Annotated in this window: 26 protein-coding genes; 12 read left to right on the top strand and 14 right to left on the bottom strand. The window is 40.6% G+C overall.

Going from position 1 to position 40455, the window contains the following annotated elements:
• The first annotated feature begins 27 nt into the window (after positions 1-27).
• From Q0791_RS13725 to Q0791_RS13695, 7 genes are all read left to right on the top strand, one after another.
• Positions 28-7290 (top strand): Ig-like domain-containing protein, encoded by a 7263-nt coding sequence (locus tag Q0791_RS13725; RefSeq protein WP_299007272.1) that lies wholly within the window; start codon positions 28-30, stop codon positions 7288-7290.
• A gap of 226 nt (positions 7291-7516) precedes the next feature.
• A complete protein-coding gene (locus Q0791_RS13720) occupies positions 7517-9718 on the top strand; it encodes a type I secretion system permease/ATPase (protein WP_299007269.1) in 2202 nt (733 codons plus the stop codon).
• A gap of 90 nt (positions 9719-9808) precedes the next feature.
• Positions 9809-11191 carry an HlyD family type I secretion periplasmic adaptor subunit gene (locus tag Q0791_RS13715; protein ID WP_299007267.1) on the top strand — a complete coding sequence of 461 codons (1383 nt, stop codon included), beginning with the start codon at positions 9809-9811 and terminating at the stop codon, positions 11189-11191.
• 78 nt (positions 11192-11269) lie between these two features.
• Positions 11270-12670 carry a TolC family outer membrane protein gene (locus Q0791_RS13710; RefSeq protein WP_299007265.1) on the top strand — a complete coding sequence of 467 codons (1401 nt, stop codon included), beginning with the start codon at positions 11270-11272 and terminating at the stop codon, positions 12668-12670.
• Positions 12670-13263 (top strand): OmpA family protein, encoded by a 594-nt coding sequence (locus Q0791_RS13705; RefSeq protein ID WP_299007263.1) that lies wholly within the window; start codon positions 12670-12672, stop codon positions 13261-13263. Before Q0791_RS13710 ends, Q0791_RS13705 begins: the two co-directional genes overlap by 1 nt.
• A gap of 49 nt (positions 13264-13312) precedes the next feature.
• Positions 13313-13969, top strand: a complete 657-nt coding sequence (locus Q0791_RS13700; protein WP_299007277.1) for a transglutaminase-like cysteine peptidase — start codon at positions 13313-13315, stop codon at positions 13967-13969.
• Positions 13966-15891, top strand: a complete 1926-nt coding sequence (locus Q0791_RS13695; protein ID WP_299007261.1) for an EAL domain-containing protein — start codon at positions 13966-13968, stop codon at positions 15889-15891. Before Q0791_RS13700 ends, Q0791_RS13695 begins: the two co-directional genes overlap by 4 nt.
• Before the next feature lie 88 nt (positions 15892-15979).
• Here the strand turns inward: Q0791_RS13695 and metF are convergent, their stop codons facing one another.
• From metF to Q0791_RS13650, 9 genes are all read right to left on the bottom strand, one after another.
• Positions 15980-16873: a methylenetetrahydrofolate reductase gene (gene metF, locus Q0791_RS13690; protein ID WP_299007260.1), complete on the bottom strand. Its 894-nt coding sequence runs from the start codon at positions 16871-16873 to the stop codon at positions 15980-15982.
• Positions 16874-17251: 378 nt separating this feature from the next.
• Positions 17252-18700, bottom strand: a complete 1449-nt coding sequence (gene tldD, locus Q0791_RS13685; protein ID WP_299007257.1) for a metalloprotease TldD — start codon at positions 18698-18700, stop codon at positions 17252-17254.
• Between the two features lie 52 nt (positions 18701-18752).
• Positions 18753-19583, bottom strand: a complete 831-nt coding sequence (locus tag Q0791_RS13680; RefSeq protein ID WP_299007255.1) for a carbon-nitrogen hydrolase family protein — start codon at positions 19581-19583, stop codon at positions 18753-18755.
• A gap of 73 nt (positions 19584-19656) precedes the next feature.
• A complete protein-coding gene (locus Q0791_RS13675; RefSeq protein ID WP_299007253.1) occupies positions 19657-23691 on the bottom strand; it encodes a YhdP family protein in 4035 nt (1344 codons plus the stop codon).
• Complete coding sequence (gene rng, locus Q0791_RS13670; protein ID WP_299007251.1) at positions 23691-25193, bottom strand: ribonuclease G; 1503 nt, start codon at positions 25191-25193, stop codon at positions 23691-23693. The genes Q0791_RS13675 and rng overlap by 1 nt, the downstream gene beginning before the upstream one ends.
• Before the next feature lie 199 nt (positions 25194-25392).
• Entirely contained in the window at positions 25393-26001 is a 609-nt protein-coding gene (locus Q0791_RS13665; RefSeq protein WP_299007249.1) for a nucleoside triphosphate pyrophosphatase, read from the bottom strand.
• A complete protein-coding gene (gene mreD / locus Q0791_RS13660) occupies positions 26001-26489 on the bottom strand; it encodes a rod shape-determining protein MreD (protein ID WP_299007248.1) in 489 nt (162 codons plus the stop codon). The genes Q0791_RS13665 and mreD overlap by 1 nt, the downstream gene beginning before the upstream one ends.
• Entirely contained in the window at positions 26486-27421 is a 936-nt protein-coding gene (gene mreC / locus Q0791_RS13655) for a rod shape-determining protein MreC (RefSeq protein ID WP_299007246.1), read from the bottom strand. Before mreC ends, mreD begins: the two co-directional genes overlap by 4 nt.
• 43 nt (positions 27422-27464) lie before the next feature.
• Positions 27465-28514, bottom strand: a complete 1050-nt coding sequence (locus Q0791_RS13650; RefSeq protein WP_298771488.1) for a rod shape-determining protein — start codon at positions 28512-28514, stop codon at positions 27465-27467.
• A gap of 617 nt (positions 28515-29131) precedes the next feature.
• Here Q0791_RS13650 and hslV point away from each other — a divergent pair.
• The 3 genes from hslV (at position 29132) to Q0791_RS13635 (ending at position 31554) form a co-directional block, all read left to right on the top strand.
• Positions 29132-29656 carry an ATP-dependent protease subunit HslV gene (hslV, locus tag Q0791_RS13645; protein ID WP_298771490.1) on the top strand — a complete coding sequence of 175 codons (525 nt, stop codon included), beginning with the start codon at positions 29132-29134 and terminating at the stop codon, positions 29654-29656.
• A 35-nt stretch (positions 29657-29691) separates the two neighbouring features.
• Complete coding sequence (gene hslU / locus Q0791_RS13640; RefSeq protein WP_299007244.1) at positions 29692-31017, top strand: ATP-dependent protease ATPase subunit HslU; 1326 nt, start codon at positions 29692-29694, stop codon at positions 31015-31017.
• A gap of 141 nt (positions 31018-31158) precedes the next feature.
• On the top strand, positions 31159-31554 hold the full coding sequence (locus Q0791_RS13635) for a DUF971 domain-containing protein (RefSeq protein WP_299007242.1): 396 nt from the start codon (positions 31159-31161) through the stop codon (positions 31552-31554).
• A gap of 119 nt (positions 31555-31673) precedes the next feature.
• On the opposite strand, the gene Q0791_RS13630 is transcribed toward Q0791_RS13635, so the two are convergent.
• A complete protein-coding gene (locus tag Q0791_RS13630) occupies positions 31674-31916 on the bottom strand; it encodes a YgjV family protein (RefSeq protein ID WP_299007240.1) in 243 nt (80 codons plus the stop codon).
• A 269-nt stretch (positions 31917-32185) separates the two neighbouring features.
• Here Q0791_RS13630 and rraA point away from each other — a divergent pair, with 269 nt between their 5' ends.
• Positions 32186-32671 (top strand): ribonuclease E activity regulator RraA, encoded by a 486-nt coding sequence (rraA, locus tag Q0791_RS13625; RefSeq protein WP_299007238.1) that lies wholly within the window; start codon positions 32186-32188, stop codon positions 32669-32671.
• A gap of 138 nt (positions 32672-32809) precedes the next feature.
• Entirely contained in the window at positions 32810-33838 is a 1029-nt protein-coding gene (locus Q0791_RS13620) for a formimidoylglutamase (RefSeq protein ID WP_299007274.1), read from the top strand.
• A 39-nt stretch (positions 33839-33877) separates the two neighbouring features.
• Here the strand turns inward: Q0791_RS13620 and Q0791_RS13615 are convergent, their stop codons facing one another.
• From Q0791_RS13615 to Q0791_RS13600, 4 genes are all read right to left on the bottom strand, one after another.
• Positions 33878-34861: an NADPH:quinone reductase gene (locus tag Q0791_RS13615; RefSeq protein WP_299007236.1), complete on the bottom strand. Its 984-nt coding sequence runs from the start codon at positions 34859-34861 to the stop codon at positions 33878-33880.
• A gap of 210 nt (positions 34862-35071) precedes the next feature.
• Positions 35072-37420: an Ig-like domain-containing protein gene (locus tag Q0791_RS13610; RefSeq protein WP_299007234.1), complete on the bottom strand. Its 2349-nt coding sequence runs from the start codon at positions 37418-37420 to the stop codon at positions 35072-35074.
• Positions 37421-37997: 577 nt separating this feature from the next.
• Complete coding sequence (locus Q0791_RS13605; protein WP_299007231.1) at positions 37998-38747, bottom strand: MBL fold metallo-hydrolase; 750 nt, start codon at positions 38745-38747, stop codon at positions 37998-38000.
• Positions 38748-38953: 206 nt separating this feature from the next.
• On the bottom strand, positions 38954-40363 hold the full coding sequence (locus Q0791_RS13600) for a S53 family peptidase (RefSeq protein ID WP_299007228.1): 1410 nt from the start codon (positions 40361-40363) through the stop codon (positions 38954-38956).
• Between the last annotated feature and the right edge of the window lie 92 nt (positions 40364-40455).

Here is a 40455-nt window from a genome sequence, read left to right as displayed (position 1 = left end):
GAGTATACTGTCACCGCCTCCCTCACTGTGACCGATACCGCACAAAACACGACCACAGTCACGAAGACTGCCATGTACCAAGTCGATACAGTACCACCAATAGTACATGTTACCATTGATCCTATTACTCCAGATAACCTGATCAATGAATTCGATAATCGAGAACCCCTCTATATTAGCGGCACAGTTCGCGGCGAGTTTAATGCCACTGATACAGTCACTATTGTCATTGCAGATAATCCCCCCTTAACAGCGCCAATCCATTTCGATTCTGATACCAATGAATACTTTTATGAACTCGAAGTCGTTAATGCAGATCTCATCAATGCGATGCCACACCTTGTCACAGTCAGTATCCAAACCCTTGATGAGGCGGGTAATCTAGGCTCAGATCTCAAACAGCATTACTATGAAGTAGATATTATTCCACCTGAAGTCTCTGCACAGATTACCACGATTACTGCTGACAACTGGATTAATCAAGACGAAGCTGAGGACGAAAACTTAGTGCCCGTGGAGGTCTCTGGCTACATCCACAGTAATACCCTAGCCGATGCTGAAATCAGCCTACATGCCCTTATTGGCGGCGAGCTCACTAACATTGGCGATCCCATCACACTGGATGATCTTACATTGAACGACGATGGCTCCTTTAACTACACTTTTCATGTCAGCGGAGAACTGTTAAGTCAGGTTGAGCTCAATGAAAATGGCAACATCAATAGCAATGATAGCCATACACTAAGCGTTATGATTAGTGCCACCGATGATGCGAGGAACTCAAACAGTGCATCCAGTGAAAGTTATTTTGGCGTTGATACCACCCCCCCCGCAGTGGCTGTCGATATTGTTAGCATTTCAGAGGACGATCGACTCAATGCCAGCGATATAGATAACGATAATGTTCTACTCGTTCCCATTGAAGTCACCTATGGTGTTGACAGTAATACCTTAGCGCAAGCCGAGCTTAGCCTACATGCCACAATTAATGGTGAGTCTCAGATCATAGCCACACTACCCATCGACCAAGTTGGTGAGGCAACTCACACCTTTAACATTCCTATTGACCTGCTTGAATCAATAGATGACACTGGTAATGCAATCGATGACAGAAATACCAGCCATGGCATCACAGCCACTATTACAGCCACAGATTTAGCTGGCAACGTTACCGACCCATCAAACAGCAATGACGCATCAAGCAGCCATGAGTTTATTATTGACATCACTCCACCAGCACCGCTCTCTATCACCTTAAATACAGAAATCACTTCTGATGATATCATCAACGCTGATGAAGCTAATGTTGAAGCCATGCCCATTTTAATCTCAGGTTTCGTGGCAGGAGAATTTAATACTGGAGAACTCGTCACTCTCATTATTCAAACCGCTGATGATGTATTTGAATATCACACACCTGTTGATGCTGAAGGATATTTTGAACACGACATTTCAGGAGAATTATTAACTTTAGACATCGATCATACCATTACGGCTGAATTTACTTCAACAGATGAGGCTGGTAATCGCCGTACAGTTTTCGATCAAGAAAACTACCTTGTGGATACCGCGGCACCTGCCACCAGTATCAGTATTCATGAAATTGATGAAGTGTATGGGCCTGATGAAACATTTGATGTCACAATATCCGGTATTATCACCAAAGATGAGCCCTTTAATGATTACGACGCCATCAGCGTTAACATTAATGGGGACACATTCTACCCCAACTTCTCCCCCATATTAATAGGAGAACCTGGCTATGTGGCAGGCAGTTATACCGCTAACTGGAGCTTTGACATTCCTGGTCAAGAACTAAGAGATGATTCCGACTTACAAATCGATGCACGCTATGACACACAAGATATAGCCGGTAACATCTCCCCCACCGCGACCACCTCTCTCAACTACACCATAAATCTGGATGTCAATGCGGTAGATGATACCCAAATCATGCAGCCAGACGCTGTTTTTCAACTCAATCAAGAGTCTGAATTTGGTGATTATTATATCAGAAAAGACGGTATACCAGATGAACTCGTCATAGCCAATGAAACTTACCCAGTGGATGGCGAACTTATCTTTATTCCCGATCCCAATACCTTTAACTCTCTCGTTCAAGACATCACCTTAGGCAACCCCGATCCCAATGCTGCTGCTAAAATTGACGATTGGGGGAGCGTAGTTCAAAATGATCCCAGCACCGTGGTCTATCATCAAGGCGATATAACCATCACTAGCTCAATTATCAATGACGGTAATATTACTGAATACAATGGTAATGACGCTGTCGGTACTGGCATAGGCGGTCAAACAGGTAATGGATTAGAAGAAGGCGAATCATTACTTATTACCATTGAAGACACGGGTCTCGTGCCTATTTCCGTCAATCATGTCGATATCATGCTGTCAGGTTTAGGTGAATGGTTTGATCAAGACAGTTCCGACGCAACTGAAATCGTCATCATTGGCTATGACATGTATGGCGTGGAAATAGACCGTTTTGAGGGCTACAGAAACACTGGAGAAACCACAGCTACCTACACATTTAGCAGCGTTATTCCTTTCCACTCTTTTGAGCTAACAAGCAATAATATTAAAGGTGCTGATGGTCGCTATGTCGTGCAAGCCATGACAATCTCACAAGCGATTATCGTCGAAACCGATATCACAGTGACACAACCGGATTTAACGCTACATCACGAGTCCATTCTCATTCCGTTAACTGAAACCACAGACAACACACTCATTGATATCACAGATCCAGCTTTTGGCGATGTGCCTGCACCTATTATTGCTGAGATCAGAGTCTTAGAAGATAGCAGCATTAACATCCCCAACAGTAAATTACTGTATAATGACTCAGATGGAGATGATGTTCCTGACCCACTGACTATTACTGCTGTTAGCCCAACAAGCGAAAACGGCGGTACTGTTCAGTTAGACCCTATCACAGGTGAAATAACTTACACTCCTGCCGCCGGTTTTTCTGGCACTGACACCTTCACTTATACAGCGTCAGACAATGACGGCGCCAATGATACTGCCACTGTCACCATCGATGTGATGCCACTGTTCGACGCACCAGAGATAACACTAGAGCCCATTGCTGGTGACGGTTATATCAATCGAGAAGAAGCCTCTGTCAATATCGAACCGAGCAATCCCATCAGTATTACAGGGCAAGTCTCCGCCGACTTTGATATTGAAGGTGAATCAGTTGACATTCAAATTACCTACTATTTAATCGATTTTGAGTCTTTTACGCTAAATTACGACGTCACCTTAGATGCAAACGGTAATTTCATAATTGACAACCTTTATAGTCATCCAGGGCTTGTCAGTAGAAATATTGATGTCTTTTTACATGATGATGAATTTACTGTCACAGCATCAATCAATGTTGCCGATCCTAACGGCATAATCCAATCCACCTCAGCAGTCGAACAAGTCATTGTCGATACACAAGCCCCTGATTTTAACGTCTCGTTAAACACGATAGACGGTGTGCAGCAAGATACTCCCGCAGATAATGACGAACACTATATCGTCACAGGTAACGCAACAGGGATTGATTTCCCCCTCCCCACTGGGTACAACTACGAAGCACGATTAATCTTAAATGAAAATAATGACTTTGAAACTAAAATCTATTTAGGCACCATAGACAATGATGGCCTGATCCAATTTGCTATACCGCGCTATGATTTAGAAAACGCCACAGACGATGAAGGTCATGCAGCACGCCTGTCTGTCACCATCACCGATGAGGCAGACAACTCGTCTACTGATGGCGATACCATCTTCTATGAGGTGAACCAACAACCTGTTGCAGGGGATGATACCAGAGACTTAGAGCCCAATGCTTCAATCGTACTGAACGAAGAATTAACATATGGCGATTTACAAATCTCTCAAGATGGCATTCTATGGACCACTGTTGACATCAATACTCCCGTTGACATCGATGACACCACGCAATTTCATATTCTTCTTGATGAAGCAACCATCATAGACCTCACAACCGAAATCTTTGTTGGTAATACCGATGGCGAACCTAATCCATCAATAGATGAGTGGGGGGGGCTTTCTGATGATGGAAGGACTGTGACTTATCACGTAGATAATGAAAGCAGTATCATCGCTGTACTTAATGAAGGACAAAACGATGATGACACTCTTACCGTTTATAACAATGACGACGATGATAATACAGGTGTGGGGCTAGGCGCCGTTGACCAAACCGGGCAAGGGTTTGAAGGTACTGATACTCTGACTATATACTTCGACCATTTAGATGCAAATTATATAGAGGTCAATGGGGATGGAGCAGGCCCCTTTTTTGTTAGTAATAGTGTTTATATTGATGCATATTTAAGAAGTGGAGAGGTCGTTAGACAAGAATACAACAAACAAGATAGTTCAAGTGTATCATTTAGTTTTATCTTCGAAACAAATGATCCAGAAGACTTTGTCGATAAATTTGTACTTGGAACAGTCAATACTGAGTCAAATGCCAATTTCGTGATCACAAATATAGTTGCATCCAAAGTATTATATGATGAAATCGACTTAACTCTGATCCAGCCAGATGGCGATGAACAACCTATTCTCACTCTTGTCACCTTAACAGCGCAAGACGCCAACACCCCCGTCGATATAACTAACAAAATCAATTCATTAATAGAAACACCTAGGATAGAAGGTTTTGAGGTAGTCCCTGATGCGACACTGTTTATTTCATTTGCAGAGTTACTGGATAATGACTACGATCTTGACGATCATTCAATCAATATTACTGCGGTGCAAACCGCTGCAGATTCTCCATTAACGGTTATGATGGGCGATGGAGGAGTCTTAGTCACTGCTGATAGCTTTAGTGGTGACGCATTCTTCACTTACACAATAGAAGACAGTCAAGGTGGTCAGGGTACGGCAACAGTCACCGTAGTAGAAAGCTCTACACCGGAAATTACAGTCAATGACACCTTTGAGTATGGCTCGATAGTAGTCTCAGATGATGGCCAAAACTGGGTAACACTGGACCTCAATGACACCTACATCATTACTGAAACTACACAAATTCAATTTATCACAGAAGCTGACGCAATCGATGCCGCACAGGAAGGCGAAGTCACCATTGGCTCAGTAGATACCGATGACAATACCGTAGAGTTTGATGGCACGGCGTCACTGGCAGACTGGGGAACAGCCAATGACGCTAATAATCCAACGTCAATAACCACTACACTTGATTCTGGCGGAACAATCGATGTTAGTTTAGAATCAGGCGAAGTCCTTAAGGTGTATGACGGTCCTGAGCTCGATTACGGTATTATAACTGATGTCGCAGGGTTAGGTAGCGCAGACGACGGTGGCATGGACAGAGCTGATACGCTCAACGTTACTTTGACTGATATCATCACAAACTCTGTTTCTGTTACCGTTGATCACTTACAGGGTTACTTTGGTGATAACGGAGAGTATGCTATTGTCATTACTGCGACCCATGATGATAACTCTACAACCACAAATTATTACAATAGTAATGAGCTCATCTCTGATACTTTCAACATAACAACTACCCAAAACATTTCCTCATTGACAGTTTCCACAGAGAAAAATACCAGCTCTGATTTTGATGAGCTTAATTTCGATATCCTTATAAGAGACATTACGATTAATCAAGACCCTATAGCCATCATTGACGACGCTAGCTTAACATTAACTCAAACATTTGGATCAGAGCCTATCGACTTTGAATTTGATTTCTCGACAGACGACTATACTAGTCCCATTGATTTAACAGACAATGTAATATCACGAATTACAGAGACGGGCAATACTGATGTTACTCCCCCTGAGGCACCCGAAGTTTTCATTATAACAGACAGTGATGATGATGGTATGCTCTCTGCACCACTTGAACTCAATAATGAACAAGTCAATGTCTGGGTGTCAGCTGACATCTTAACCCAAGCAGACAGCTATATGAGTATCAGTATTGATAACAATGATACCGTCACGCAAGTAATTGCCAGCTTAGACGGTACTACGTTACAGGTTACCGATGCGGCAGGTAATGCTGTCGATGGGTTTGAGTATATAGCCGATGTTGGACAAGGAAAAAGTGTTATTAGTTGGTCTGAAATCATTGCATTAAGCACTACTGTGAGTCTTAGCGTCACGGCAGCCAATGTCGTTAATGGTGCGATTTCTGAAACTAGCACCGATAGTGCCGACCTTTTAATAGATGGAGGGCTAGAGGAATTAAATCAAAATATTGAAACCCAAGCCGAGCAAGAGGAGCAACAGCGTCTTGATGACATCAATACACTCACAATGCAAGTCAACAGCTTAAATGAAGAAATAGATCAACTTGAAGCAGAACTCAGTTCACTTACCTCTGCAAGGAATGCAGAAAAAGCCCAAAATGATCTCATTATTGATGACGCTGAAGCCAGAAAGCAGATCAACGAAGACGAACTTTATGACTACAATGATGCGTTAGAAAACGATCCTGATTTAACCTTACTCGACATTGCTAACATTAACACCGCTATATTGGTACTCAATGAGAACATAGCGGCTGACCAAAGTATTATTAATCAAACTGAACTGGCCGAAAGTGAGGCACAGAGCCTATATGATTCGCAAGAAGATGAATTTTCAACTGAAATATCTAATAAGCTTAATGACATCAATAATAAAGAGGATGAAATACAAAGCCTTACCGATGCCCTTGAAAGCAATGACAACCAGCATATCATTGGTACAGAAAATACTGATGACCTTAAAGGTTGGGATGGTAACGATGTCATTGAAGGGTTAGCTGGCAATGATAGCCTATCAGGCGAAGGCGGGGATGATATATTACTCAGTGGCGGCGGAGACGATTTGCTGACTGGTGGAACGGGGAATGATATCTTGACCGGCGGCGAAGGCGCCAATACCTTTGCTTTCCTAGAAGCCACTGTCAGTATCGATCACATTACCGACTTTACATCAGAAGACACCATTGACATTAGTCATTTGCTTCAGCCGGAACAAAACCTTGATGATCAAATTCGTATTTCTGTAGAAGATGATGGCACACACATTGAAGTCGATGCCCAGCATGACAATAGTTTTAGCCAAGAAATTATACTGGATGGTGTCTTTTTAGACAGTATCGCTGTTAATGATTTTATGAGTGGCGATGGCGCTTTGATTCTTGATACGGCGGCAAGCCAACTTGCAGCTCCTGCAAGTGAGGCGCCAATCGATGAGAATAACCCCCCTTTAATGTAGGGAATGCGTTTCTAACTTGTGCTCCATTTCTTGACCTCTTGTTAGAAACACAATGCAACAAGCGCTTATTGAATGATAGGCGCTTTCTTATATTCAACAGATTATCACTTGATCTCCCAGCTTGTTTTTGGTTATCCCTATTTTTAAAATTATTTCAGTAACTGGCAAACTGGCCTATTTTGACCAATACTTTTCACTCTGAAAGGTTATCAAGGAAAGTCATTCTGTGCCAGATGCGACGACAACACCAAATGAGCAGGAAAAACAAAGCAAACAATGGACCATTTCAGCTTCTCAACGGGTGACACAAGATCCTTTGCTCGACAGCTTAGTACTGATGACGGAATATTTTGGCTCACCTTGTTCCAGCGATTCGATGACAGCAGGCTTACCCCTTTCCGGCAGTGTATTAACTCCTGAATTATTTCCTCAAGCAGCCGCTCGAGCGGGACTATCAGCAAAACTTGCACGTAAAGGGCTGAATCAAATTCCCCCCATTTTAATCCCTTGTGTTTTACTCCTTAAAGATCACAAAGCCTGTCTACTCAGAGAAATCGATCACGAACAAGATAAAGCAACCATTCAGCTTTCTGAAACCGGTGGTCAAGAGGCCATGAGTATTGAAGAGCTGGAAACCTTGTATGTGGGTTATGTGTTTTTAATAAAACAAGAATATCGAGGTGATAAAAGCTTTAATTTGCACCTACATGAAACCCGCAGCCATTGGTTAATTCAAACATTAAAAGACTCAGCGCCCATTTATCGAGATGCCCTTATTGCATCGGTACTAGTGAACATTTTCGCACTAGTGTCCCCGCTTTTTGTCATGAATGTCTATGATAAAGTGGTCCCTAACCTCGCCTTTGAGTCTCTTTGGGTATTAGCCATTGGCGCAGGCATAGCCTATTTATTTGATTTCATTATGAGACAATTAAGAAGCTACTTGATTGATATTGCGGGGAAAAAAACTGATATTATTGTATCTTCACAAATTTTTGCTAAAGCCATTGGCATTCCACTGGAAAAACGCTCTCCTAGCGTGGGCGCCATGGCAAAACAAGTCAGTGAATTTGATAGTATTCGTGACTTTTTAACTTCTGCAACCATGACAGCCCTAGTTGATTTGCCTTTTGCCATCTTCTTTTTAATTGTTATTTATATTGTTGCCGGCGATCTTGCGTTTATTCCCCTTATAGGAAGTATCATCATTATTGTCTATACCTTGCTCATACAATCTAGATTAAAAGCAGCAATAGAAGAGAGTAATAAATTTCTCAGCCTCAAGCATGGTCATCTCATTGAATCACTCTCCTCTCTTGAGTCCATTAAATCCAGCGGCGCAGAAGGTATAGTACAAAAAAGCTGGCAACAAATGATAGGCCACACAGCCAACTGGCAATTAAAAACAAAAAAAATAACCACTTCAGTCACCAATGTGGCCACTTTCATCGTCCAATTTACCGTTATTTGTGTCGTCATTTTAGGTGTCTATCGCGTTGCCGATAATGCCATTTCCATGGGAGGGATTATAGCGGCGGTCATGTTATCGAGCCGCGCAATATCCCCTATGGCGCAACTTGCAGGACTCATGACCCGCGGCAACCATACAGCCAATGCAATGCGACAAGTCAATGAAATCATGACCCAAGAGGATGAGTTTGAAAATAAAGGGCATCTGGTCAGCCGACAGCGCATTATGGGGCAAATCGATGCTAATCATATCAGTTTCAATTACCCTGAATGTGAAAAGCCAAGCCTTCACTCTTTATCGTTAAAGATAAACCCTGGCGAACGAGTTGCGATAATTGGTCGTAATGGCTCAGGTAAAAGTACCCTCGCAAAATTATTAATTGGACTTTATAAACCCACTCAAGGTAGCTTACGCTACGATGGTCTAGATTCAGCTCAAATACACCCTAGCGATCTTAGACGTAATTTCGGTTATTTACCCCAAGATGTCACCTTATTTCATGGCTCCATTAGAGACAATATTCTGTTTGGAACACGTCAAGTTACCGAACACCAACTTATTAGAGCTGTTCAACTATCGGGGGTCAGCTTATTTACCGACCTTGAGTCTGAAGGCTTAGATCAACAAGTGGGTGAAGGTGGGCTCGCCTTATCTAGAGGGCAAAGACAAATTATTGCGTTAGCCAGAGCCACTTTAAATGATCCACCCGTATTATTAATGGATGAGCCTACTGCCAGTTTAGATGCGCGAGCTGAAAAACAATTTGTCAATGCAATGGAACATGTTTCCAAAGATCGTACCTTGATTTTAATCACGCATAAAATGCATCTGCTTAAATTAGTCGACCGTATTGTTATTCTCGATAATGGTCGCATTATTGCCGATGGTGCAAAAAAAGAAGTACTGAAAAAACTCAATGCCGGTACCCTTAACGCAGAAGCATCACATGAAAAATAATATCACGTACGCCAAACTATTTTTGCCTCCTCAACACTTGCTGTGTTCAAGGCTCATTCTTTCAAATACCTCCTTTATTGGGAGCACATCATGAGTAAGCAAATACACGCTAATGATTTAGACATGGTCGATGATGTTTATGGCGCTATGATGACTGAAGCCCCCTTCAGCCATAAACTGATTATTTGGGCGTTAAGTACATTATTTATTTGTTTTTTTATTTGGGCATACTTTTCTAATATCGATCAAGTCACGACAGGCTCAGGTAAAGTCATTCCGTCTTCTCAAATACAGCTCATTCAAAGCTTAGATGGAGGCATCTTACTTGAAATGAATGTCAAAGAAGGCATGATGGTAAAAAAAGGGCAAGCGCTTGCTCGCATAGATGCGACTCGATTCCGCTCTGATCTCGCCCAACAAGAACAAGAAGTATCCAGCCTACAAGCCAATATCATACGATTAGAGTCTGAATTAAATAGCATTGATATCGCCAGTCTCGCAACCGATTGGCGAGAACAAATTAAAATCACTCCTGAGCCTTTAGTTTTCCCTGAAACCATGATTAAAACTCATGCCAATATGGTAGAAAGCCAACGCCAAGAATATCAAAATAGACTCGATAACTTAAGTAACCATTTAGAAATTGAAACTCGAAAAATCCAGCAACGCCAACAAGAAGTGCAAGAGCTGGCATCAAAAATAAGAACCTTAACAAAAAGCTTTCAACTCATTAGTCGAGAGTTAGATTTAACCAAACCATTAGCCCAAAAAGGCATTGTTCCTGAGGTCGAGTTGCTCAAATTACAGCGAACCGTTAATGACATTCAAGGAGAGTTATCGACAATGAGGGGACTGCGTCCTAAAGTGAAAGCGATTCTCGATGAGGCTATTTTAACTCGCAGAGAACATGCTTATAATTTTATTGCGGATACTCGTGCAGAACTCAATGACTTACAATCAAGTTTACTTCGTATCAATGAAGCACAAGTGGGCACTCAAGATAAAGTCAGTAAAGCAGAAATTATCTCTCCCGTTAATGGCACCATTAAAAAAGTCAATATTAATACCTTAGGTGGAGTCGTAAAACCTGGGGAAGATATTATTGAAATTGTTCCCACTGATGACCAGCTGTTGATTGAAACGAAAATATTGCCCAAAGATATTGCATTCTTACATCCTGGTTTACCCGCCATCGTCAAAGTCACGGCCTATGATTTTACTCGATATGGCGGTTTAGAAGGCACAGTTGAACATATTAGTGCAGATACGACTCAAGATGAAGAAGGTAATAGCTTTTATTTAGCCATAGTCAAAACCAAGCAATCCAGCCTTAAAAAAGATGACGGCACTGTCATGCCTATCATTCCCGGAATGTTAACAACTGTCGATGTAATTACTGGGCAAAGATCCATTTTGGAGTACATACTTAATCCAATACTTAGAGCAAAAGATACAGCCTTAAGAGAACGCTAAGATGTAACTAAGGTGTAAATAGTACTGTAATAACAATATCGTTTCGCAAAGCGAAAAATAAACATGAGAGGGAGCCCTATGAAAAGCCTGTCAAGAATAATATTCAGCCCAAGTCTTATGGCTTTGGCTATAGGCAGTTTATTTACATCAGTATCATATAGCCAAACATTAGAACAAGCTGTGGCTTACACGTTGGAAAGTCACCCTGAAATTAGAATTGTCTTTAATCAATTTAAGGCTCGACAAGAACAAGTAAAACAAGCGGAATCAGGGTTTATGCCCACACTCGATGTCACTGGTGGCTTCGGCTTTGAAAGAACAGATAGTCCTGCAACACGTAATTTACACTCTGACGACCCAGCTGCATATCCTAATGATTATCTCGATCTTAATCGTGGTGAATTTGACATCAGTCTTCAACAAATTATCTTTGATGGTTTTTTTACCACCAGCGATGTTGACAGAAGTCGCTTTGAAGCCAGTGCAGAACAATGGGCATTATTTGCTGCCGCAGAAGATATGGCATTAGACACAGCAAAAGTCTACATTCAGTACATCCAATCGGAACAAGTACTGACATTAGCAGAAAAAAACCTCACTACGCATCAAAAAATTTACGATCAAATAAAACAAAGAACGAATTCTGGACTCGCATCAACAGCCGATTTATCCCAAATTACTGGACGACTCGCAAGAGCCAATGCCAATGTCGTTTCGGCAATGAACAATTTTTACGATGCAAAATCTGAATACATCAGTATTATTAACCTGCCACCTGAAAATCTAATCGTCCCTATACCTGATGCAGATTTATTACCAAGCGATCTCATCAATGGTATCGAAATCGCACAAGAACGTCACCCTATTTTAAAATCTGCTGCAAAAGATATTCAAGCTGCAGAATCAGCAAAAGAATCTGCACAATCAGGTTATTACCCAAAATTCACTCTGGAACTTGACGGAAGCTGGGATAATAACTTAGATGGTGTTAACGGGGACGTCAATGGTGTGCAAGGTTATTATAATGAACTCGTTGGCATGATAAGAGTAAAATATAATTTATTTGCTGGCGGCAAAGATCTTGCCACTGAAAAAGCTGCCGCTTATAACTTAAGTGAATCAAAAGAAGTCAGACAAAGAGCAGAACGTCAAATCGTTGAAAGTTTAAACCTTGCATGGAATGCTTATGAGTTGCTTACTCCGCAAAAAATGTTTATCAAAGAACATGTCATCGCAGCCAAAGAGACTCAGGAGGCTTATCAACAACAATTTAGCTTAGGTCAACGTACCTTATTAGATTTACTCGATACCGAAAATGAACTATTTGAAGCACGAAAAGATTATTTAACTGCTAAATATGACGAGATTATTTCACAATATCGCCTATTAAATGCCACAGGTCAATTACTCAGCTCATTACGTATCACTCGCCCTGAAGTCTGGTTTAGCGATAACCAATACCTACAAGGAAGTTACTAATGAAAAAATTAACTCTTTTGTTAACAATCTGTATGCTTACAGCGTGCTCCACTATTGACACTATGGATACTCCAACCCGTCAAGTCTATGATCTTGATGACCATGATGCGGATGGGGTTATCGAAGAGCGAGATCGTTGTAAGGATACCCCCTTAGGTGCAAAGGTCGACAATTATGGTTGCCCAGTTATTCAGCCAGTCCACCTAAGAAAAGAAGTTAAGATTCAATTTGCCAATGACTCTGCAGTCATTCCACCTGCTTTTTATTCTGAAGTGGAAGCTGTGGCTAAGCTGATGCAAACCTATCCCACAGCCAAAGCTACAGTTGAAGGTTATACAAGTCAAACAGGCTCCTACGAACATAACCTCGCTTTATCTAAAAAGAGAGCGTCTGCCGTCAGTGATTTATTATCAAGCAAATATGATATTGACCCTAATAGATTAACAGCTATAGGTTATGGTTACGATCACCCAATTGATCCTGATAATCCCAAAGCCGCAGTCAATAGAAGAGTGATTGTGGATATCAGTAGCAAGCATAAAGTCACTGATATGGATTGGCATATATACAGTGTCGATAAGAAAGCACAATGAACCTTTACCCTAATAGCATGATATGAATATAATCAGGGCCACTATCATCATGTTGCTTTTCCTTTTATATAGTCTACAAGCTTATACAAAAGTCAAGCAACTTGATGTCCCTAAAATCACTCAAGCATTAGAAGCCCATTATGGGCTCAAAGCCAAGCTGCGTGTCAAATCTTGGTTTAGGTTAATTGACCAAGCCAGAGGATTGGATGAGCTAGGTAAAATCATCAAAGTCAATCAATTTTTCAATCAATATACTTATATTACCGATATTAAATTATGGGGCCATACTAATTATTGGGCAAAACCATTGGAGTTCATTGGAGTCGGTGCAGGTGACTGCGAAGACTTCTCTATTGCCAAATACTTTACTTTGCTCTATTTAGGTGTATCTGAAGATAAACTTAGGCTGACTATAGTCAAAGCCCCTAAATTAAATCAAAACCATATGGTTTTATCTTATTATGAAACGGCATCATCAACCCCATTAGTACTGGATAATTTGGACTTAGATATTAAAGCTGCAACTCAACGGCCCGATCTTATTCCAGTATACAGCTTTAACGGTAGACAATTATGGTTAAATCAAGAGAAAGTACAAGGCGTACTCGCAGGCTCTTCCAATCAATTAACATTATGGAATGAGTTACAAAATCGTTTAGGTGTAGAACAACTTAATATTCCGATCCTAATATTGGAGCCGTTATGACACTCTTTCGACAAATCTATTCATTATTATTTATTTTATTTCTAATCCTTATACTCTGTATCAGTTATTTTCAGTTTTACGAAACTAAGTCATTTTTAACCCAGCAAATGCGATCTGATCTCAATAACACCAGCACTTCACTAGGATTAATGTTAGTCCCTGAATTAGAAGCTGGAAATACAGAACAAGTCAAAGCCTTAATTAGCACCTTATTTGAAGGGGGATACTACCAACAAATCACGTTAATTTGGCTGGTTGAAGGAGAGCAAGAGATATGGCGCAACCCATTAGAAATTAGAGATGTACCTAACTGGTTTGTTAAACTTAACTTGTTCCCCTCTATTACACAAGAAACCACAATCACATCCGGTTGGACCCAACTGGCAGAACTCGAAATTGTTGCTCATCCAGGCATTGGATATAACAAGCTTTGGCAAACCATGTCAAATTTATTCGTGACCATTTTTATTCTCTTCATACTTGCTCTTATTATTGCAAGAGTCAGTTTGAGTTGGTTATTAAAGCCCTTAAATAACTTGTCGATATACGCAAAAAATATTGCTAAAAGACAATTTGACCCTCAAATTGAATTACCTAAAACAACAGAGTTAAAAGAAGTCGTTGAAGCCTTTAATTCAATGTCTGTACAACTTAAAAAAGTGTTTACCTCTCTAGATAACGAAATATCAACCCTGAGAAGAACAAATTTAATTGATGATATTTCCAACCTTCCAAATAGACAATATTTAGTCAGCCGTTTGAATAGCTGGTTAAGTGAATCCAGTAGCGGTACTTTATTAATGGCTAAAATGGACTGGTTAGGGGATGTGCATAGTCAGCATGGTTATCAAGTTCGCGATCAAACGATCCGCCTATTAGCGAAAGAAATGCAACAACAATTAAATACGCTTACTCCTTGTGTGATAGCACGTATCGCGGCTTATGAATTTGCCTTTCTCGTCACAGATCTAGAACGTGATTTAGTCAATAAATATTTGCAAACACTCATTAGAACAATCAACCAAGAAATTTCTAAAGCGGGTTTTACCGCAAATGAAAAACTTGCCATAGGTATTGCCGAAAGAAGCGGGCAAGTCGGTGTTTCAGATATCCTTGCTCAGGCCGATAATGCTCTTCAAAGTGCCATCAAGCATAATAAAATTTTCTATTGGTATGAATCTCATCAACAGACACTTTACACTCAGGTTCAATGGCGAGAAAACCTAATTGCAGCTATCGATAATAAGCGTTTTAAATTTAGGTTGCAGCCGATACATGAGATGAAAACCCATGATATTCATCATAAAGAGCTTTTCTGTCAACTTTCAATTAACAATACTCTCATTCCTGCTGGACAGTTCATGCCCTATATTGAGCAATTATCTTTAGGCTCTGTACTCGATAAATGCTTACTTGGCACCTTACTAGACAAACAAGTCTTAACGCTCAATGAAGAACCTATTGTTATTAATCTGACCCATCAAAGCCTGAACGACATTGACTTTCATCACTGGCTTAATACTTTTCTTAAAAATGCCAAATGGGGACAAAAAGCCATTTTTGATATTCCTGAAGCCGCTGTATACAATAATTTCGACACATGCCAAGCATTATGTCAAATCATTCAAAACAATGATGCCCAATTTGGTATTGATCACTTTGGTCGTCAATTCGGCTCAATGTCTTACTTACAAAAGTTACGACCTCAATATGTTAAATTAGATCAATCATTCACTGTCAATGATGACAGTCAGCATAATATTGAACTCAGACGAGCATTAGTCAATATTGCCGCAGAACTTAATATTGAAGTCATCGCAACAGGCATTCAAAATAAAGAACAATTAAGTTATTTTAAGTCTCTTAATATTCAATACTATATGGGATTCATCTCTCCTCCTATAGACGTTACTTTTGAATAACATCTTTACCCATAGGAGTTATGTATGTTCAAACTTGAGTCACAGCTTGAAAGCATGATTATTTTCATGCTCTTAGTGAATAGTACTATTATGCTTTATTCGGTCTCACTCCAAGTGTATGGCAAATAGCATAGGTTAATTCAGCGCGATTTAAGGTATAAAAATGGAAATCTTTTACTCCTTCACGTGCTAATACCTTCACCATATCAATCGCCACATTGGCACCCACTAACTGGCGAGTCCCAGGATCATCATCAAGCCCTTCAAATTGTTGATGCAGCCAATTAGGGATCCCCACATTGGTCATGCCTGCAAAACGCTTCAACTGCTTAAAATTCGTCACAGGTAAAATACCTGGCACAATCTCAACATCAATACCCGCGGTGACGCAGCGATCACGAAAACGAAGATACGACTCCACATCAAAGAAGAACTGAGTAATAGCTCTATTTGCACCTGCATCAATTTTACGTTTTAGATGAATTAAATCCGCTTGTGCATTCGCTGCATCTGGATGCCCTTCAGGATAGGCCGCCACAGAAATATCAAAATCAGCCACAGAGCGTAATAAACGAACTAAATCATTAGCAAAACGCGTCGGTTTAGGACTGCCGTCAGGCAAATCACCGCGCAAAGCCACAATGTCACGAATTCCTGAATTCCAGTAATGTTTAGCCAATTCAATAAGCTCTTCATCACTGGCATCCACTAAGGTTAAATGAGGCGCAGCCACAAGTTGAGTTTCTTTCTGAATACGCTCAATCACACTATGGGTACGATCACGAACACCTGAATTCGCGCCATAGGTAACAGATACAAATTTAGGATTTAAAGGCGCTAGCCTTCTAATAGAGTTCCAAAGAATGGTTTCCATTTCAGGCGTCGAAGGAGGGAAGAATTCAAAAGAAACATTAATATCACCATTTAGCTCAGATAAGCTTTGGTTTAATGAAGTTGCATGTTGTGCATGATGAAAAGCCATAAATAATTCCCTCAAGTTCTAAATGGACGTTTGGACGTCTATATGTCCACATACTAGAGAAACTCCCCGTGAAGTCAAGCCATAAAAAACACTCTATTTGTATTTTTATGACTTTCCAAATAGCTTAGCTATGATCTGAGAGTTTATCCTGCCTTATTGTTGAAACTAGGTTAATTTTAATAATTTTAAATATAATAAAAGTTAAAAAAGGGATATCTGCTAGAAGAGCTGAACTATCACTTCAATGATATAGCGATAAGGAAAGGTAAAAATTTAAAACAGAATAAAAGTGAAAATCATAGACAAAGAAATGATGGTTATGAAGCAATACTTATCCCCATGACTTCAACTTGAAACATCATGGGGATGAAAGTAATACTAAGCTGTACCACCGACGGTTAAAGAATCTAATTTTAAGGTTGGTTGCCCAACTCCCACAGGGACACTTTGTCCATCTTTACCACACACTCCCACACCTTTATCTAACGCAAGATCATTACCTACCATAGAAATTTGCCCCATAGCTTCTGGCCCATTACCAATCAGAGTCGCCCCTTTGATGGGCTGAGTAATTTCACCCTTCTCAATTAAATAAGCTTCTGAAGCTGAAAACACAAATTTCCCTGACGTAATATCCACTTGCCCACCACCAAAGTTAGGTGCATAAATGCCTTTTTCAACCGATTGAATAATGGCTTGAGGATCTGAGTTTCCAGCTTCCATATAAGTATTTGTCATGCGTGGCATAGGCAAATGTGCATAAGACTCTCGGCGACCATTTCCCGTCGATACCTCTCCCATCAGGCCCGCATTCAATTTATCCTGCATGTAACCTTTTAAAATACCGTCTTCGATTAACACTGTTTTTTGAGTGGGTACACCTTCATCATCAATACTTAAGGAGCCACGGCGATTGGCAATAGTGCCATCATCCACAACAGTCACAAGGGATGAGGCAACTTGTTGACCCACTTTACCGCTAAACGCACTGCTACCTTTACGATTAAAGTCACCTTCTAAACCATGGCCAACAGCTTCATGTAGCAAGACTCCAGGCCAACCCGCCCCCAATACCACGGCCATTTCCCCTGCTGGCGCATCGATGGCACGCAAACTTACCTGTGCCTGACGTACCGCTTCTTTAGCAAAATGAAAACAGTATGGCAGTCCTGTATCGTCTTCTTGCATTAATACATCATAGGCATGTCGACCACCGCCGCCAGCACTGCCTCGTTCGCGCTTTCCATTCTCTTCTATAATCACACTAACATTAAATCGCACTAAAGGACGAATATCTCCCGCAAGAGTACCATCACTTGCGGCCACTAAAATCTCTTCATACACACCTGATAAACTCACAACCACTTGGCTGATGCGCTCATCTAAACTACGAACATAAGCATCGGCTTGCTTTAATAAATTAATTTTTTTCGCTTCTTCCATACCAGCAATAGGATCGTCGCTGGTATATTGTACGGTCGCACTTTGTCGTTGCCATGCCTTCACTTGTGCCTGCTCACCTGCCAATGCAATGCCTCTTGCGGCATTAACTGAAGCGGTTAATGCTGCAGGTGTAATTTCATCGGCATAAGCAAAACCCGTTTTTTCCCCGGTAATAGCCCGAATGCCCACACCTCTTTCGATATGAAAGCTCCCCTCTTTAACGATGCCATCTTCTAACACCCAAGATTCGTTACGTGCGCCTTGAAAATACAGATCAGAAAAGTCTACCTTATGCTGATGTATCTTCTTAAGGTAATGTTGCAAATCATCAATGGATAATCCATCTTGCAATAAACTTTGTCCAACTTGTGTTAAAAATGGCATTCATTTCTCTCTTTAAGCCTTATTCATTTGGCTTGGTAAGGTAATTTCAGAATTATTCAATCAATTGAGGTTCAACAAAACGGTTATGTGCCGCTACAGGTATTTTTTGACGAATATCATTAAGTTGTGATTTATCTAACGTGGCTTGTACCCAGCCGCAATCGGCCTCTTTTTGAGCAAGAATACGTCCCCAGGGATCCACTATCATACTTTGTCCCCATGTTTCACGCCCACCATCACAAGCTCCCCATTGATTTGCTGCCAACATAAAACATTGAGTTTCAATCGCTCTAGCTTGCACTAACGTTTGCCAATGAGCTTCTCCAGTCACTTTAGTAAAAGCAGAAGGCAGTGCAATCAGTTCCGCACCGGCCAAGCGCATCGCTCTAAAAAGCTCTGGAAAGCGTAAATCATAACATATCGCTAAACCTATTTTTCCAAAAGGTGTTTCAACGACACTGATTTTATTACCGGGGAAAAAAGTATCACTTTCTCGATAAGTTTTCGTGCCATCACTGACTTCAACATCAAATAAGTGTAACTTGTCATAATTCCCTAATGCTTGCCCCCTATCATTAAACAAATAACTGCGGCTATACATTCGACCATCATGAGCCAAAATAGGGATCGTGCCAGCAATTAAATAAACCTGATATTGTTTTGCCATGTTTGCTAATGCCGCAACTAAAGGGCTCTCATCTGCTGCTTTCGCGATCTTTTTTTGTTCACTCTCAAGGCCACCAAATAACAAACAAGCTTCAGGAAGAACAACCAGTTGAGGCTCACTGGCAATGCGAGGAAGCAGCGCAAGTTGAGAGCGAATAAAATCCAGATTGGCTTGAACATTCGCGCCACTTTGGCATTGTAATAAGTTTATTTGCATGACGCTTCACCCTTAATAATCGCTGACTTTCCATTATACTCGAGATACGCTTAGAAACGAATGCGCTAGATTTTTATTCATTAACCTGTGTCGGTGTTTTTGATTCAGTCACAGGCTCCTTTGCAGGTTCAGTCACTGTGGCTTTATCTTTACTGGCTTTATCTTGCGCCGCTTTAGAGTCTGATAACACAGATTTAGGAATTTGGATCTCTTTACTTTTACGCGGTAATTCTGTCAATTTAGGCTTAGACATGGTGCCTGTCACTCTAAAGCGCAATTCAGAGATCACTTCAATGACAGGCTCTAGCACTTTTGTCAGCACAAATGCCCCCAAGCCAAAGGTCCAGCCCCCCGTCGTTAACAAGACAACCGTTGGTACGCTAGAAGCTAACTTTGGCATAAACTTAATGTCATAATTAATATTTTCATTCAATAAGTTCGTATAACCTCTGACTTTCATATCACCTGCAATTGCTTTCATTTCAGTATTGGTGGTTTTCGCCACGCCATTATCAATATTCAAGGTGCCTTTAAAAGAATCAAAATAAAGTCCTTTTCCAAACACATCCGAAAAATCTAACGTCAACTTACGTAAAATAGAATCTAAACTAAAAAGCGATAAAATTCTGGCCCCTTTATCACTGACCTCTGTTAAATGGCCCTTACCTAACTTAAAGTTAATTTTCCCGCTTAATGTATCAAGACTAAACGCATAGGGTGCGCCTATCCAAGCCAAGGTTGCCTCCATAGATAAAGGCGCATCTTTCAATCCAGGATCTATGCCTAATACGTTTGATACCGCATCAAACTTCTTCGCTGTGAGCGTTAATTTAAGCCGCGTTTTATTTTGATCTTTATAATACCAAGCACCGTGACCTTCTAATTGAATATCTGGCGTGGATAAGGACAATGTTTGAATTTGATAGGCATTTTCTATTGGCGTTGCCTGCAACACGAGTTGACCTAATTGTTTCCCTCCCACTCGAAAATCGGCAGCATTAATGGCTAAAGGCGGTAGAGTAAAGGGATCCACCTTTTCAACCTCATCAAGACTCGCTGAAACACTTGAGTCTGCCGCCTTCTTTAAAGACGCATGCTGAACATCTGACTTGATATTGGGATCCGTATCTTTAGTCAAATTTTGCAGGTACAAAGTTTGCGCTGCAATTTTCAACCCTTGCTCGCGCCAATTGGGATAAAAGTCCACATAACCTGTAAATTGATCAGAAGTGGCCTTTAAACGCCAAGCATTTTCAACCGCAAATGACGTAAACTGAACATTGTCCACTTCATGCCCAAGAAAATCTAAACGAGCAATATTGCCAGTAATTAAATTAAGTTTTGGAAATAAGGGCCTTTTTAATGATAAGTTAGCCTCTTTCTTTTGCTTATCTGAATCCTTCTCTTCATTTTGATCATCACCAATAAATTTCTTAATGATGGGATCCCACTGGATAAAATTCGCTTTATCCAGCGCTAACTGTAAATGCCCCTTGTTCCGCTGCAGCGTATCACCGGGTTGAAATAAGCGCCCTAACAATAAATCATAGGAAGCCAAAGAGGCCTCTCCTTTTGGATCAAAGTCAAACGCTCCCCAAAACTCAGATTGCTTACCCACTTTAACACCAAGAGAAAGTTGTTTATCATCACCAATAATTTCAGCCGATAATGCTCTTTTCTGTTGCTTCTCTTTATGAAATTGTCCCGGTAGTAATAGTTCTGTTCCGACTAAATCTGAATAAAGATGCCCTTGTAAACTGTATCCCACGTCATCAAAAGCCAGTAATAACCCGCCAGTCCAATCTAAGGTTCCACGATAATAATCGCTCAATGGGTTATTCAATTCTGACGATAATGTACCAAGCTGCCAATGCCCGTTAAAATCGACATTCACCGCGTACTTCTTATGCTGATTTCCCGTATAAAAATCAAAACTCACTGGCTGATTATACAAAGTGGCAGAAATATTTTTGCCTGTAACCACCTCATTTTTAAATTGGATCTCTCCTGTCACATCGGATAATTGAATGCCCGGCTCTGAAACATACACAGGATTATTCTTAAAATTGACCGTCCCTTTAATGATTTCATTATCTTTACCATATAATGGGATTGATAAATCTAATGCACCAGTAATCTTACCCTCAACATTAAGTACTTTAAGCGTTTCACCCACAGTATTAGACAAAGGAGATTGATTGATCACTTGTTCAGCGGCTTTTGCCTGTGTCGATAAGGTCGACTGAATCCCTAACACAGGTTTATCCATTAAATTATCAATCGAAACATGGGTTCCCTTAGCGGGAACACCTAATAAGTCACCTTGTTTTACCCACAGATCCATGGCTGCATTTTCAAATAAAGCATATAAAGAGAGATCTGTTATTGCGGGCCAATCTGACTGAAATAGATAAGTCCCCTGCTTTAAATTAAAGCCTGCTTGAAACATACCACTATGATCATTGTAAGGATAATCGTTCAATGCCCCTTGCCAGATCACCACACCATTTTCAGCTTTTCCGCCTTTTAGCGCACCTTTTAAATAATCAACGACATCATGACCCATCGCCTCTATTGGAAAATAGTGATTGGCATTTCGAATATTATTAACAGAGACATTTGCCAGCAGTCCCAGCGTCACTTGATCTTGAAACGCCATTTTAGCGACAGCTTTCAAGGACAGATCATCATTTTTCAATGACACATCAGGAAGAATAAGGCTCATGGTATTCCAATCAAATTTGCCAATAATCTCATTTCCCTTAAACGTTAAGGGCGCTGTGAAATTACTCTTAAAATTTAGAGAATAATCTTGTGAAGGCAGTGAAAAATACACTTGTTTATTTTTTGATATTAACGTCAAATCAAGGGGGGTTGAACTTGGAATATTCCCAGCCCCTTGCCAAGCAAGTCCTGTGGCATTCAAGCTTATTTGCGGCGAGCTGTCTTCTTGTTGATACAAGCGTAAATCTTTCAACTTGCCTTCTGGTGCCATCAATTGCCATGTATCCAATGTGTCTTTATTTAACTGAGGCAATAAAGGCAACAGAGGTTGTAACAGCCCAATATCAATTTGATTTAAATAAGCATAGGTATTGCCTTGAACTTCTTTAGCACCCAGCTTCAACATAGGCCAAGCTTGATTATTACTTGAAAACGCTAAATCGCTACTGGTTAATGTCCAGCCTTCTGGGGTTCTTTGCCAAGCTATTTGGCCTTTTTCAATCGTAAAATCTTGCTCTTCTTTATTTAAATACCAAGTGAGCCAACTTGGTTTAAAATTCACTTCAGCGGACTGAATGTTTCGATGCGCAATCCCCACCCAAGCCTCAAGGTTAACCGCCCCTTTAAGGTGCATTCTTTGCTGAGGATTAAATCTCGCTGGCTGCCTTGACGCCCAATGACCAACATCAAGACTATTTGTAGCAAGATACAACTGTCCAACCAAACTATCAGGTCGATAACCATTCCCTTCTAAGGCCACATTTAATGACAAACTTTCGGCCACGGAACCATTATCATCAAGATAAACAAGGCCTTTTCCCAAATGTTTTTTATCTCGATTTACCCATGCCAAATCTTTAATATATATAGGGTTATACTTATGAGAATGACTTTCAAGTGTCAGGCTTGCATCTCTGACAGTAAAACGCTCAAGTTGCTCCAATAATAACCCATAAAGCCAAGTGGTATCGGCAGCGTCTTGAGCATTCCCCTTTAGTGCATCAAGATCCAATGTCACATCAATACCATCAAAAATAACGGTTTCAATTTGTGGGCTTAAATTTAACAAACTCTGCCAAAAATCAAGCTTGATATGCGCCTGAGCAACCGAAAAGGTTAAAGGAAGATTTTTTTGTTTAGGTAACACAAGATCAGTCACAGTCAATGCCGGCCCAAACGCCCGCCACCGAGAATGAAGCTGCCCAACCTCCACTTTCACTTGATAGGTCTGTTCGACATAATCGACTAGCTCAGCTCTAACTTGATCTAACTCGGGCAATAATCCTCGAATTAAACTCACCAGAAGCGCAAATAAAACCAAAAGCGCTGCTAATGAAAGCCAGCAAAAACGCAGCACTTTTAACGGAGCAGAGAAAGGAAACACTACATTATCACCACATCAAATTTATTTTGAGCATATAAAGGTTCACTTTGTAGTTTAACTCTTTTTCCAACATATATTTCTAATTCGGCCAAAAAATGACTTTCGTCCTCTTTTAAGGTGTTATAAACAGCCGGAGCACAATACACTAAAAATTCATCAGCATCATAAGTTCGATTTAAGCGAATAATCTCTCTAAATATTTCATAAGAAACGGTTTCTACAGTTTTTAAACTTCCGGTACCAAAACACGAAGGACATTCACCACAAAGCACATGCTCTAAACTTTCACGGGTTCGTTTTCGCGTCATCTCCACTAAACCTAAACCCGAAAAACCACTAATACTGGTCTTAACCCTATCTAAGGATAGTGCTTGCTCTAAGCTAGTTAATACTCGATTTTTATGCGCTTTATTCTGCATATCAATAAAATCGATAATAATAATCCCTCCCAGATTACGTAGCCTTAATTGACGAGCTATGACCTGAGTCGCTTCTAGATTAGTATTAAAAATGGTTTCTTCAAGGTTGCGGTGCCCAACAAAAGCACCCGTATTAATATCAATCGTTGTCATGGCTTCTGTTTGATCTATGATCAAATATCCACCGGATTTAAGTTCAACTTTTCGACCTAAAGCGCGCTGAATTTCATTTTCCACATCATAAAGATCAAAAATAGGCACTGTGCCCGAATAATTTTCTAATTTATCGGCAATTTCAGGCATAAATTCTTGAGTGAAATTTTGCAATTCAGCAAAGGTTTGGCTAGAGTCCACTTGTACCCTATCCAACGCTGTTCCAACAAAATCGCGCACGATCCGCACAGGTAAAGCAAGATCTTGATAAAGTAAAGAAACGCCAGGGCGTTTACGTCGCTCACTGACTTTAGCCCAAACCCGCCTTAAAAAAGCAGCATCTTGTACTAGCTCAGTTTCACCTGCATTTTCCGCCGCGGTACGAATAATGAAACCACCGTTTTCATCGACAAAAGGCTCAGTGAGGCCCTTTAATCTAGCACGGACTTTCGCTGATTCTATTCGTTGAGAAACGCCAACATGGCAAGCTCCGGGCATAAAAACTAAATAACGAGAGGGCAGAGTGATATCCGTTGTTAATCGCGCACCTTTAGTGCCAATCGGATCTTTAATCACTTGAACAATAACGGCTTGGCCAGGCCTCACTAATTGGCGAATATCTTGCACTGCAAAATGATCTTTATCGGTATCCGCCACACATTCTGTATGAGGAACGATATCTGAGGCATGCAGAAAAGCAGCCTTATCCAACCCAATATCCACAAACGCCGCCTGCATTCCCGGTAATACTCGGCTCACTTTGCCTTTGTAAATATTGCCGACAAGTCCTCGTTTCATACGCCGCTCGATATGGACTTCTTGTAAGATACCATATTCAACTAATGCCACTCGAGCTTCTGTAGGAGTCACATTTATCAGCAATTCGGATCCTATCTTTCCATGTACTGGCTTACTTATGATACGGCCCATTTCAACACTCACTTAAGTCATTCTTTTATATACCCAAGTCATTCAGGTACTGAATTAGCGCTCTTCTGGCACTAAACAATGTAATAACACAAAAACAAAATGATAAAGTTAAATACTGAAAAGTGCCTCTATTGACCACTCAGTATTCACTTCTTAGACTTTAATTAGATGATTGAATATGATAAATGTTCCCTCAATATCATCTCATTAATTGGATTTCTTTAAGCAAATCACGGGTTTCAACTAAAGGTAAACCAACAACAGCAGAATAACTTCCGTCAATACTGGAGACAAAATTCCCCCCCATACCTTGAATGCCATAAGCCCCTGCTTTGTCCATAGGTTCACCCGTGGCAATATAAGATTCGATATCCCATGTCGATAAGGCACAAAAATTGACTCTTGTTTTCACTAAACGTGTGATGGTTTTTATGCCATCGGTGATCGCAATGGCCGTAAACACCTCATGCTCATGATTGGATAGCGCTTGAAGCATCTTTTTAGCATCATCTTCATCGATAGGCTTACCTAAAGCCACATTGTTCAATACCACCAGAGTATCTGAGCCCAGAAAATGTACATAAGACGCCTCGGGAAAACGAGATTCAGAGCGAGCAAGTAACCAAGCTGCATGGGCTTTTTCACAGGCTAAACGTAACACCAATGCATCTGGTGCTTCTTCTGGCTTGGGCGTTTCATCAATATCTGTGGGCAGAACTGAAAACGAAACATCAGGCTCACTAAAAAGGAGCTGAGTCAGTAACTGTTTTCGCCTAGGTGACGCAGAAGCTAACACTAACGCTTTCATTATCTAACCTTATACTTACGTCTCATACGACGCAAAATCCAAAAAACCCATACCCATAGAAATAAGCTTGATACGGCAGGAAAAAGCAAACTCAATTCAAATTTAGCGCCATCCACCACAAATTGTAGCCAAAACACAACAAGTTGATAAACCGCGACTTCGGCAGCTACAAATAATGACTGTTGCCATATCGGAAAATTACGTAATCGCTGAAAATGTAATACCACGCCATAGATCACTATTGACATTCCCAGTGAGCGGAGCCCAAGTGTCGCCCCCAGCAGAATATCCAACAGCAACCCCAGCACCCATGCAGTTAAAATGTTATATCTGTGTGGCAAGGCCATGGCCCAATATGTCATCACCAGCAATAACCAATCCGGTCGCCATACAGCCACTCCTTCTGGTAAAGGCATAATTTGAAATAACATCGCCACTAAAAAACTCAACCAAACGACCCAACGTCCATTTGGCAAATGTAAGCTCATTGGTTCACCTCAGAATCTTGTTTAACCGATGCAGCTGAGTCACTTGATGGTTCCGTGTCTGCTAACGCCTTATTTAAATCATTTGAATCTATATTGCTTTGCTCAAGAGCCACTTCATCATTAGGATCTGGCCATAACAATAATAAATAACGAATACGGTCTAATGCCGCTAAAGGTTGAGCCGTCACGGTAGCATAACTTTTTCCATCATCCTTAATGACACTCATGACCCTTGCCACTGGATACCCTTCAGGAAATCGCTTACCCAGTCCTGATGACACTAATAAGTCCCCGACTCGAATATCGGTGCTTTTTGATACATACCTCAGTTCCAACTCATCTAATACGCCTGTGCCATTAATGACAAAGCGTGCATCATTACGGGTTAAGCGTACGGGAATCGCATGAGAGACATCGGATAATAATAATACTCGACTGGTTAACTCACTGACTTGCGTGACTTGCCCTACCACCCCTTGCGCATCCACAACGGGTTGACCCACAAACACACCGCTCTTTTTACCTCTATTGAGCACAACATATTGATGAAAAGGATCGCTCGCCACTTCCATGACTTCTGCAACCATTTTTTTCGCATCCATATGTACGGGAGAGCCCAATAAAGCTCTTAAGCGTTCATTTTCTTGACGTAAGAACTCGAACCTCTGTAAACGTTCGCTCATTAACAGCTGCTTTCTTAATAAGGTCTTGTTCTGTTTAGCCAACATATTTCTTGTGGCCAGATTCTCCGCCGAAATATCGAGTAATTGACCAGGAAAACTGGCCACATATTGCAAAGGGCTCAATAAGGAAGAAAGGGCATCGCGAGCAGGATCGAGTCTATCGTTAGCGACAAGTAAAATCACTGACAGTATCACTGCCAATGTCAGTCTAAATTGATTGGAAATGCCACGAACAAAAATAGGCTTCATAAGATCACTAAGGCGGGGTTAACCGCCTAATAAAAGCAACACGTTAATTTTCGTCGGAGAAAAGATCACCGCCATGCATATCGATCATTTCAAGGGCTTTGCCCCCTCCACGCGCTACGCAGGTTAATGGGTCTTCAGCAATCATCACAGGGATACCTGTTTCTTGCATCAGTAACCTATCCAAATCACGGATCAGTGCGCCACCACCAGTTAATACCATACCACGCTCAGAAATATCCGACGCAAGTTCTGGAGGCGATTGCTCCAATGCCACCATCACCGCACTAACAATACCCGATAAAGGCTCTTGTAATGCCTCTAATATCTCATTGCTATTAAGCGTGAAGCTTCGCGGCACACCTTCTGCAAGATTACGACCACGCACTTCGATTTCTAACACCTCATCACCAGGGTAAGCGGTGCCTATGGTGTGTTTGATCCGCTCTGCTGTCGCTTCACCAATTAAACTACCATAATTACGTCTAACATAATTAATAATCGCATCATCAAACTTATCACCGCCGATACGAACAGATGATGAATAGACAACGCCATTTAATGAAATAATCGCGACCTCTGTCGTACCGCCACCGATATCAACAACCATAGAACCTGTTGCTTCTGATACAGGAAGTCCTGCGCCAATCGCCGCCGCCATGGGCTCTTCAATTAAATACACTTCACGTGCGCCGGCCCCCATAGCTGATTCACGAATAGCGCGTCGCTCAACTTGAGTGGCCCCAACAGGTACGCAAACCAAAACCCTTGGGCTTGGGCGAAAAACACTGTTGTTATGAACTTGCTTAATAAAATGCTGAAGCATTTTCTCTGTCACATAAAAGTCGGCAATCACGCCATCTTTCATTGGACGGATAGCTTGTATATTGCCAGGTGTTCTCCCCAGCATTTGCTTGGCTTCTGTCCCCACAGCTGCAACAGACTTTTGCCCTGAATTGCCTCGCTCAGCGCGAATGGCCACAACAGAAGGTTCATCTAGTACTATGCCTTCTTCACGAACATAAATTAATGTATTAGCAGTACCCAAATCGATCGATAAATCGTTAGAAAAAATGCCACGCAGCTTCTTGAACATGTAACCGGCCTGTCTCAGTGGAGTCATTGAAAAAAGAAATCAGCTAACTTTATCACGCTTCTTAAAATCTACAAGGGCATAGACGTTAACAATCGCTAATGAGTCACGATTTTATCGTATAAAATGCATATTGCCTTATAAAAAAGCTATTTTTGTTAAAATAAACTAATCGATTCCATATATAGCAAACAAATAAAATACAGTTTTATCCACTAATTTTGTCTTCATTGCCAAAAAAAACAATTATAAATGCAAAAAATCAGGATAAATCACCTGTAAAACGAAAAAAAGCATCCACTTTGATAAAATGACTGCCTTTTCACATTATTTACATAACAAAAAAGTGTTCACTGTGATGATTTAATGCCAAAGTAAACATCATGGGCAAAAAGTAACCTACCTTCTGCATATGATAATCCCATGCACAAAGCGACACCCAATACAATAACTGAAATAAAGGGATCTTAATCGACAAAATGAGAGTGATTAGTCTATTTATTCAGCCCCCCACTCTCAAGTTTTCGTATTTCCCCTTGAATTATTTATAACCTCCCCCATATCTATATGCATCATCATCCAGTCGGCCCGTTGCCACTGGCTAGAGAAGAGGAATTATTGTGACCACTATCGTATCAGTTCGCCGTAATAACCAAGTCGTTATCGCTGGTGATGGACAAGTTTCCCTAGGCAATACCGTCATGAAAGGTAACGCTAGGAAAGTACGCCGCCTATACAATAATAAAGTACTTGCCGGTTTTGCAGGCGGTACCGCTGATGCATTTACCTTATTTGAGCGTTTTGAAGCTAAACTTGAAATGCATCAAGGCCATTTAATGAAAGCCGCAGTTGAAATGGCCAAAGATTGGCGCACCGATAAAATGTTGCGCAAATTAGAAGCGATTTTAGCCGTTGCCGATACAGAAGCATCACTGATTATCACTGGAAATGGTGATGTTGTGCAAACTGAAAATGACCTGATCGCCATTGGTTCAGGTGGTAACTTTGCACAATCTGCCGCGACTGCATTATTAGAAAATACAGAATTAAGTGCCCGTGAAATTGCTGAAAAGTCACTCACTATTGCTGGTGACATCTGTGTTTTTACTAATCAACATAAAACTGTTGAAGAAATTACTTACTAATCAAAAGTATCCAGCTATAGGCACGAGGAAAAATTATGTCTGAAATGACCCCACGTGAGATTGTCCATGAGCTGGACAGCCACATCATTGGCCAACAAAAGGCTAAACGTTCTGTTGCTATCGCCCTACGTAATCGCTGGCGACGCATGCAACTTAAAAGTGATTTACGTCAAGAAGTCACGCCCAAAAATATTTTAATGATTGGCCCTACTGGCGTCGGTAAAACAGAGATAGCTCGCCGCTTAGCCAAGCTTGCCAAAGCGCCTTTTATCAAAGTAGAAGCAACAAAATTTACCGAAGTGGGTTATGTAGGTAAAGAAGTCGACCAAATCATTCGCGATTTAACCGACATTGCGATTAAGCTCACCCGTGAAGAGCAAATGGCTAAATGTAAAACACAAGCCGAAGAAAATGCTGAAGAACGTATTTTAGATGCCTTAATCCCTAAACCAAACAATGAATGGGACGCAGAGAAAGCAGACGACTCAAATACTCGTCAGATCTTTCGTAAAAAGCTACGAGAAGGCCAATTAGACGATAAAGAAATTGAAATTGACGTTGCAGCGCCACAAGTGGGTATCGAAATCATGTCCCCCCCTGGCATGGAAGAAATGACCAACCAGCTGCAAAGCATGTTCCAAAACATGGGATCCAATACCAGCAAACGACGTAAACTCAAGATCAAAGAAGCTCAAAAGCTCTTGATTGAAGAAGAAGCGGGTAAGCTAGTCAATCAAGAAGATCTCAAAGAACAAGCCATTGAGTTAGTAGAACAACACGGTATCGTTTTCCTTGATGAAATCGATAAGATTTGTAAACGTGGGGATGCTTCTGGCCCAGATGTTTCTCGTGAAGGCGTGCAACGTGATTTACTGCCTCTTGTGGAAGGCAGTACCATTAACACTAAACATGGTATGGTAAAAACCGATCATATTTTGTTTATCGCATCAGGCGCTTTTCAAATGTCTAAGCCTTCGGATCTGATCCCTGAGCTTCAAGGCCGTCTTCCTATTCGAGTCGAATTAGAAGCCCTGTCAGCAGAAGACTTCCAACGTATATTAACTGAACCTCACGCCTCTTTAACCGAGCAATATGTTGAATTAATGGCAACTGAAGGCGTAAAAGTTCAATTTACTGACGATGGTATTGAACACATTGCCAAAGCAGCATGGCAAGTCAACGAACGTATCGAGAACATTGGTGCTCGACGCTTGCATACCGTTATGGAACGTTTGATGGAAGAGCTTTCTTTCGATGCATCCGATAAATCAGGCACCGAAGCGGTTATCGATGCTGAATATGTTAAAAACCATTTAGACGATCTGGTTATGGATGAAGATCTTAGCCGCTTTATTTTATAATCGCCATTCCAGATCGAAAATAAGTAATTATATTAATCAGAAAATAATTACTTAATAAGGTTCAAAGCATTTGAAGCTAATATAACGGCATCACATTTTCAGTGGTGCCGTTTTCATATCAATCACCCACAGGACGGACTCATGATACAAAAAAACCAAAAACCTTGTGTTACCGATCTCACCTTAAAGAAGACATCCCGTGAGCTTCAAATCCAGTTTAATACAGGTGAATCTTATTCACTTAGCTGTGAAATGCTTCGCGTCTACTCTCCTTCTGCTGAAGTGCAAGGTCATGGCAAGCCAATTCTTGTGGCCCATAAAAAAAATGTCAATATAACAGCATTAGAAGCGCTAGGTAATTATGCGGTGAAAATCACTTTTAATGATGGTCATGATACCGGACTATACTCTTGGGAGTACTTGTACAAACTCGCTACCGAACAAGCATCCTTGTGGCAAGATTATCTCTCTCGCTTAAAGCAAGAGAAAAAGAGTCGAGAGCCGCTTATCGATATGGCAGTGAAATATCATAAATAAGGGCTCTTTTTATGCCATGTTTCTGGTTGTCTTACACTTTTCCGCGCCAAATCATAGAATGCAGAAAGATTCTAAACTTGTTCAAACCCCTGAAGGCTTTACTGGGTCATTCAAAACCCTTACTTTAAAGAATCACGTTTTCTCAGGTATATCTTAAACAAATGATATAGATTGACCAAGGCAATGAAACCATTCATTGCCGCAACAGGCCAAGCATCAATCAACACACCATACAATGAAAATAATAGACAGCCCGTACAATTTAAACAACGTAACTTGATAATATCTTTCATCATGAAAGATACCGCAATAATGACGGATGCTAAATACCCGAGCATTTCGATCACATTTGAATATTCCATTTACCCCCCCCTTGATAAAGATTATTCTTTTTATATCAAGTAAAATACGACCCCTTCCTTAATCTAAACATCCCCCCAAAAGTCTATTTCCCATATCTATTTGCTATGAGATACTGGCCCATTTTGACACGAAGCAATATTCCATTAACTGATTTAAATCAATTTCCTCCTGATATCACTTTTCTTTTCAAAAAACCCTTATATACTGGGATAAATTATTGTCACTGCACCTTTAACCTGTGCAAAACTTATCTCTCAGGAGTGTCATTATGGAATACAACACCTCAGAACTTTGTGATACTTATCTCGATGTCGTTGATGTTGTCGAACCTATGTTTAGTAATTATGGGGGATGTAGCTCATTTGGTGGTGCCATCAGCACTATAAAGTGCTTTGAAGATAATGGGTTAATTATAGACGCCTTACAAGATGATGGTGAAGGAAAGGTTCTGCTTATTGATGGCGGAGGCTCACTTCGACGTGCATTAATCGATGCAAATATCGCCCAAATCGCCTGCGATCATCATTGGGAAGGGATTATTGTTTATGGCTCAGTAAGAGATGTTGATGCACTAGAAGATCTTGATATCGGTATTCAAGCTTTAGCTTCTATCCCTGTAGGCGCAGACAATAATACTATTGGAGAACAAGAGATCCCAGTCAATTTTGGTGGTGTGACTTTCTTACCAGGCGATCATATTTATGCAGATAATACAGGTATTATTCTATCACCTGAGCCACTGGATATTGATTAGACTTAAACAGACCCAAAGGATTTAATACCTCTTTTTACTCTGTAATATACGCTGTAATAAGGGGTTGATACTCACATCAACCCTTATCTCTGACTTACCATCTTCAGGCCATCACGTATGACACAATATTTAACGCTTATGACGCAACAGCATTTAGCTAAATTGTTTCAAAAAGTGGGGGGTGCAAGAATAGGTGAAACCAAACTGGGTCAAACAGCCCACACACCAGAGCCTAACCACTCTCTTGAAGCTATCCTCAATAAAGCAAAAAATAAAGGCGTTCGATTTGTCATTCTTGGCATTGAAGAAGATATAGGTCCAAGGGCAAATCTCGGCCGAGGTGGCGCGACCTATGCCTATGAAAGTGGAATAAGCCATTTTCTTAATATGCAATCTAATCGTTTCTTCAGTGGTCATGAATGCCTGATCCTAGGACAGATCATCACAAATGATCTACAAACTGAATTCAATCAAAATCTCAGTGAATTAAGAGAGCATGTCGAACAACTGGATGAACGAGTCATTAATGTACTGACTCCCATTATTGCTGCTGGACTTGAGCCAATTGTCATCGGCGGCGGACACAACAATGCTTATGGTCTATTGATGGCAACTAAGGCGGCGAAGCAAACCCCAGTGGCCGCTGTCAATCTTGACCCACATAGTGATTTTCGCCTTAGAGAAGGTCGGCATAGTGGTAATGGCTTCAGTTATGCCGCGGCAGAAGGGGCACTAAATTACTACCATGTCCTTGGATTACACGAACATAAAAATACCGAAGCCTCATTAGAACAACTTACTGCCTTCGGCGGCCATTGGCATAGCCTGCAACAGATCTGGCTGCGAAGGGAAATATCATTAGAAAAAGCCTTATTTGACATTAAACAAGCCTTAAATCAGACCCAAAGCCCAATTGCACTGGAGCTAGATCTCGATGCTATTATCAATATGCCCAGTAGTGCTTCAACTGCCGCAGGCATTTCACTAATAGATGCACTGCATTATGTCCATGACATCGCCAAACATTGCCCATGTGCTTATCTGCACTTAGCAGAAGCCGCACCAAGCTGCCACCCAGCGGGTATGGATGCCGGTCTACGTGTCACAGGGCAAAGTATCAGTGAGCTCATGCTCACCTATATACACGCACGGCTGCATGCCCTTTAATCCTTACAGCTTAAAGTATCACGGGGATAGATCCAAAACTCAAATTGATAAAATCACGCTACCTCTAATCTTTCCTGACTCAACAAGCTCATGAGCTTTAACCACTTCTTTAAGAGGAAGCCGCTCAGCAATACGATGACAAAGCCTGTTATGTTTTAATGCACTTTCAATAGCGTTAATCGCCATGTTCTTTGCCTTTTCAGGCATGTCATAAACAATAATGCATCGTAGCGTTAAATCTAAATACATCATCTTATAAAAGGGTAAGTAAGGCTTCGGCTCTTGAGTCGATGAATACGTCGCAATCACCCCCCCCGTTTTAATCACTTGTAAAATAGCCTCAAGATTCTGTCCAAATTCGACATCAATCACTCGATCAATCCGTTTACCATTACTTGCTTGTAAAATGTGTTTCGCAAACTCAGGCTCTCTATGATCCACCACAGCATCAGCTCCAACATTCAAACAAGTTTCGCTATCTTCATCATTTGATGCACTGGCTATGACAAAAGCTCCAGCCATTTTGGCCCACTGAATAGCATAAAAACCCACTCTACCCGCCCCACCGGTAATGAGTATTCTTTTATTTTTTACAAAACCATCAGCATGCACGCATCGATGTGCCGTCATGGCAGGGATCCCCAAACAAGCCCCAACCTCAAAGCTCGCTTCATTTGGTAAATGGGCTGCTCTTCGGCTTTCAATGCGAATAAACTCGGCCGATGTGCCATAACGCCGACCATGCTGAGCTTGATAAATCCAAACACGCTCCCCAATCCTTGCACTGGGTACCCCCTCACCCACAGCCTCAATAATGCCAGCGCCATCACTGTTAGGAATAATGGCACCATTATTTAATGATGCTGGAAATGCACCAGCTCGCTTCTTCACATCTGAGGGATTGACCGCAGAAGTATGCAGTCGCACTAAGACTTCACCGGCTTGTACAAGGGGCCTATTCACCTCTTGCAGTTTAAGAACATCTTTTGCTGCGCCAAATTGCTTAAATATGATCGCTTTCATCGTCAGCCATTTCATTAAAATGAGAGTAAATTAAGTGTAGGCGAACTTATCTTTAACGTAGAGCAACCTTAACACTCTCACTGTTAGCATTTAAAATATGACAAAGATAAAGACTACAAGCGTAGATTAGTGACTTAAATGCTTACCCATAAAAAAGGCGAGAATATTGCTATTCTCGCCTTTAATAAATCACTGGTTATTTAATCAGAATTACAATCCACCTCTGTCTAAGGTGTTTTGCCACTCCTGCTCATAATGACTTAAATCACCTTGCGTGATGATGTTGATACGGGGCTGAAAATAATAGCCTTCATCGACAATATCACCATTGCTATATTTTCTCTTGGTATACTCAAGTATCAAGGTACGCCCTTTCTCATCAACAGAGATCACCTCCCAATTTCGTTGATATTTCATATACTCATCTTCTGTAACCATATCGATATGATTATTTGACTTAGACCAAGTCCAATCCTTTTCAGCCACAAAATAGTCTTCATTAGTGACTTCAATGCCTTTATCGACTGTGCCATCAGATTTAAATTGATATCCATAGATATCTGATACTAATAACTTGTCATTTTCCCATGCACTGGAATAATAAGAATTAATATTCGCTAATTTCACTTGCGGCAATTCTGTCACTAAATTATCCGTAAAGGTTTTATAACTATCATCAAACTTAGCGAGTTTCCTATAATGAATAAACTGAAGCTCATTCGACTCATACATTTTCACTTGAGCAAATAATTCTTTCTCTAATGACATAAAAGGCAAAATAATAAACTCAATATTCCCATCAACCAATTTTAAAATACCGTCATCAATTGATGCTGTAAATCGATAAGGCGAAAAGTGCCCTTGTGCCTGCTCATCACTAATCGATATTCTATCACTAGCAACCACTTCATTTATTTCTGTATACCCTCGATACTTTATTGGATACACTAAAGGCAATACCCAATCCCCTTGTAGATCAGCCAACGTTTTCTCTTGCCATTCACTAATAAACCTATATTTTAACATTGAGTAGCTTTGCTCTGTTGGCATCACATAGATTAGTGGTTCACCTGACCATGCTTCATTTAATGCTTCGATATCGCTCAGATCCTCATCGTCAACATCGACAAAACTATAACGCTTTATTTTTTCAATACGCGTCACAACTTTGAAACTAGCATCAGTGTCATAAATAAGATGTATATATTCTTTTTGCTCAATCGTCGCTGCTAACGCCCACACCTGATGCTCTATCATAAAAGCAATAAGGGACGTCAAAGTTTCTTCAGAGAATTCATCAACCAACTCACTAAGCTCACCATTAGACAAAAAAGCATATGTTCTTGAATCAGGTTGTTCTACAATCAATCTTCCATCTTTAACTTGCCAAGTAATATCATCAAAATTCGCAACGGTTCGGTAGTAGGGAGACGCAGTCAATCCTTTTCCACTTTTATTAAAGATATAACTCGTCGCATTTTGAGGTAACCAACCTGATTGAGTCGAATACATTTCAGCAAATGTTATCCCTTCTAGCATCTCCGTTGTAAAGCGTCCGACTAAATTGGTATCTGCAAGTATCCCATCAATAGCCAACGCTAAATCATTTTGATAACTGAGCAGAGGCAGGCCATCGCCATTGAGTAAATCATTTACCCTTAAATACTCATTGATGTGGTCTTGAACCGAAACAGAGTCTTGCTCATCCACTGAGGTCGGGCTCAATAGACTCAAAACCGTTGCATTGTCCTCAATGGAATAATCATTGTCTTGAATAAGTAATTGAATAAACCCAGCTGTATTGATTAATGCTTCTGTTGAAACCTCTTCAAGTACAGTAGATAAATTTTCACCTTCAATAAACGTTTGGTTATTATTAACCACAATTGCATGTAAATAGCTAGCTGTTGATAAAACAGATAACTTAAGAGTGCTCAACTCATCACTGGATATCATACGATCATCGCCAGCTTGTTCCAATAATGCTTGCATCACACCCACATGGGACATAAGCTCTATTGATTCTTGCTTGTTGCTTTCGTGACCTTGAGCACGAATAGTCAGAATATCATTCAGACTATTTAACTTGACATCGAGTTCATAGTAACCGTCAGAATCAACTTGACTCGTTACGGTTTCGTCACCAATTTGAACATTCACATCTGCATTCAACAAAGTACTTTCTATTACTTGACCAGAGAGAGTCAAACTTTGAAATACACTGATGTCTACATTTGCTATTGCTTGACCATTATTGACACTGTAAGTTAGTGTATCTAATCCTGCATAGCCCTTATTAGGGGTATAGCTTATTTTATTATTCTCAACAATGGCTGAACCATAAAGCGGCTCAATATCAATGCCTGTGATCGTCAGCTCACCTGAGCTAACACTGTCATTACTCAACACATCGATGAGCACGGTTTCATCATCGATCACATCCACGGTATCACTTTGCACGACGGGCAGCTGTCCCACTTCTTTTTCCGCTTGATCATTATCACTACCACAAGCAGACAAGATGAGTAATACTGCCAAACTCACAACTTTAACCTTCATTAAAATATCCTTATGTTTTATGTAAACATCCTTATTTCGTCATTTCATCAAACCAATAATGTAAAATCATTTATCACTTCAATCAAAAAACAATAAGCTCTAGTTACATGATTTTCTCGCAAGCATTCGCATTTAAGAACAGCACAAAAAAGCAATCTGACAATCACAACAAAACAAAGTTATTAAAAAAGAGAAGGATAACAAAACCCAAAGAGTTAATAAACAGTAAATATATTGTAAAGTAGAGTTGGTTTAAGAAGGAAAATATAATCCCTTAAGTAATACCAATTCTATTATATAGATGATCAATTCAGAGCTTCTCAGGCTTTTCAATTCAAGGCGCATTTATGCTGTAATGGTGATTCCCTTTCAAATGAATGCAACGCTGAAGTGGAATGCCTGAGAAGCTCACTTTGTGCGGGTTTCAACATACTTTATGCTACGTTAGCTGCTTTCGATATAGAATCACTATTAGCTTCAATCATCTGCCTTGCCTACAGCATGTTGAACTCCCGCTGAAAGATCACTTATATAATAGAATTGGTATAACAACATATAGCCAAATCAAACTGAAGGGTTAAGCTCGACTCAATACTTTCTTCAGCTTTACTTTTACCGACCGCCAATGAGTGATAGGGATTGTCGGAGCGCGTTTCAGTAAAGATTGATAATCTTTTTCTGTCAACTCTACTTCACCACCATGGGCCAATGCCACAATGCTTGGATTCAGCGCTTGTACTTTTTTCAGTGAATTTTGATAACGATTCGGGTGAAAAATGGGGTAAGGGGGAATAAATTTAGTCTTCACTTTAACTATCAAGTCAGCCACATATAAACGTCCACTGGATGCATGGTAAAGAGAGATATCTCTGTCTGTATGGCCTTGAGTATGGATAGCTTGCCACTCATCAAAACCCGGCAGTAAGTCACCATCATCAAGATAATAGTCGGCATTTAATTGAGAAGAGTAATAGATATTTCGCCGCGGCTTTTTCATCTTTTTTGCCACCCACAAGGTAAGTAATATGTCGGTTAAATGCATCAATTTACCCTTCAGACCCGAATACCATTGTCCCTCTACATTTGCAGCAGCAATCTTACAACCTGTTATCTCTCGCAATTTATGGGCCGCCCCAGCATGATCTGGGTGCATATGTGTCACTACCACCAATGTTAAATCTTGCAAATGCCGCTTTAATTTGACATTGATATAGTGTGTTAATAATGGAATATCGGCACGACTACAACCATCGAGCAATAACAATTTATTCGAATATTCCACTAAATAAATTGTTTGTATATAACCCGCGATAGTATGTAACTGCATTTGTGTGTTATTCCTTAAAAAAACCTGTCTCCTTATTCATTATGCACCAACTCATCAGACCACTCAAATGTGATCAGAAGTGAACACAAGCCGTTACCCCAGTTCTTATTTAACACTCTGTTAGTAAATCAAAACCATTAACATGAAAAATGATATTAGGCAGCAGAGGTCATAAAATGAATCGCGATTCTTTTTATAGCATATTGCTAATCATCATTTTCAGACATCACTGCAACTAATGCATCGAGAAATGCTTTTCCTCTTGGCGAGCCAAAACCTGTGGTTAAATCCCAACCTTGGGTCGTAGAATAACCAGCAACATCGCTGTAAGTTAAGCTGCCGTCATCAAGGTATTCAAAAAGTTGATTACTTACTTGCTCTCCAGCCAGCACAGTTCCTTGAGAAACAGGTAAAATATCATTAAAAGCATTGCCATCATTGAGTTGATACAGCCATGGATTTAAATGGCCAATATAATCCATGCCTTCTGACGCCAAATGTTGGTTCATGAGCGAAAAAAAAGCGGCTGTTTGTGGAGAAGAAGAACTTGTTCCCCCCACAACTTCCCATGTACCATCATCATAAATTAAGACTCCACCATTGACTGATGCGCTCCAAGCTAAATCAGGAATGCCTCGACCAGAACCAGAGTTGGCATAAATTTTATCGGCGACAGGTGCTTGCCAATCAGGGATATCAAACAGTGTACTGATCCCGCCACCTGTTGCTAAACCTAGCCATGCCTCATTCCAAACCGTTTCTAATCGCTGCATTGGATTGTTGTTAGTATTAAAATAATCTGGATTATAGCTTACATAATCAATAGTATAGCTATCACTATTTGGATACCAACTCCAACCATATTGCAAGAGTGTTCCTCCCACAGCTGTGACATATGCACTTGAAGCCGGATAAAGAATGCTGGGTTCATCTTCGCCACTACTACTACCATAATCACCTGCTGAGGCAAAAAAGGTAATGCCATTTTCAATGCCCAATTGTAAAGCGGCTTCCATTTCCAATAGCTCAGTATCGGTGTAATAACCTTCAGTATAAGCACTTTCAGGGTCTCCAAAACTCATAGAAACAACTGTGCCTGCTGGGTAATTATTAGCGACATAAGTAATGGCTTCTATTGCACCTGCAATGATGGTGTCACTCTCCCCATCGCCAAGTTCAGCCATGATTAAATGTATAGCAGCATCAGGAGCAATAGCATGTGCCCATTGCACATCTAATGCTATTTCCCCCCCCCAATCTTCATAATAATCCGGTGTTCCTAAAATGATTTGCTGAAATTCAGGCATATCTTTATTAGGGAAAAAATTTTCATGAAACACGGTTAAATCTTCTTCTGCCGTTAGACTGCCATAGCTATCAATAAGCACAATCGTTTGGCCTAAACCCGTTAGTCCCATGTCATACAAGACATTCAGGCCATAAGCACCTTGCATATCTAATGGAGTATAACAACGTATTTGCTCTTCCTGAGTAAAGCTACCATCACTGTTATAAGAGGGAGCTGTACAAGTAGATTGATTATTTTCATTAAAACAAGCTGATAATAGTAAAACTCCAATTGCAATATTTAACTTTTTCATATTTTTTATGTTCATAATTGCCCTTAATTCTGTTAAGGCAAGTTAAAGATGTCACATTAGGGAGCAAAGTAGACATGTCACACAAGTCTGTGTCTTTTATCAATCCC

The organism is uncultured Shewanella sp., from assembly GCF_947495455.1.
Lineage (GTDB): Bacteria > Pseudomonadota > Gammaproteobacteria > Enterobacterales > Shewanellaceae > Shewanella.
This window is presented reverse-complemented; position numbering and strand designations above follow the sequence as displayed.

Coding starts and splice junctions, on each gene's coding strand:
- Q0791_RS13715 (WP_299007267.1), top strand. CDS start 9,809: ATGAGTAAGCAAATACACGCTAATGATTTAGACATGGTCGATGATGTT.
- Q0791_RS13710 (WP_299007265.1), top strand. CDS start 11,270: ATGAAAAGCCTGTCAAGAATAATATTCAGCCCAAGTCTTATGGCTTTG.
- Q0791_RS13705 (WP_299007263.1), top strand. CDS start 12,670: ATGAAAAAATTAACTCTTTTGTTAACAATCTGTATGCTTACAGCGTGC.
- Q0791_RS13700 (WP_299007277.1), top strand. CDS start 13,313: ATGTTGCTTTTCCTTTTATATAGTCTACAAGCTTATACAAAAGTCAAG.
- Q0791_RS13695 (WP_299007261.1), top strand. CDS start 13,966: ATGACACTCTTTCGACAAATCTATTCATTATTATTTATTTTATTTCTA.
- metF (WP_299007260.1), bottom strand. CDS start 16,873: ATGGCTTTTCATCATGCACAACATGCAACTTCATTAAACCAAAGCTTA.
- tldD (WP_299007257.1), bottom strand. CDS start 18,700: ATGCCATTTTTAACACAAGTTGGACAAAGTTTATTGCAAGATGGATTA.
- Q0791_RS13680 (WP_299007255.1), bottom strand. CDS start 19,583: ATGCAAATAAACTTATTACAATGCCAAAGTGGCGCGAATGTTCAAGCC.
- rng (WP_299007251.1), bottom strand. CDS start 25,193: ATGGGCCGTATCATAAGTAAGCCAGTACATGGAAAGATAGGATCCGAA.
- Q0791_RS13665 (WP_299007249.1), bottom strand. CDS start 26,001: ATGAAAGCGTTAGTGTTAGCTTCTGCGTCACCTAGGCGAAAACAGTTA.
- mreD (WP_299007248.1), bottom strand. CDS start 26,489: ATGAGCTTACATTTGCCAAATGGACGTTGGGTCGTTTGGTTGAGTTTT.
- mreC (WP_299007246.1), bottom strand. CDS start 27,421: ATGAAGCCTATTTTTGTTCGTGGCATTTCCAATCAATTTAGACTGACA.
- Q0791_RS13650 (WP_298771488.1), bottom strand. CDS start 28,514: ATGTTCAAGAAGCTGCGTGGCATTTTTTCTAACGATTTATCGATCGAT.
- hslU (WP_299007244.1), top strand. CDS start 29,692: ATGTCTGAAATGACCCCACGTGAGATTGTCCATGAGCTGGACAGCCAC.
- Q0791_RS13635 (WP_299007242.1), top strand. CDS start 31,159: ATGATACAAAAAAACCAAAAACCTTGTGTTACCGATCTCACCTTAAAG.
- Q0791_RS13630 (WP_299007240.1), bottom strand. CDS start 31,916: ATGGAATATTCAAATGTGATCGAAATGCTCGGGTATTTAGCATCCGTC.
- rraA (WP_299007238.1), top strand. CDS start 32,186: ATGGAATACAACACCTCAGAACTTTGTGATACTTATCTCGATGTCGTT.
- Q0791_RS13620 (WP_299007274.1), top strand. CDS start 32,810: ATGACGCAACAGCATTTAGCTAAATTGTTTCAAAAAGTGGGGGGTGCA.
- Q0791_RS13615 (WP_299007236.1), bottom strand. CDS start 34,861: ATGAAAGCGATCATATTTAAGCAATTTGGCGCAGCAAAAGATGTTCTT.
- Q0791_RS13610 (WP_299007234.1), bottom strand. CDS start 37,420: ATGAAGGTTAAAGTTGTGAGTTTGGCAGTATTACTCATCTTGTCTGCT.
- Q0791_RS13605 (WP_299007231.1), bottom strand. CDS start 38,747: ATGCAGTTACATACTATCGCGGGTTATATACAAACAATTTATTTAGTG.
- Q0791_RS13600 (WP_299007228.1), bottom strand. CDS start 40,363: ATGAACATAAAAAATATGAAAAAGTTAAATATTGCAATTGGAGTTTTA.